This is a genomic window from Sphingobacterium sp. UBA7625, from assembly GCF_002484085.1.
Taxonomy (GTDB): domain Bacteria; phylum Bacteroidota; class Bacteroidia; order Sphingobacteriales; family Sphingobacteriaceae; genus Sphingobacterium; species Sphingobacterium athyrii.
This window is the reverse complement of record NZ_DLJD01000028.1, coordinates 2,443-60,113: the sequence shown is the minus strand read 5'-3', so window position 1 is coordinate 60,113 and position 57,671 is coordinate 2,443. Positions and strand designations below refer to the sequence as shown.

General features: G+C 40.7%; 43 protein-coding genes and 2 pseudogenes (1 of these 45 running past the window's edge). 23 read left to right on the top strand and 22 right to left on the bottom strand.

Going from position 1 to position 57,671, the window contains the following annotated elements; genetic code table 11:
• The 3 genes from B4G94_RS12085 to B4G94_RS12075 all read right to left on the bottom strand — a co-directional run.
• Positions 1–1,064, bottom strand: partial view of an OmpA family protein gene (locus tag B4G94_RS12085; protein WP_286859098.1) — the 5' portion only. It extends 283 nt beyond the left edge of the window; the window shows 1,064 of its 1,347 coding nt (coding positions 1–1,064); it begins with the start codon at positions 1,062–1,064; the stop codon falls past the left edge of the window.
• Between the two features lie 90 nt (positions 1,065–1,154).
• Positions 1,155–1,997 (bottom strand): universal stress protein, encoded by an 843-nt coding sequence (locus tag B4G94_RS12080; protein WP_286859097.1) that lies wholly within the window; start codon positions 1,995–1,997, stop codon positions 1,155–1,157.
• 14 nt (positions 1,998–2,011) lie between these two features.
• The gene (locus B4G94_RS12075) at positions 2,012–2,860 is read right to left on the bottom strand and encodes a universal stress protein (protein WP_286859096.1); all 849 of its coding nucleotides are present in this window, start codon (positions 2,858–2,860) and stop codon (positions 2,012–2,014) included.
• Positions 2,861–3,289: 429 nt separating this feature from the next.
• Between B4G94_RS12075 and alaS the strand changes: the two genes are divergently transcribed.
• From alaS to B4G94_RS12035, 8 genes are all read left to right on the top strand, one after another.
• Positions 3,290–5,905 (top strand): alanine--tRNA ligase, encoded by a 2,616-nt coding sequence (gene alaS, locus B4G94_RS12070; protein WP_286859095.1) that lies wholly within the window; start codon positions 3,290–3,292, stop codon positions 5,903–5,905.
• Between the two features lie 273 nt (positions 5,906–6,178).
• Positions 6,179–7,276 (top strand): TlpA disulfide reductase family protein, encoded by a 1,098-nt coding sequence (locus B4G94_RS12065; RefSeq protein ID WP_286859094.1) that lies wholly within the window; start codon positions 6,179–6,181, stop codon positions 7,274–7,276.
• 35 nt (positions 7,277–7,311) lie between these two features.
• Entirely contained in the window at positions 7,312–8,007 is a 696-nt protein-coding gene (locus B4G94_RS12060; protein WP_108635762.1) for a response regulator transcription factor, read from the top strand.
• A gap of 152 nt (positions 8,008–8,159) precedes the next feature.
• A complete protein-coding gene (locus tag B4G94_RS12055) occupies positions 8,160–9,497 on the top strand; it encodes a dihydroorotase (protein WP_286859093.1) in 1,338 nt (445 codons plus the stop codon).
• 11 nt (positions 9,498–9,508) lie between these two features.
• On the top strand, positions 9,509–10,564 hold the full coding sequence (locus B4G94_RS12050) for a S66 peptidase family protein (RefSeq protein WP_286859092.1): 1,056 nt from the start codon (positions 9,509–9,511) through the stop codon (positions 10,562–10,564).
• 1 nt (position 10,565) lies between these two features.
• Entirely contained in the window at positions 10,566–11,969 is a 1,404-nt protein-coding gene (locus B4G94_RS12045) for a M14 family zinc carboxypeptidase (RefSeq protein WP_286859091.1), read from the top strand.
• A gap of 192 nt (positions 11,970–12,161) precedes the next feature.
• Positions 12,162–15,461, top strand: a complete 3,300-nt coding sequence (locus B4G94_RS12040; RefSeq protein ID WP_286859090.1) for a SusC/RagA family TonB-linked outer membrane protein — start codon at positions 12,162–12,164, stop codon at positions 15,459–15,461.
• A 111-nt stretch (positions 15,462–15,572) separates the two neighbouring features.
• Positions 15,573–17,162: a RagB/SusD family nutrient uptake outer membrane protein gene (locus B4G94_RS12035; RefSeq protein ID WP_286859089.1), complete on the top strand. Its 1,590-nt coding sequence runs from the start codon at positions 15,573–15,575 to the stop codon at positions 17,160–17,162.
• A 75-nt stretch (positions 17,163–17,237) separates the two neighbouring features.
• On the opposite strand, the gene B4G94_RS12030 is transcribed toward B4G94_RS12035, so the two are convergent.
• From B4G94_RS12030 to B4G94_RS12015, 4 genes are all read right to left on the bottom strand, one after another.
• Positions 17,238–18,725 carry a RagB/SusD family nutrient uptake outer membrane protein gene (locus B4G94_RS12030; RefSeq protein ID WP_286859088.1) on the bottom strand — a complete coding sequence of 496 codons (1,488 nt, stop codon included), beginning with the start codon at positions 18,723–18,725 and terminating at the stop codon, positions 17,238–17,240.
• Between the two features lie 18 nt (positions 18,726–18,743).
• Positions 18,744–21,956, bottom strand: coding sequence for a SusC/RagA family TonB-linked outer membrane protein (locus B4G94_RS12025; RefSeq protein ID WP_286859087.1), 3,213 nt, complete (start codon positions 21,954–21,956; stop codon positions 18,744–18,746).
• 216 nt (positions 21,957–22,172) lie between these two features.
• Positions 22,173–23,228: a dipeptide epimerase gene (locus B4G94_RS12020; protein WP_165308413.1), complete on the bottom strand. Its 1,056-nt coding sequence runs from the start codon at positions 23,226–23,228 to the stop codon at positions 22,173–22,175.
• Between the two features lie 6 nt (positions 23,229–23,234).
• A complete protein-coding gene (locus tag B4G94_RS12015; RefSeq protein WP_286859086.1) occupies positions 23,235–24,461 on the bottom strand; it encodes an NlpC/P60 family protein in 1,227 nt (408 codons plus the stop codon).
• A 320-nt stretch (positions 24,462–24,781) separates the two neighbouring features.
• Between B4G94_RS12015 and B4G94_RS12010 the strand changes: the two genes are divergently transcribed.
• Together B4G94_RS12010 and msrA are read left to right on the top strand one after the other, a co-directional pair.
• Complete coding sequence (locus tag B4G94_RS12010) at positions 24,782–25,810, top strand: N(4)-(beta-N-acetylglucosaminyl)-L-asparaginase (protein ID WP_108635770.1); 1,029 nt, start codon at positions 24,782–24,784, stop codon at positions 25,808–25,810.
• A 172-nt stretch (positions 25,811–25,982) separates the two neighbouring features.
• Entirely contained in the window at positions 25,983–26,498 is a 516-nt protein-coding gene (gene msrA / locus B4G94_RS12005) for a peptide-methionine (S)-S-oxide reductase MsrA (protein ID WP_172395624.1), read from the top strand.
• Positions 26,499–26,697: 199 nt separating this feature from the next.
• On the opposite strand, the gene B4G94_RS12000 is transcribed toward msrA, so the two are convergent.
• The 6 genes from B4G94_RS12000 to B4G94_RS11975 all read right to left on the bottom strand — a co-directional run bounded on the left by B4G94_RS12000 (position 26,698) and on the right by B4G94_RS11975 (position 33,954).
• Complete coding sequence (locus B4G94_RS12000) at positions 26,698–29,430, bottom strand: DNA gyrase/topoisomerase IV subunit A (RefSeq protein WP_286859082.1); 2,733 nt, start codon at positions 29,428–29,430, stop codon at positions 26,698–26,700.
• Between the two features lie 143 nt (positions 29,431–29,573).
• Complete coding sequence (locus B4G94_RS11995; protein ID WP_286859081.1) at positions 29,574–30,122, bottom strand: GNAT family N-acetyltransferase; 549 nt, start codon at positions 30,120–30,122, stop codon at positions 29,574–29,576.
• Between the two features lie 27 nt (positions 30,123–30,149).
• A complete protein-coding gene (locus B4G94_RS11990; RefSeq protein ID WP_286859080.1) occupies positions 30,150–30,827 on the bottom strand; it encodes an ATP-binding cassette domain-containing protein in 678 nt (225 codons plus the stop codon).
• Positions 30,824–31,738, bottom strand: a complete 915-nt coding sequence (locus B4G94_RS11985; protein WP_286859079.1) for a hypothetical protein — start codon at positions 31,736–31,738, stop codon at positions 30,824–30,826. Before B4G94_RS11985 ends, B4G94_RS11990 begins: the two co-directional genes overlap by 4 nt.
• Positions 31,739–31,840: 102 nt before the next feature.
• Positions 31,841–33,004 carry an MFS transporter gene (locus B4G94_RS11980; RefSeq protein ID WP_286859078.1) on the bottom strand — a complete coding sequence of 388 codons (1,164 nt, stop codon included), beginning with the start codon at positions 33,002–33,004 and terminating at the stop codon, positions 31,841–31,843.
• Between the two features lie 200 nt (positions 33,005–33,204).
• A complete protein-coding gene (locus B4G94_RS11975; RefSeq protein ID WP_286859077.1) occupies positions 33,205–33,954 on the bottom strand; it encodes a TrmH family RNA methyltransferase in 750 nt (249 codons plus the stop codon).
• Positions 33,955–33,962: 8 nt separating this feature from the next.
• On the opposite strand from B4G94_RS11975, the gene B4G94_RS11970 reads away from it, so the two are divergent.
• The gene (locus B4G94_RS11970) at positions 33,963–36,314 is read left to right on the top strand and encodes a BamA/TamA family outer membrane protein (protein ID WP_286859075.1); all 2,352 of its coding nucleotides are present in this window, start codon (positions 33,963–33,965) and stop codon (positions 36,312–36,314) included.
• A gap of 66 nt (positions 36,315–36,380) precedes the next feature.
• Here B4G94_RS11970 and B4G94_RS11965 read toward each other — a convergent pair whose 3' ends face one another.
• The 3 genes from B4G94_RS11965 to B4G94_RS11955 all read right to left on the bottom strand — a co-directional run bounded on the left by B4G94_RS11965 (position 36,381) and on the right by B4G94_RS11955 (position 38,705).
• Complete coding sequence (locus tag B4G94_RS11965; RefSeq protein WP_108635778.1) at positions 36,381–36,908, bottom strand: hypothetical protein; 528 nt, start codon at positions 36,906–36,908, stop codon at positions 36,381–36,383.
• Between the two features lie 232 nt (positions 36,909–37,140).
• Complete coding sequence (locus B4G94_RS11960; protein WP_286859073.1) at positions 37,141–38,022, bottom strand: hypothetical protein; 882 nt, start codon at positions 38,020–38,022, stop codon at positions 37,141–37,143.
• Positions 38,023–38,180: 158 nt separating this feature from the next.
• A complete protein-coding gene (locus B4G94_RS11955; protein WP_286859071.1) occupies positions 38,181–38,705 on the bottom strand; it encodes a hypothetical protein in 525 nt (174 codons plus the stop codon).
• Positions 38,706–38,864: 159 nt separating this feature from the next.
• On the opposite strand from B4G94_RS11955, the gene B4G94_RS11950 reads away from it, so the two are divergent.
• A complete protein-coding gene (locus B4G94_RS11950; RefSeq protein ID WP_165308387.1) occupies positions 38,865–39,761 on the top strand; it encodes an Rpn family recombination-promoting nuclease/putative transposase in 897 nt (298 codons plus the stop codon).
• A 254-nt stretch (positions 39,762–40,015) separates the two neighbouring features.
• On the opposite strand, the gene B4G94_RS11945 is transcribed toward B4G94_RS11950, so the two are convergent.
• Together B4G94_RS11945 and B4G94_RS28100 are read right to left on the bottom strand one after the other, a co-directional pair.
• Complete coding sequence (locus tag B4G94_RS11945; RefSeq protein ID WP_286859070.1) at positions 40,016–40,576, bottom strand: plasmid pRiA4b ORF-3 family protein; 561 nt, start codon at positions 40,574–40,576, stop codon at positions 40,016–40,018.
• A gap of 24 nt (positions 40,577–40,600) precedes the next feature.
• A complete protein-coding gene (locus B4G94_RS28100) occupies positions 40,601–40,789 on the bottom strand; it encodes a Dna2/Cas4 domain-containing protein (RefSeq protein ID WP_376786662.1) in 189 nt (62 codons plus the stop codon).
• 193 nt (positions 40,790–40,982) lie between these two features.
• Here B4G94_RS28100 and B4G94_RS11940 point away from each other — a divergent pair, with 193 nt between their 5' ends.
• Positions 40,983–41,243, top strand: coding sequence for a hypothetical protein (locus tag B4G94_RS11940; protein WP_108635798.1), 261 nt, complete (start codon positions 40,983–40,985; stop codon positions 41,241–41,243).
• Positions 41,244–41,370: 127 nt separating this feature from the next.
• Here the strand turns inward: B4G94_RS11940 and B4G94_RS11935 are convergent, their stop codons facing one another.
• The gene (locus B4G94_RS11935) at positions 41,371–41,784 is read right to left on the bottom strand and encodes a hypothetical protein (RefSeq protein ID WP_104385601.1); all 414 of its coding nucleotides are present in this window, start codon (positions 41,782–41,784) and stop codon (positions 41,371–41,373) included.
• 67 nt (positions 41,785–41,851) lie between these two features.
• The gene (locus B4G94_RS11930; protein WP_165308348.1) at positions 41,852–42,466 is read right to left on the bottom strand and encodes a SprT-like domain-containing protein; all 615 of its coding nucleotides are present in this window, start codon (positions 42,464–42,466) and stop codon (positions 41,852–41,854) included.
• 461 nt (positions 42,467–42,927) lie between these two features.
• Here B4G94_RS11930 and recN point away from each other — a divergent pair, with 461 nt between their 5' ends.
• A complete protein-coding gene (recN, locus tag B4G94_RS11925) occupies positions 42,928–44,589 on the top strand; it encodes a DNA repair protein RecN (protein WP_286859068.1) in 1,662 nt (553 codons plus the stop codon).
• Between the two features lie 236 nt (positions 44,590–44,825).
• On the opposite strand, the gene B4G94_RS11920 is transcribed toward recN, so the two are convergent.
• Together B4G94_RS11920 and B4G94_RS11915 are read right to left on the bottom strand one after the other, a co-directional pair.
• On the bottom strand, positions 44,826–45,251 hold the full coding sequence (locus B4G94_RS11920) for a hypothetical protein (protein ID WP_286859066.1): 426 nt from the start codon (positions 45,249–45,251) through the stop codon (positions 44,826–44,828).
• 137 nt (positions 45,252–45,388) lie between these two features.
• Positions 45,389–47,861: pseudogene (locus B4G94_RS11915) on the bottom strand (ATP-dependent Clp protease ATP-binding subunit).
• Between the two features lie 185 nt (positions 47,862–48,046).
• Here B4G94_RS11915 and ettA point away from each other — a divergent pair.
• From ettA to B4G94_RS11870, 9 genes and pseudogenes are all read left to right on the top strand, one after another.
• Positions 48,047–49,729: an energy-dependent translational throttle protein EttA gene (gene ettA, locus B4G94_RS11910; protein WP_165308343.1), complete on the top strand. Its 1,683-nt coding sequence runs from the start codon at positions 48,047–48,049 to the stop codon at positions 49,727–49,729.
• A gap of 8 nt (positions 49,730–49,737) precedes the next feature.
• On the top strand, positions 49,738–50,928 hold the full coding sequence (locus tag B4G94_RS11905) for a PAS domain-containing sensor histidine kinase (RefSeq protein WP_286859473.1): 1,191 nt from the start codon (positions 49,738–49,740) through the stop codon (positions 50,926–50,928).
• A gap of 153 nt (positions 50,929–51,081) precedes the next feature.
• Positions 51,082–52,149: a response regulator gene (locus tag B4G94_RS11900; protein ID WP_286859064.1), complete on the top strand. Its 1,068-nt coding sequence runs from the start codon at positions 51,082–51,084 to the stop codon at positions 52,147–52,149.
• A 453-nt stretch (positions 52,150–52,602) separates the two neighbouring features.
• On the top strand, positions 52,603–53,973 hold the full coding sequence (gene hemN, locus B4G94_RS11890; RefSeq protein ID WP_286859061.1) for an oxygen-independent coproporphyrinogen III oxidase: 1,371 nt from the start codon (positions 52,603–52,605) through the stop codon (positions 53,971–53,973).
• Between the two features lie 7 nt (positions 53,974–53,980).
• Positions 53,981–54,562, top strand: a complete 582-nt coding sequence (locus B4G94_RS27990) for a heavy metal translocating P-type ATPase metal-binding domain-containing protein (protein ID WP_422663707.1) — start codon at positions 53,981–53,983, stop codon at positions 54,560–54,562.
• Positions 54,563–54,581: 19 nt separating this feature from the next.
• Complete coding sequence (locus B4G94_RS11885) at positions 54,582–56,321, top strand: HAD-IC family P-type ATPase (RefSeq protein WP_349681866.1); 1,740 nt, start codon at positions 54,582–54,584, stop codon at positions 56,319–56,321.
• 4 nt (positions 56,322–56,325) lie between these two features.
• Positions 56,326–56,487: a cbb3-type cytochrome oxidase assembly protein CcoS gene (gene ccoS / locus B4G94_RS11880; protein WP_108635807.1), complete on the top strand. Its 162-nt coding sequence runs from the start codon at positions 56,326–56,328 to the stop codon at positions 56,485–56,487.
• A 46-nt stretch (positions 56,488–56,533) separates the two neighbouring features.
• Positions 56,534–57,325 (top strand): annotated as a pseudogene (locus B4G94_RS11875) (SDR family oxidoreductase); the annotation flags it as partial.
• Positions 57,326–57,337: 12 nt separating this feature from the next.
• A partial coding sequence (locus B4G94_RS11870) for a mannonate dehydratase (protein WP_286859060.1) occupies positions 57,338–57,671 on the top strand: 334 nt, incomplete at its 3' end.

The following is a 57,671-nucleotide window of genomic DNA, read 5'->3' as shown; positions in this document are numbered from 1 at the left end:
ATGGTTGATTTGCTTAAATCAAACTCTAAGTTTTTGATCGCGTCAGCAACAACTTTTCGGTCTGCTTCCGTAACAACAACTTTCTCTACAACTTTAGTTTCGTTTTTCACTACAATAGGACAACCTGCACCATCTACCTGTACACCAGAAGGTGTGCCTGGACATTTGTCGTATTTGTTTGCTACACCGTCACCGTCATCATCTTTCAAATCACTGTTTAAACCATCCAATTGACTTTGTAAAGCTTGGTTTTTTGCGTTTAACGCGTCATTTTGAGCTTTTAAGTCATCGTATTTTACCGTATAATCACTTACTAGGGTCGCGACCGGATTTGAGTTGTTCAAGGCTGGTTTGCTACCGCTACCCAAAGCAAACTCTAAACCTGCGTGTGCGTAAGTGAACAAGTCATTTTTGTCAATTTTTGGTCCGCCAGCTGGGTTAGCCAAATTGTCGAAGCGTTGATTTACCCAGTTAAGCTGATAACCCAATTCAAAATTTATACCTTTTGCTACGGCAAATTTAAAACCGAAATCAGCAGGTACAAAGATTTTTGAATAAGAATCGCCATACTCACCTTTGTTTCCTCCGGTAATTCCAGCGGTTTCGGCATTCATTACACCCACACCGATAGATGCGTAAGGTTTGATGAAGCTATTGAAGAATCTCCAGTTGGTGTTTGCCGCCAAAAATTCTCCAGATAGAGCTACTGACCAAGGTGTTTTTGTTTCAAAACCGGTTTGCTTGTCATCAGCCGTATAGCCAGAAGTTTTGCCCCCAAAATAAGTTGCCTTGATTCCAAATGAAGGTGAGATTTGCTTTTTGATATAAGCACTGTAACCTAAGTTCCAGTCCAGTTTATCATAACCTCCATTATTTAACTTGGCAATATTCTGCAAACTCGTTACACCTGCCCCCACACCGATGGACCAAGTCCTGTATTGTGTTGCCGGACCAAATGGAGATGTGCCTTCAATTGATGACTGCTTTGCGCTTTGTGCAAAGGATGCGGTCGAGATAATTCCTGCCGCCATTAGTAAACCTGATTTTTTAAGGCTAATTTTCATAATGTGTTCTTGTAAAATTTTCTACTATAAATTTCTTGTTAAATTAACTCATTGACTACTCTTGCAATAAATTTGCCAAAAATTATTTGGTCAATCTACTCGACCGAAAAAATTTGGCACCTCGATTTCAAAAGCCATGTGCTTAACAATATTTTCAGTAAAAATGTTTTGAAAAAAAGTTTTCCTACTTTTTGTAATCAAAATCACATCAATATCTTCATCTCTGATAATCGTATGTATTCCGTTTGCGATGTTCTCTCGTGAACCGGCGAAATAGCTCGGCGCTTTGACAATATATGAAATGTCTTCAATGCCTGTTTCAGCAATAATCTGTTCAATCCATTTTTCGAGTTTATGTCCTAATATATTGATTTCCAGTTCACTTTTGTTGATGTGGATAAGCTGTAAATGAAAGTTATTTCCATACAAAGGAATCGCTTGCTTAAGCACTTCAAGCTCACCGGGCTTAAAATTAGTCAGTAATGCAATGTTATCTTTTTTAAATTTTACGGCATTTTTTGGGATTGCCAATACGGGAATTTTTGACTCTTTAATAACGTCATAAGTGTTGCTTCCGATTAGCACAGATTCAAGTCCGGTGACTCCTTTTGTTCCCATAATCACGGTCTGATAGCTATCTTTTATCTCTTGTTTATCCAAAGATTCTGCTAAAATCCCGTTCGTAAACAGAGTAGAAATTTTTATCGAAGGATATTTTTGTAGAAGTTCAGCGACAAGTTTTTCCATGTTACGATATGCTTCCTCTTCAGTAGGGTCTACTAAATGCTTCACATTTGCAAATTTATTGATATGTGAAGTGAAGGAGTGAAAGAGTGTAATTTCATCATGTGTTTCCTGCGCGATCTGAGCAGCATAGTCTGCTGCGATTCGAGCATTTTCGGAAAAATCTACGGGTATTAATAATTTAGACATAGCGATATACTTAATTATGCTTTGGTAAAAAATATTGGAACTAAAGGATGGCTAAACAATGCTTTTGCCACTGATCGGGTGAAAGCACGTTCAAAAAACGATTTTCGCGAACGTGTCACGAGTAATATCTTGATCTTTTCAGCATGGATCATTTCGTTGATGACTTCTGGGACTGTATCCAAGTCTTCAATATCCCCCTGTATAGAGTCGACTTCAATGGCGATGTTGGTGACGCCAATATATTTTTTGATTTTGTATTTCCACACTTCCAACTTGTCTTCGACCCGGTTTTCTGAAGAATGATCATAATGTACATGCATCAGTTTTAATTCAAAATCTTTGCCCATAATATTGACAAAATCCTGAACCGTCTGCACTTCTTCTTCCTTGAAATTGGACAATAAGCCAACTTTGTCGAGTTGTTCAAATGAAACTTCTGCGGGGATGGCCAAAACGGGAATTTTTGATTTTTTACTAATGACATAGGTTGTACTGCCGATAAGTTGGCTGTCATCATTTGTAATCCCTTTTGTGCCCATGATCACGAAATCAAAGCGATCAGGTATAGCGATGTCAGGTAAAGTTTCTGTGATCATGCCGCGCTCACATTGGGTCGTAACCTCAAGAGCAGCATTCCGGGATGTGATCTGCTCGGCAAGCTTCTTAATCAGAATATCAGCTTTAAATATCGGACTTTGTTTATCCGTGGAACCTGTTTCCTCCTCAAATACAGCAGAAGCTGAGGTGTAATTGTGGTAAAGGTGAATGCTGTACCCTTTCTGAGCTGCCAGATCCACAGCGTAATTTACCGCATTGTTAGAATGTGCCGAAAAATCTACGGGTAGTAGAATGTTTTTTTTCATTGGAAGGAATTTTATCTGCGCTATCTTATCTTAAATTTCTATTTCGGTATAGGGTAACTATTCAAAAGAATCGTTGTTGAGACCCCTTATCCCTATCAAATGTAATAAAACAAATGCAATTGTGAATGCGTATCAGTCAAAATGTTTTTATTGTTAAACGTATTGGACCTAATTATGATGATACAAAGTTGGATAACATTTAATGCTTTTAAAATGTTGTATTTAATGTATAATTGTGATTACTGTCATCTTGAAAATAGAATAACCCTGTCCGTCTGAATCTTAAGTCCTGATCTTTTTGTTAGAAAAGTCAATTTCCTATGGAGAAGAAAGGCTGTTAAAATCGTTGAATCGAGGTTATTATCTCGTATTCTACATTGCATAACAGACCAATTTTGAGTAAGTTTGCACATATTTTTAGATAATTAAATGACAAGTAGAGAAATTCGTCAAGCCTTTTTAGACTTTTTTAAAAGCAAGGGGCATCAGATAGTACCTTCAGCACCAGTAGTTGTAAAAAATGATCCGACATTGATGTTTACCAATGCAGGGATGAACCAGTTCAAGGATTTATTCTTGGGAGAAGCACCAATTAAATTTCCGCGTGTTGCAGATACGCAGCGTTGTTTGCGTGTTTCAGGTAAGCATAATGATTTAGAGGAAGTTGGTATAGATACTTACCACCATACCTTATTCGAGATGTTAGGAAACTGGAGCTTTGGCGATTATTTCAAAAAGGAAGCTATTGCTTGGGCCTGGGAGCTATTGACCGAAGTCTATAAGCTCGACAAAGATCGTTTATATGTGACCATTTTTGAAGGTGATGCAAGTGAAGGTTTGGACAGAGACATGGAAGCATTCGATTTCTGGAAGCAGTGGATAGCCGAAGATCGTATCTTGCTTGGCAACAAAAAGGACAATTTCTGGGAAATGGGAGAGACCGGTCCTTGTGGACCTTGTTCTGAAATCCATTTTGATATGCGTAGCGCGGAAGAACGTGCACAGGTTTCGGGGCAAAGTCTGGTCAATGCAGACCATCCACAGGTGATCGAAATCTGGAATTTGGTCTTTATGCAATTTAATCGCTTGAAAGATGGTTCACTTCAAACTTTACCTGCGAAACATGTGGATACAGGGATGGGCTTTGAGCGTCTTGTCAGATGTATTCAAGGCAAAACCTCAAATTATGATACAGATGTGTTTACGCCGACCATTGATTTTATTGCTGCGAAGTCGGGGATAAAATATGGCTTGGACGAAAAGAGTGATATCGCAATGCGTGTGGTATCTGATCATATCCGTGCCGTTAGTTTCGCGATAGCGGATGGACAATTGCCCTCTAACAATAAAGCGGGCTACGTAATCCGACGTATTTTACGCCGTGCTGTACGTTATGCTTATACGTTTTTGGGATTTAAAACGCCATTTATTCATGAGCTTGTTCCAGTACTGGCGGCACAATTCAGTGGCGTATTTGATGAATTGATCCAACAGCAGGATTTCGTGCAGAAAGTAATCCTGGAAGAAGAGGTTTCATTTTTAAGAACCTTGTCCACTGGTGTGCAACGTTTTGAAAATTACGTGGAAGATCATACGCTTATTAATGGTGACTTTGCGTTCGAATTATACGATACTTACGGTTTTCCGATCGATCTAACTGAATTACTAGCGCGCGAGAAAGGATTGTCTGTTGATATGGATGGTTTTAAACAGGCACTTCAGATTCAAAAGGATCGCTCCCGTGCAGCAACAGCGATAGATACCGGTGACTGGATTGTTGTTAATGATGATGAGGGCTTCGAATTTGTAGGTTACGATACATTGACGGCAAAAACAGAAATCGTAAAATACCGTAAAGTTGTCGCAAAAAATAAGGAACAATACCAACTGGTACTTTCTGTCAGTCCATTTTATGCAGAAGGAGGAGGTCAGGTAGGTGATTCCGGTGAATTGATTTCGGAGGAAACCGGCGAAAAGATCTACATTACGGATACAAAAAAGGAAAATGGAATCTTCGTCCATTTTACCAATAAGTTGCCATTGGATCTGAACGGAACCTTTGTCGCCGAGGTTGACAGAACCAAACGATTGGATACGGAAAATAATCACTCCGCAACCCACCTATTACATGCTGCACTAAAACAGGTATTAGGTACACATGTAAATCAAAAAGGTTCATTGGTCAATGCTGATATTTTACGTTTTGATATTTCTCACTTTGCAAAGATGAGTGAAGAAGAGATCAAACAGGTGGAAGATATCGTGAATGCTAAAATCCGTGAAAATATTCCATTAAAAGAAGAACGTAATATACCTTATCAGCAGGCTTTGGACTCCGGTGTCACGGCTTTGTTTGGTGAGAAATACGGTGATTTTGTTCGTGTGATTACTTTTGAAGATCAATTCTCCAAAGAGTTGTGCGGGGGGACCCACGTGAAAGCAACGGGGCAGATCGGATTCTTTAAGATTGTTTCTGAATCGGCTGTTGCTGCGGGAGTACGTCGTATTGAAGCGATTACCGGGACGCGTTCAGCTGGGGTAATTCGTGAGCATTTTGAACTGGTAAATCATTTAAAAGAACTCATGAACAATCCGAAGGACTTTGTGTCAGCCTTGGGTAAGATCATCGACGAAAACGGTGCACTGAAAAAGGAAATTGAGAAAAGTATTACCGAGAAATCTTTGGCGTTGAAATCGGATTTGGAAGCAAAGATCGAACAAGTTGGTGATGTCAACTTTTTATCGACTCTGGTTGATCTCCCTAATGCAGAAGCGGTAAAAACGTTAGCCTATGCTGTAAAGGGAGCTGTCAATAATTTGTTTTTGGTTATAGGAGCAGAATTCGACGGCAAACCAAGTTTAACTGTTGTTATTTCAGATGATTTAGCAAAAGAAAAAGGTTTGAATGCAAGCAATATCGTCCGTGATCTGGCAAAAGATATCCAAGGCGGCGGTGGCGGCCAACCTTTCTTTGCGACAGCGGGAGGTAAAAATTCTGCGGGATTAAAAACGGCTATTGAACGTGCGAAGGAATTTTTGAGTTAAATTTGCGTATTTAAATCGGAGACTTAGGATACTTGCTTGAATAAGTTTCAAGCTTATCGGAAGTCTCTCCGAAAATGCTATGCGATGAAACTATCCTACTTATCCAAACCGAGTGTAAAGAGTTCATAAATTTGACTGAAGAGCAATTTATGAATGAATAATAACAAGGACGGAGCGTAATAAATAGGATAGTTTCTACAATTAAAAAAGAAACCGAGTGCTATTAACATCTAGTTATGGATGGACTTGAAGCACTCACAAAACGATATGTAGATGAAAAAGGCAATTTTTTTAGTAGCTGGAGTGGTTGGATTGATGTTTGGTTGCCAGAATAAAGAGCAGTTTACCATCGAAGGAAATATAGAAAACCCCGGTAATATAAAAGTTATCTCCTTGTACGAAGGGGATACCAAGCTGGATTCTATGTTTTTTAGCGATAATAACAAATTTCAGTTTGTACGTCAAGCGAGTCAATCTAGGCTGTTGTCGTTACGCGTCGGCAAAAATCGTTATGATCTGATCGCTTCTCCGGGTGAAACAATTTCATTTAAGGCAGATTTGCATAAGGACGTCAATGATTATCTAGTTGAAGGATCTGAATTGTCGAAAACAATACAGCCATTTGCTAAGGAACGAAACCACCGCGATTATGTGCAAGATTCTCTTCAGGGTGTCTTTTCCAAATTAACAGCGAATTCGACTGCTGACGAAATTGAAAAACTTCGTGCAGAATATAAAGCCAAATTTGCGGATGAACTTCGTGACTATACCAGCAAGGCAGTCGATTTTTCCGCTAAGCATAATGATCTAGCTGGATTTTACGCCATCTCAACACTGGATCCTGAAGTAGCAGAGGCAGAAATAATTGCTTATGCAGATAAAATTAAAAATGAATTTACGGAAAATAGATATGTGACGCAGTTTAAGGAGGAAACCCAAAAACTGAAGAAGATGGCTATTGGTCAACCGGCACCGGAACTAACCTCCTTTACGCCTACTAACAAAGAAGTAAAGCTGTCCAGTTTCAAAGGGAAATATACTTTAGTGGACTTTTGGGCTTCTTGGTGTATGCCCTGCCGTCAGGAAAATCCGAACCTCGTCAAGTTGTATAATGCTTATCATACCAAAGGTTTTGATATTCTATCTGTTTCATTTGACGACAATCCCGGTTCGTGGATGCGAGCTATTGCAGACGATAAACTTACGTGGACACATGTGTCTGACTTGAAAGCTTGGACGTCACCGGTCGTAATAGATTATCGGGTGAAGGCATTGCCTACATCTTATATCCTCGACCCCAACGGTATTATCGTTGCAAAGAACTTGCGTGGCGAAGAGCTGGCAGATTTTCTGAAGAAAACAATTAAGTAATCAATGTGTTATTGTTAANNAAAAAAATAAGACAAATGAGTTCTTCGAAACAAAAGATTTTAATTGTTGATGACGAAAAGGATATCTTGGATTTAATTGCATTCAACTTAAATCGTGAAGGTTATCAGGTCTCTACAGCGCAAAATGGGGAAGAGGCAATACAGGTTGCCAAACAAGTAAACCCAGATCTGATCATCCTGGATGTGATGATGCCCAAGATGGACGGTATTGAAGCTTGTCGCATCATGCGCGCGATGCCTGAATTCAAAAATACCTTTATGGTATTTTTGACTGCCAGAAGTGAAGAATATTCGGAAATTGCCGGATTTCATGTGGGAGCGGATGATTATATTGCCAAGCCAATTAAGCCCCGTGCGCTGATGAGCCGCATCAATGCGATATTGAGAAGAAATGCGTCGGAGGAGTCTGATTCTTCTGTACAGGACAAAATCGAGATCGCAGATCTGGTGATAGACAGAGATTCGTTCTTAGTCTACAAAGGAGAGCAAAAGATTGTGCTTGCCAAAAAAGAGTTTGAATTACTCTACTTGCTGGCGTCCAAACCCAATAAAGTTTTCACTAGAGAACAAATCCTAAAAAGTATCTGGGAGGACTCGGTGGTTGTCACTAATCGTACGATTGATGTGCATATTCGCAAGCTTCGTGAAAAAATAGGCGACGATTATGTGACCACTGTAAAAGGAGTGGGTTACAAATTTGATAAAGAATAAAAGAAGAGACTTAGGTCTCTTTTTTGTTTTAGGGATAAGGATGAGTTTTATCTGCTTTTTATCGTCTTATTTGGGCAACTCTTTGAACAGATAACTTGATATCACGGCAACAAATCTTTACTTTTGACAGATACCAAAGTAAAGAGATCAACATGTCATCTATTCTTATAAAATCTGCGCAACTTGTTAACGAAGGTAAAGTTGAGGCTGCTGATGTATACATCAGCAATGGTCGAATCGAAATGATCGCACAGGAGATTAATCATCCTGCGGATCAGGAAATCAATGCTGAGGGACTGCACTTGTTTCCGGGATTAATTGACGATCAGGTTCACTTTAGGGAGCCCGGATTAACTTATAAAGCAGATATATGGCATGAAAGTCGCGCTGCGGTTGCAGGTGGTACTACCTCTTTTATGGAGATGCCGAATACGGTTCCCAATACTTTGACACAGCAACTGCTTCAGGATAAATATGATATAGCAGGAAAGAATGCATTAGCCAATTATTCATTCTTTATGGGAGCAGCTAACGATAATTTAGAAGAGGTTTTGAAAACCAATCCGCGTGATGTCTGTGGTATAAAAGTATTTATGGGATCATCCACTGGAAATATGTTAGTGGATAATGAAAAAGCTTTGGAAGGCATCTTTGCCAATTCGCCTACATTGGTCGCGACACACTGTGAAGACGAGGCAACGATAAAGGCCAATCTGGCAGCATTCAAGGAAAAATACGGTGAGGACGGATTGAAGATCGAGATGCATCCGTTGATCCGCTCTGCGGAAGCTTGTTACCTGTCTTCATCCAAGGCTGTGGAACTGGCTAAAAAACATGATACAAGATTACATATTTTACATATATCGACAGCAAAGGAGATTGCGCTATTTCGGAATGATATTCCACTAAAGGACAAGAAAATCACAGCCGAAGCTTGCATCCATCATCTTTGGTTTTCTGATCAGGATTACACGACAAAGGGAAATTTTATTAAGTGGAATCCGGCTGTTAAGACGGCCAATGATCGTGATCATATTCTTAAAGCGGTATTGGATGGACATATTGATGTCATAGCGACAGATCACGCACCACATACAATCGAGGAAAAAACACAGCCATATGCATCGGCTCCGAGTGGTGGCCCCTTGGTTCAACATGCTTTACAAGCTTTATTGGATATGGTCAAAGCGGGTAAAATGACCTTAGAACAATTGGTTCAGAAGTCAGCACATAATACCGCAACATTGTTTCAGGTCGAAGATCGCGGTTATATCCGAGAGGGTTATTGGGCGGATCTTGTGCTTGTGGACCTAAATAAACCATATACCGTTTCCAAAGAAAATATCCTTTCTAAATGCGGATGGTCACCATTTGAAGGACACACATTTAGTTCAACGATCGAACATACCATTGTATCGGGTAAAGTCGCATTTTCTAAAGGACAGATTATTGAGAAAGGTGCCGGAGAGCGTCTATTGTTCAATAGATAAGTTAGCGTAATATGGAGAAAAGGGCTTTTATAAAATCAATTGCTTTGGGCGCACTGGCCATTCCGGTATTGGGGGCTGGGCGCACTACAGAAACCGTGGCAGGCTTAAAAGAGCCAGCGACTTTGCTGGCAAAGAAGCTACAGCTCGGGGATACGATCGGATTGATCACTCCCGCAGGAGTATTGGACGATGAGGAATCAATTATTATCGCTCGCGAGATCTTTGAAACATTGGGTTTTAAAGTAAAAGAGGGAAAACATATCCGTAGCCGTTATGGCAACTTAGCCGGTACAGATGAGGAGCGTATTGCCGATATACATGATATGTTTGCTGATAAGGCTGTTAAAGCAATAGTTTGTGTAAGGGGAGGCTCGGGAACTTCCCGTCTTTTGGACCGGCTTGATTATAAGCTGATTGCTCAAAATTCGAAGATTTTGTTGGGCTATTCAGATATAACGGCGTTAATTCTGGCGTTGTATGCGAAAACAGGACTTGTTGCTTTCCATGGTGCGGTCGGTATAAGCACATGGACGAAGAAGCTTGCCGATGCATTTAATGCGCAATTTGTAGCGAATAAACCTGCGGTATTTGAAAACCCTAAATCAAAAGGAGACAATATTGTACAGACTAAAGACCGGATTACCACAATTTCTCCGGGTACTGTCGATGGCGTACTGCTTGGTGGAAATTTGACCGTATTGACGGGGTTGTGTGGTTCGCCTTATCTACCCGACTTTAAAGAAAAGATACTTTTTATTGAGGAGGTGGATGAAGATATGGAACGCGTTGACCGCATGTTTTGCCAATTAAAAAATGCAGGAATATTAGCTGTGATCAAAGGTTTTATTTTTGGGAAATGTACCAATTGTAAGCCGTCGGGAGGCTATGGCTCTGTGACATTGGATCAGCTATTCAATGATTATATCAAGCCCTTAAAGGTGCCTGCTTATAGCGGAGCTGTCATTGGGCATATTGCGGAGCAATTTATCCTTCCGGTAGGTGCAAAGGTGAGAATGGATGCATCGCAGGGAACGATTACCTTACTTGAAGCCGCCTTAAACGACTAAGATGAATTTAGTAAAAGAAGATTTTCTCAAAGCCTTTTCTTTATATGAAGAAAAGGCTTTGCAGCATAGACGATTTAAACATGCTGATATCTTGCCACTTTTGCAAGGAATAGAGGCCAGTAAACAATTTACCGTTGAAGAGATTGGACAGTCAGTGGAGGATCGTTCGATTTTTAGATTGAAATATGGGCAAGGACCGATAAAGGTTTTGTTATGGTCGCAGATGCATGGGGACGAACCTACGGCAACAATGGCGCTATTTGATCTGTTTAATTTCTTAAATGGGGAGGCGGACGGCTTTGATGCCTTGCGAAAGGAGATGGGGGATAAACTGAGCTTATACTTTATTCCGATGCTGAACCCTGACGGTGCTGAGCGTTATCAGCGGCGGACTGCCATGGATGTGGATATGAACCGGGATGCGCGTGCGCTTGCAACGGTGGAGAGCAGCCTTTTAAAAGCACAGGCGATGCTACTTAAGCCAGACTTTGCTTTTAATCTCCATAATCAGAATAATTACTACAATATTCCAGGCAGCGCCACTCCGGTAACAATTTCCTTGTTGGCACCAGCATACGATTATGCGAGAAGTGTGAATACAGTTCGGGCAGATGCCATGCGGCTTATCGTTGGGATAAACAAGATATTACAGGAGTTTATACCGAATGCTGTCGCGAAATATGATGATGAACATACCCCACGTGGTTTTGGAGACAATTTTCAAAAATGGGGGGCGCGTACCATTCTGATTGAATCAGGAGCCTACGCCGGTGACCCTGAAAAACTGGAAGTTCGAAAATATAATTTCATTGCGCTTTTACACGCCTTTCAGGAAATCGCTTCGGGATCCTATCTAGTATATGATATTGCAGATTACAACGCAATTCCTTTTAATGACGAAAAGCTGCATGATGTTTTGATTCGAAACTTATCCATCAAAAAAAATGGTAAAAGGATGTTGGTGGATGTGGCTATTCGACAAAATGAAAAAACCGTGGCGGGTGACTATTACGTAGAAGGTGTGATTGAGGATATCGGTGACTTGAAGGATTTCTACGGATATACTGATATTGATGTCGAAGGGCTCCAATTTATTCCCGCAAAAATGTATACTGACCAGGTCTTTTCACTGGCGGAATTAACCTTACCCATTGTGGTTAAGTTGTTGAAACAGGGGTATGGGGCGTTACAGATTTCTGATAGGGACGAAGGTACGCAGCTGCATGATTTTCCGATTCAGGTGCTGAATGGTGCCAATTTTGTTGCTGATACCTGTCTGAGATTAGGGGGTGGCGCTGATTTTTTTATTGGGTCCGAAAAGGAGATACAATATGCAGTGATAAATGGTTATTTAATCAATTTTACGCAATCGATTGATAATAAATCAAAAAATGTAGTGAAATAATACTGTTTTATCGCTTGAAATAATATTAAGCCCATAATTCTATGGGCTTTTTTGTTTGTTTTTGTCTTTTTTTTGCCTCGTTTGGAATTAATTAAAATACAACAAAGATTTTACATTAAATTCTAATTAATATATATTTGGCGCTAGAATCTACGAAGCAAGAGAAACTAACTTAAAACCATCCCACTAATTATGTCAGAAAAAACAAAATTATTTTTCGCATTGACTTTAGTAGCGTCAAGTGGATTTGCATTCGATGTACATGCTACGCCGAATACTGCAAATACAATTGAGTACAAAGTTGCGCAACAAGAGATTACTGGCCAGGTCAGCGATAAGGACGGGCCAATTGTAGGAGCTTCTGTCAGTGTCAAAGGATCTGCGATAGCGACCTATACCGATCAGCAAGGGCGTTTCAAATTAAGTAAGCTGAATCCTGGAGCGATTATCGTTGTATCCTACGTAGGCTATGGATCTAAGGAATTGAAATATGAAGGCCAATCAAACCTGTCTATTTCTTTAGATGCCACATCAACTGATTTGGATGAAGTCATGGTCGTAGCCTATGGTACGGCAAAAAAATCGACCTTTACAGGGTCTGCGACCGTAGTTAAAAAAGAGCAGCTGGAAAAAATAGGCGGATCGGGGTTTGCTGAAACCCTCCAAGGAATGAGCCCAGGGGTCAATGTAACCAACAATGAAGGTAATCCGGGCGGTGATTCTCGTATTCAGATCCGCGGGATCAGTTCCATGAGCGGTTCATCCAATCCATTATATGTGGTGGATGGCATGCCATACGATGGCCAGCTAACATCTATTGCCCCTTCCGACATCGAATCCATTACAGTGTTGAAAGATGCGGCAGCTTCTTCCTTGTACGGATCCAGAGCGGCCAATGGTGTTATTGTGATCACCACTAAGAAAGGTAAAAGCTCCAAACCTACCCTGAACTTTAAGTCTACATGGGGAACCTCGGATAATGCTGTTGGAAATCCAACAAAAGCCACACCCGAAGAACAACTGTTGAACACTTGGGAGGGCATGTATAATGACCAGTTTTACCGTTATAACAGAACTTCGAAAGAGGCGGGGGATTGGGCGTCTGCCAATGTACTTGGTAAGCTACTGAAAAAAAGCAGCGCCGGTGTTTACGTATCTCCATTTAAAGACATCAATGAAAATTATGTACTTCATGATGGAAATGGGAACGCTTATATCAACCCTAAATTGGAAAAGATCTGGAATGAGTCTGACTACGATTATTATGGTGCTGTATTCTCCCGCAAATTGCGACAAGAGTATAATTTAGATGTGAGCGGTACCGCTGGCGATGGCAAAACCAATTATTTTCTGTCTTCGAACTATTTGGATGACAAGGGATATGCTATGGCTCAATATTTTAAACGTTATGGTTTTAGGGCTAATGTAACATCGCAGGTAACTGATTGGTTGCAGCTCGGAGGGAATATGTCGTTCTCCTCATCTAAACAGAATCTTTCCGGAGCTAGTAGAGCCTTAGATTTTAGTACGACATTGACATCCCCTTGGCTACGTAATGCTGACAATACAGATTGGGTTTATTCTGAAAAGACTGGCCGCCGTATGTTTGATTATGGTACTTATGGCAATAACTTTTTTGGTATCCACGTGTTGAACAATGGCGGTGATTACTGGGATAATCCGAATGATGAAGGATTTACCAATAACCAGCGCAACATGATATCGGCCCGCTACTTTGCAGGAATAAAATTACCCTACAATTTAAACTTTAAGTCTAGCATTAGCATAGATAATAATATTTATAAAGAATTTACGTATGGTTCGGCTGTGCATGGGTTAGGTCAAAAAGCACCTTACGGAACGAGTGTATTGACCAGTGGTGGAAATGCGGGGCGTAGAAATGATGAAACTCGTGCTGTCACCTTCAATAATATCCTGAGCTGGGAGCAGGATTTTGGAGCACATCATTTGTCAGCATTGGCTGGGCAGGAATCCTATACCCGAAATATGGTAGGTGACAATGGTTATGGCGAAGGAATCATGCAGCTCGGACAATATGAGCTTTCTTCTACAACAACCAACTGGTCCGTGGGTTCGTATAAAGATCGCTATGCCTTATTGTCGTATTTGGCTAAAGTGGATTACAATTATAATGACAAGTATTTTGCTTCTGTTTCTTTCCGTCGGGATGGATCCTCTCGTTTTCACCCCGATAATCGCTGGGGAAATTTCTTGTCCGGTGGACTTTCCTGGAAAATTTCCAAAGAGAATTTCTTAAAAGAGGCGACTTGGTTGGATAATTTATCGTTCCGTAGCAGTTATGGTACTACCGGAAATGACCGGTTGATCCGACGTAATGCGCAAGGTGTGGCAACTGATGAGATTCTTTATGGCTACCAGGCATATTATAGTGCTGATAATCTTTATGGATTACCAGGTTTAAAACCTAATACTGTCGCAGCACCTGATCTGCAATGGGAAAAAAACAAGCAGTTTAATATCGCTGCTGATTTTGCTTTCTTAAAGCGTTTTTATGGAACAATAGAATATTATTCAAGAAATTCTTCCGATCTTCTTTTTTACAAAGAATTTCCCATTTCGGCGCAGGCTGGAAATGCAATTGGACAGAATATTAACCTTGGTAATCTGAGAAACAGTGGTTTTGAATTCTCGTTTGGTGCAGATGTTTTCCGAAAAGATAATTTTAATTGGAAGATAGATGCAAATCTATCCACTCTAAAAAATGAAATTACCTATTTGCCGGGCGGAGCTTTTACATTCAACAACCGCGGTGCCGGTTATCGTTTAGAGGAAGGACATTCATTGTATGATTTCTATATGGTCAAAAATGCAGGTGTCAATCCGGATAACGGTAATATGCAATATTGGGTGAAAGATGATAAGGGGGGCTGGAAGATTTCCGAAGACTATGTTGGTGAGGTCACATCCGATGATTATCAATGGATTGGGTCAGCTCTGCCAAAAGTATATGGTTCACTGACCAATAGTTTCAAATTGCATGGGTTGGATTTCTCGTTTATGTTCTATTATTCACTTGGTGGAAAAATGTATGATTACTCCTATTCTGAGCGTAGTACACTCCGCGGTGGGGTGGGAGTAACCCAGGATTTAGTCCAGGACCGTTGGCGTAAACCCGGTGATCATGCCTTGCTGCCAAAATGGTCGGATGACAATTATGCTTCGACACGCAGAGCTTCTGATTTTTATATTTTCAACAACGATTATTTACGTTTGCGGAATATCACACTGGGGTATTCCATTCCGAAAAACACCTTACAAAGGCTGGGATTATCCAATGTCCGGTTTTTTGTTTCAGCGGATAATTTATTGACTTTTGGTTCTGCCAAAAATCGGTATACCGAACCAGAAACAGGTTTGTCGGGTAATAACTATAATGGGAATGCGGATACGGATAATGGTCGGCAAGGGGCGAGAAGAATCTATACTGGTGGCTTGCAGGTTACATTCTAAGGATAAATTAAATCGAGGAAAATCATAGGAACCGACCATCTGACTGATGTATAGATCAAATGAAATCGGTGTATACAGGATGATAAGGTTACTAGTATAAAAAATATATTAATGAAAAAGATATTCAAAACCATACACTTTACAATTTTGGCTTCTTCATTGCTTTTTATGGGGAGCTGCAAGGACTTTTTGGATTCCAATACCTCCGTCGATACGGAAGAAGGAGTGGCTTTATCCAGTGCAGGGCAGTTACAAATGGTGCTGACCTCTGCTTATCGACAATTATATTTTAATGATCAGGGCGCAGACCGTGTTTATGCGGGGTTACCGGGATTGCAAATGTATGTGGATCTAGGTGGTGCAGATATTGTTAGCCATGATAATATGGGGGGAACTCAGGTCGAGACCTATCGTTATGATGCTGTAAGAACCCTGTTTACAAATAGTTCCGATGCAATCTGGTCAATGATGTATAGAATCATCAATCAGACCAATAAAATTATTCGGGCCGTACCGACGGCACAGGGGGATGATGCGATTAAAAACCAGATTTTAGGGCAAGCTAAAGCTATTCGGGGAATCTGCTACTTTCACCTGATCCAGAACTACCAACAAACTTATATGATCGCCAAAGAAAAGAAGGGGGTGATATTACGTCTGGATCCTAAGGAGGATCTCAACTTACCCAGGGCTACCGTACAACAAGTCTATGATCAAATCCTGGCTGACCTTGGTGAAGCGAAATCATTGTTAAAAGGATTTGACCGTCCGGATAAATGGACAATTAATGAGGATATTGTATCCGGTCAACTGGCACGGGTCTATTTGGTGATGAATAACTGGCAGGGCGCCTTGACTGAAGCCTCAACGGTTTATAATAAATACAGCCAACTCATGACACGGGATCAGTACCGTAGCGGTTTTGATGATGCGATCACCAATGCTTATCCGGAAGTGGTTTGGGCGATGAAGTATACGACAACGAATAATTTGGGGGGCAGTACACAGTTTAACTTTTGGTATAATCAGGATGAGAAGTATGGTGAGGGGTATGATCAGGGGCCGATCTATTCTTTCTTGGATTTTTTTGCGGATGGGCAGTATGAAAAATTATTTGAAAAAACAGAAGACCGTTACCAATTCTGGAAACGCACCAAAAATACAAATCCAGTTATTTCTACAAAATGGGCTTACGATAAATACAAGCATTATGGTGATGCCAATGGTGCAGTGCAAGGAAATACTCGACCAGAGGTTACACTGATGCGCGGCTCAGAGATGCTCTTAATTATGGCAGAGGCAGCTGCCCACTTAAATAACGGCATGGGGCTTACTTATTTGAACCGTCTACAGACTGCCAGGGGTGTGAAAAATCTGACTAAGATAGCTGCTGGAGAGCCTCTTTTGGAAGCAATTTATGTTGAACGACGCAAAGAATTACTTTGTGAGGGCGTGACAGGATTATATGATCTGCTTCGCTTACAAAAGCCTTTGCTGCGTATTCAGGAAACGCCTATCTATGTGGAGGGACATTATACTTGGGGTATGACCAACTTGGATGGGTATGATCCGAAGAGTGCAAATCCGACAGGGACATTACCGTCTAATGATTACCGCTTTATCTGCCAGATTCCACAGTTAGAAATGACAAGAAATACTCAGCTAAAGGAAAGTGATCAAAATCCGTTTAAAGGACAGTAATTCCAAGACGCATTTACAATCAAAAACAGCACCCCGCCTCGGGGTGCTGTTTTTTTTAGAGCTAATCTATTACATCTAGTATCCGGGGTTCTGCTGGTCCTTCAACGTTGGATTGGCATTGATTTCCGATTGAGGGATTGGCAGGATATACTTTTCAAAAGTTCGGTCAATTTCCTTAGGACGGGTTTTGATCGTCAATCCCTGAAAGTCATCATTGAATGTGATTTTCTTGTTGAGCCGGATCATATCCCAGTATCGATGCCCTTCACCAAACAACTCTTTGCTCTTTTCATTAAGGATGGCATCTTCGTTGACCGTGGCCGAAGAGAATGCAGGACGGTTCGGAGAGCGTTTACTGATAGCATTTAATAATTCTGCCGATTTTGCGGGATCTGCGCTTGGCTTTTTTAATGCAGCCTCCGCAGCGATAAGGTAAATTTCAGAAAGCCTGATTACTTTGATATTCACGGCCGTATTATTTGTGTTTCCTTTGTCCCCAAGTGAATTTAGTGGTAAGGAGGTATTGGTATTTACACTACCTAGATTTTTATAAACGGCTCCCATACGTGTTGCCGAACTTTCGTCTCTTCCCAAAATTGCCCAACGCACATCACTGTTGTCCTCTTTCATGCGATTGAGATAATAATCACTTGCGTAGAACATTCCACCCTGTCCACCTGTTCTCCGCATCAGGTAATAACCCAGGCTTGCTGTACCCAAGTCAGCTTCACCTTCGTTAATACCAAGTTCATAGATAGATTCTGTGCCATACATGCTCGCCCAAGAAGACGTCCATTTCTCATTCTCATACAATTTATAGGTACCACTGGTGATGATCTCATTTGCTTTTGAATAGGCATTTTCATAGTCCGCCATTGTCAGATAAACCCTGCTTTGTATGGCTAAGTTCGCATAATAATTGATATACCCATTGTCAATAGCTTTATTTGCTCCAAGTAGCTCCTGGCCGGTTTTGAGATCTTTTAGAATCTGGGTGTAGACTTCTTCTACAGTTGCTCTGGCTGGTTTACTGTTATAGGATGCCGGACTGATAACAATGGGAACCCCCCGAGAAGCTTTATCCTGTGTATATGATTTTCCATATAAACGAACGAGGTCAAAATAAAATAATGCCCGTAAAGTAAGTAACTGTCCCTGTGCATTTGCATATTGCGCTCTGGAATCCATAGCCACTTGGTCAATTTTTTCCAATACGTCATTTGTCTGGGCAATACAATAATAAATCTGTGACCAGAAACCCGAAAAGTTATTTGTTTCTGCATCTTGATTAAATGAATACAGTTGATCAAGCCCTCTTCCTTGGGAATAAACCGTTAGATCGCCCCCTTTGACCTCGCCATATAGTTCAAAGTTTCGACCGTAATAACTTGATGAAGCGATCAGTCTGCTTAATCCGTTTATTCTATTGCGGGCATCACTGGCGCCATTAAGCGCTGTCCCTGCATCAATGGAATTGCCCGGTTCAACGTCTAGAAAATCCTTGCAGCTGCTGAAGGACGTTACCAGAGCTGCGGCTATAATAGATATTTTAAATATTTTCATTTCTTAAAAGATTAACGATTAAAAACCCAGTTCTATACCAAATGTGTAGGTCTTCCCTAGCGGTGTTTCCCAGCCGCGTGTTGCGTATTGACCAACCTCAGGGTCGGCAATTTTATACTTTGATGCGGTCAATAGATTAGTTCCATTGAAATATACTCTGGCATTGCTAAATCCTATTTTGTTCAAAACAGTTTTCGGTAATCTATAACCAAAATTGATATTTTTTAGCCGAAGGAATGAGGCATCATGTAGTTGTCTGGAACTATATTTTTGAGGGTCAGTCAGGTCGTTTCCGTCTAATTTTGGTAAGGTGCCAGATGTATTATTTTCGGTCCACATATGCTCAAAGGCATATTCCGAGCGAATCCTTTCCCAGTAGTAACCATCATCGGCGACATCTTTGAATGCTCCATCGTATAGTTTACCGCCAAGTTTGTATATAAAATTGAAGCCTAGATTGAAGTTTTTGTACTCAAAATCAGTATTTATACCACCGCTGACATTCGGAATACCATTTCCGATGATTGTATAATCGGCTTGGTTAAAGTCATAAGTTGCTTTTCGACCATTGTAATCAAATATACCCGAACCTGTGTTGCTGTTATTGGTATAATAGACGTTTTTGCCATTGGTCGCGTCAACGCCTGCCCATTCGTAACCATAAAACGCGAGTGTTGACTGCCCTTCTCTATAAATAAATTGCGCACGGGCATCACCGCTCCCTTTCGTATCATTGCCCACTGAGCCAGTAGGATCATACCAGATAATATCCTGGTTGTCATTTAGCTTTTGGACTTTTGAATTGATGAAAGCTGCGTTTACATTTGCACTCCATCTAAAATCATCTTTTTTGATAATGTCACCTGCTAATTCAATTTCTATTCCTTTGTTGTTGATCTGTCCTACGTTTCTCAATACGGTGCTGAATCCGGTTGTTTGTGACGTTGGGACATCCTGTAATAAGTTTTTAGAAGTGCGATTGAAGTATTCTACTGACCCCGTGATTCTATTGTTTAGGAAGCCAAATTCCAGCCCGGCATTAGTAGTATAAGAGGTTTCCCAGGTAATATCCGGGTCTGGGTTGGAGACAAGGTTACCTCCCGGTTGTCCTTTATAATTGAAGTTGTTAAAGGATACAAGTCTTCTCCATCCAAAATTGTCCGTTGGTAAGGTCCCGTTGACACCGTAAGAGGCTTTCAGACGTAATGTACTGATGGCATCGTTTTCACGCAAAGACGGAAGGTTTTTCAAACTATAAGCACCCGATATCGACCAAAAATCTCCCCACCGGTTTTTCGGACCTAATTTTGAAGAACCATCACGGCGATAGGAAGCCGCTAAAAAATAAGTGTTGTCATAATTGTATTCCGCCCTTCCGAGAAATGACATCAGGTTATAACCCCAGCTATACGCATTGGCTTCAAACTTACCTGCCGAAGAAATGTAAGGAAGCTCGGCGGAACCCAAATTGCGGCCTGTTGTGCGCATAAAATCCGTCTTATTTTTTTCGGCCTCAAATCCAGCGAGTAAGTTTATAGTGTGCTTGTCAAATGATTTATTATAATTTACGGTATTTGAAGTTACCAATTTCAGCATATTCGTGTTAAATTGGTGCACTACACCACCATCGCTGATACCATTGAAATGTTTAGCGCTATAATATAAATAGTCCTTCATGTCCGTATAATCATATGAGAATACAGTTTTTGCTGTCAGTTCGGGAAGAATTGTCCAGGTCAGGTTGCTGATGACGCCTAGCTTATTTGTTTTCGAGTTGTTGTCCCATTGTTGGTCATAATAGTCGGCATTATAGGCATAGCTACCATAGCGGTCTGTCCAAGCTTCACCCGTTTTATAGTTTGTAGGCCAGTATAATGGCCACAGGAGATTTCTGGATTGTAGAAAATAGTTCGATCCCGTATTGCGGGTGTCATTAAAACCTTTTTTCTTGTTGTGACCGATATTGATATTCGTTCCAAATTCCAGGTTATCAACTATTTTTTGCGTTAGATTGAGACGACCTGAGATACGTTCGAAATCATTGACCCTAATTCTACTTTTATCTGTGGTGTAACCTAAAGAGGAAAAGTATTTCGTTGACTCGGTTCCCCCTGAAAGTGAAAGATTGTTGTCCTGATAGATTCCCGTGCGAAACAGGGCTTTATCCCAATCATAATATTTGCCTTCACGGTTTTCAATTCCATCAGTCATTCCTAAGATGCTAATGTTGCTCATTCTCAAGGGATCACTGACTTCAAATCGGTAACCATGTTTGTTAAATTTGTTATTTAGCTGTCCAAGGGCGTAAGTACTGGCATCCGCATCGGTATAGTTTACACCAGTTTTTGGATTGACGTTTGACGTGCGGTAATCATGAAATATCTGATACAGCATGTTAACTTGATCCTGAGGCGACGCTGTTTCGTAATTATCTGTTGCCCAGGTTGGCGTAAAGCCGATAGAGCTTTTAAAATTGACCGTGGGTTTTCCCGTTTTGCCTTTTTTGGTCGTTATTAAGATGACACCATTTGCTGCTCTGGAACCATATAGGGAGGAGGCCGCCGCATCTTTTAGTACGGTAATCGTTTCAATATCATCGGGATTGAGATTTCCCATCACATTGTTGGATGTGTAGATATAATCGCCCATTTGACCACCCGAACCGGAATTGGCAGGAACACCATCTATAACATAGAGCGGTTCGTTCGAAGCATTCATCGAGCCTACGCCCCGAATACGAATGCTAGGTGTTGAGCCTGCTTGTCCAGAGGGAGTAGAAACTGTCAGACCCGCAACGCGTCCACTTAGGGCACTTTCAAATGAGGTTGTGGGAACATTATCTATGTCTTTGGCTTTTACTGTTGCCGCAGATCCAGTATATGTACTTTTTTTTGCTGTACCATAAGCGACAACCATGACCTCATCCAAAGCCTGTTCGCCACTGGCAAGTGTAATACTGATTGTTTTTCGGCCATTGACCTGAATCTCCTGTGCTTTATAGCCGACAGCAGATAGCATTAGTGTAGCATTTGAATTTGCATTAAGGGTGAATAAGCCTTGTTCATTGGTCGATGTCCCTTGGCTGGATCCTTTGACATTTATGGTAACTCCACTGATGGGATTTCCATTGCTATCTGTGATTTTTCCAGCAATCTGAATCTGTTGCGCATATAAAGACTGCATCGAACTACAGGCTATGAGACACAACGTTGTGAGTACATGTTGTTTCATATGAAAAAGATTTGTCTTTTATAGGTCATATGGAATAGCTCGTCGAGTTACATCGGTGTTGTACTTTTCAAACGTGGATATTTCATAAAAGCTATGAATTGATTAATTTAGTTTGTTAATGTTTTGGTTGCTATTGGCCTTTGCTTACAAATGCTATAGCGAAATCAATGCAATGTTCTTCTTGTAAGACCGAAAAACATTGCATTGAATATAATCTTATTTTCTTAAAATTCCAATTCCCGGACGGTTAGGTAAGATACAGTTGCCATCGATTACCGTCATGCCATCATAGATATCGTTATCGATCAGGAGTGCCCCATCTAAATCTGCCCAATCGGTTAGTGGTGCCAATTGTGCCGCTGCACTGATGGCACAGGAAGTTTCGGTCATACAGCCGATCATTACTTTCATTTCAAGGGAACGTGCAAGTTCAGCCATCCGCTTAGCTTCACGCATACCGGTACATTTCATCAGCTTGATATTGATGCCGCTGTAGACACCTTTTAATGCTGGTACATCAGCCAATCGTTGACATCCCTCGTCAGCAATAGTCGGTATTGGACTGTGCTCGGTTAACCAGGCATTATCGTCGATCTGTTCTTTGGGCATCGGTTGTTCGAGAAAAGCGACGTTACGCTCCGCCAGCCAATGTGCCATTTCCAATGCCTCTTCCCGGGTTTTCCACCCTTGGTTGACGTCTGCACATAATGGGCGATCTGTTGCCTGCCGAATGGTTTCAATAATCATTTTATCGGTATCCAGACCCAATTTTACTTTTAGAATCTTAAACTGATCTGCTTCAGCAACCTTTTTGCGGATCATGTCCTCCGTATCAATACCAATTGTGTAAGAAGTTGGCGGGATAAGATCCGGATTTAATCCCCATATTTTATAGAAGGGCTGGCCCATAATTTTACCAAGCACATCATGTAAGGCAATATCTATCGCTGCTTTTGCGGCTGTATTCTTTGCTGCTACTTGGTCTACATAATGCAGGATCTCCTCCGTTTGGAAAGGGGAGTTGAATGCTGATAAGTCAATTTGATTTAAAAAGGCGATCACGCTTTCCTGCGACTCACCAAGGTAAGGCGGCATGCTGGCCTCACCATAGCCGATGATACCCTCGTACTCCAGTTCGGTCAATACAACAGGTGTCGTACTTCGGCTGTAAGAAGCGACGGTGAAGACATGGCGCAATGTTAGGGTATATGGACGGAACCTTAGCTTAAAGGCCCCAAAGTCCTTGCTGATCCATTCAGATTGATTGCTCATTATGGTTTATTTGTTGATGTAGTAATTACTTTCAGCGATTTTTTGAATTGCAGAATCCTTGGCACCTAAATAACGACGGGCAGCAACAACGGTACGTGTCTGAAAATCATCGTAATCAGCAGCATCTTTCAGCATGCTGTTAATACGAACCAATCCTGCTGCATGGATAAAAGTGCCATTGCCTATATAAAGCGCTACATGGGTTACGCGTGCGTTGGGATTACTATTTTTGCCCGCAGCAAAAAAGAGTAAATCTGCAGGTTTCAGGTTTTTAAGCGCTTTGTCAGGATCAAAATGCCCCTCGCTGTCCAAAATATCTATCTTTTCGCCCGCTAAAACCTGTTGTGATGCATCTCTAGGGATAACGAAGCCATTCATAAAGAAGCTCGTCTTGGTAAATCCGCTACAATCGACCCCTTTGACCGATGTGCCGCCCCACAAATAAGGTAGTCCCAACATGGTTTTTGCACTTGCGATAATATGGTCAGCGGTAGGATTACGCGTATCCAGCCAATTTTTTAACGTTAGGCCTTCAGATTTCTTGATATAACCTTTGCGGCCATCGGGGTATGCGATTTCATAAAAACTGCCTTTTTGTCCGGTTAATTTCAAGATATCCCCATATACAAGATCCGATACCCGCTGGCTTTTCTCGTTGGGTTCGGAATAAGATTTTCCGAATTCAGTGGTGTAGATCAGCTTTTCTGATTGTCTCCAGTTGTCAATCTCGGCCTGATCCATGACAGCTATTGAAGATGCTGGCACCCAAGCGATATAACCATCGGGGGTACGTACCCGGTATTCACCACTTTTCTTCTGTAGCAGATCTACTTGTGTACCCAATAAAACTTGGCTTGTCAATTCCGCGGAATTATCCGGGAAGGTACGCATGTTGGCAACTGAAAGTCTGATTACCCCCACAGTTTTTCCCTCAACACTGGCGTCCGGTAAAAGTTGAACTTGGATATTCGCGGATATTTCTTTTGCTTTTTGTTCCAGAACAAACTTAGCATCTTTTTCGGTTGTTTCGAGAATATATATATTTTGAGGAACATCCGCTTTTTGAATAGCCACTATTTTCGTTCTCCGATCCGGTGCAAAGTCACGTTTTACGTTTTCTTGCAATTCTTTGATTTTGAAATAAGTGGTGGAATCTACTTGCTGTGCATGGCCATGACTTGTGCCAATAAGACTTGCACATGCTAAAATAGCGAATTTTAGTGTGTTTTTCATGCTGATTAGTTTGTTTCTAAAGATAGGATTAATTCACAATATAAATCAACGTTTGTTGTCGATTTTTGAGTGATTTGAATATTGTGTTGCTAAAAAACGAACCTTTGGGCCTAATTTTAATTAATTTGTCTATTTGCTAAAACCATTTTGTATTATTGCTTATTGATCGCAAAACCGTCGATTGTTTTTGAATCTCACTACCAAAAAGCAGGTTAGCGATTGCGAATTGTGACAATGAACAATTAAAAACGAATTATTCATGCTTGTAAAATGCCGGACGGTGGAGGCAAACAGGTTATTAAAAGACAAATAGTTTATATATGAGTTCTAGACGTAATTTTATTAAACAAGGTTTTATGGCTGCTACGGCGATAGGTACCTTGAGCGCATTTGATACAAAAGGGCTGACGATTGCATCCGATGATAAGGTGAAAAAATATCCGATTGTCATATCAACCTGGGATTTTGGAATAGCGGCAAATAAGGCGGCCTGGGAGATCTTATCGAAAGGCGGAAAAGCTCTTGATGCTGTCGAACAAGGCGTGCGTGTACCCGAAGCGGACTTGAAAAATATGACCGTCGGAAAGGGAGGGTATCCGGATCGTGATGGACATGTGACCTTAGATGCCTGTATTATGGATGCTGATGGTAATTGTGGTGCTGTGGCTGGTATGGAAAAAATCGGACATCCGATATCGGTGGCCCGCTTGGTTATGGAAAAAACTCCACATGTCATGCTAGTTGGAGAGGGGGCATTGCAATTTGCATTGGAAAACGGTTTCAAAGAAGAGAATTTATTGACGCCTGAGGGAGAGAAAGCTTGGAAGGAGTGGTTAAAGGAGAAGAAATACAAGCCAGTCGTTAATATCGAAAATAAAACTTTTGCTGCGGAGCGCCTGCCGGGAAACCAATACAATCACGATACCATTGGTATGCTAGCCTTAGACGCCAATGGAAATATATCCGGTGCTTGTACAACCAGTGGAATGGCATTTAAAATGCACGGCCGGGTGGGAGATAGCCCGATCATCGGCGCTGGCTTATATGTTGACAATGAAGTTGGTGGGGCTACTTCGACTGGGGTAGGTGAAGAAGTTATCCGTAATGTGGGCAGTTTTTTGGTGGTTGAATTGATGCGTCAGGGTTACTCGCCAGAAGATGCCTGTAAGGAAGCTGTGATGCGTATTGTGAAGAAAAAGCCTGCAATTGCCAAAGAGATACAAGTTGGATTTTTGGCGATTAACAAGAAAGGTGAGTATGGAGCTTTTGCATTGCAGGAAGGATTCTCTTACGCCGTTTGTGACAGTAAGCAGCAGGACCTATTGATCAAAGGAAAACATTATTATTAGGAATCACTCAATACGCACTACTAAATATAGAATACACCTTTAGATAGAAGTATTAAATTGAATAATGATTATCTTTGTGTGGGCATTGTGGAAGTAAAAAAATAATATAACGAGCGTGCTAAGGGCTTATAAAATTAAAGTCTAAATACGCAGTACTCAATACTATAAAAATATGAAAGCAACATTTGGAGGTGGATGTTTTTGGTGTACGGAAGTGATTTTCCAAAATACCGAAGGAGTGACATCCGTATTGCCAGGATATATGGGAGGTCATGTAGACCACCCTACTTATGAGCAGGTATGTACAGGTACAACCGATCACGTGGAAGTGGTGGAGTTGGAGTATGACGATGAACTGGTCAATTATGAGGATCTGTTGAAGATTTTCTTCAAAACACATAATCCGACAACATTGAACCGTCAGGGTAATGATGTGGGTACGCAGTATCGTTCTGTAGTCTTCTATCATAACGAAGAACAGGAGATCTTAGCGAAAAACTTTATTGATGAGTTGGAAAACGAGGATATCTATGAAGATCCAATTGTAACAGCGGTAGAACCGGCGTCAACATTCTGGCTGGCCGAAGATTATCATCATAATTATTTTAATGATCATCCTGAAAATCCTTTCTGTTCAGTGGTCATTGCACCGAAGCTCCAAAAATTCTTAAAAGAATTTAAAGCCTAAAGTAAAGGTTTTAGTGGGGAGCTTTGTGTTTAGCGTAACAAATTGATGGTGGGTTGTTTATTAGGGGGCAAGGAGATTTGAAACAAGGCCTTGATGACCCTCCTTTGAGAACTACCAGCGATCGATAATAATAATAAGAAAAGGCTCGAATATCATATTCGAGCCTTTTCTTATGCGGATTACTTATTGAAAAATGCTGTTAAAACATTTCCATTTGCCCTTTGTCATCAATTTGGATGTCGTCAGGATTAGTGATTTCTAATTTGATATCATCTTCTTTTTTATCCTTAGTGGCATCCGCTGATATTTCATCAGTTGCCGCATCGGATTTGGTCTCTCCGGATTTTGTTTCGCCACCTTCTGAAGCGACTTCAGCTTTCTCCTTTCCTTTTTCACTTAGATCTTCATCAGCCGTGATCAAGGTGACAGATTTTACGGTATGGAAGGACAGGCGGTTGCCTTGTGCTTTTATACCCTTTATGTCAATAATCTCAGTCAACGGTTGTTCCAGTGTTTCCTTCGTTTGTGATTTACCTTTCAGGATGTCCAATCTGACGGTCGGCTCAGCAGCATTGCTCATAAGTACTAATTTTGAACCGGGTTCTTCGTTGATAAACGAAATACGTTTACCAATGGGCTGGTCATCAAATTTAAAACGTTTGACAAAATAAGTACCACTCTTACCATCTTGATGTACCACGGTATAGATATGTTCCGGGTAGAATTTTTCTATACGGATCATTTTTTCATCAAAGTGGTTACTTAGGTCGAAGTTCGATAACTCGTAGCTACCGTCGGAAAGCACAATTAATATTTTATCATCACCATCAAATTCCCCTAAATATTGACCACGTTCATCGGCATTTAAGCGTTTCATGATGCTGTCATACCAAATTTTTCGTCCTGCGAGTGTTGAAATACCTGAGCTTTTGAAGGCGATTTTCTTGACTGGATATTTGGAAACAATATTGCCCTGAGATGCACGACCTTTAATGGCAATTTCAGCGAAGTCCATATCGAAATTCAATTTACGCAATTTCGTGTGTGGTTTGAGCTGTATATTGACCACTTCGGCCTCACCATTAGGATTAGCGGTGAAATATAAAACCTTTGATCCTTTTGACCCTTTGGATACATCATACTCCTTATCGCGGGTAACGCCGACAACCGAGAAACGTTTAATATAACTCGTACCGGTTTCGCCTTCTTTATAGATCACGTTGTATATGGTACGTTCGTCCCCTTTTTTGAAGACCGCTACATGGATAATCCCTTTTCCAACAAATACTTTATCCTGGATTTTGCTGACAACATATTTGCCATCTTCGCGGAATACAATGATATCGTCGATATCTGAGCAATCACAGACAAATTCATCTTTCTTCATTCCGGAGCCGATGAAACCTTCTTCGCGATTGACGTACAGCTTCGCATTGGCTAAAGCAACTTGTGTTGCCTCAACTTTATCAAAGATGCGTAATTCAGTCTTGCGCTCGCGATCTTTGCTGTATTTTTCACGTAGTTTTTCATACCATGCAATAGCATATTCTGTCAATTGACGCAAATGGCGCTTCACCTCTTTGATCTCATTTTCGAGCGTCTTCATCGTTTCATCTGATTTTTTTACATCGAAACGTGTGATACTACTCATTGGTTTATCGATCAGTTTCTTATAATCCTCCGGAAGAATTTCACGATAAAACTGTTCAAAGAATGGCTCAAACAAGCGATTTAAAACCTGTACGACAGTGTCAAAGTCACCGGCATTTTCATAATCGGCGTGTTTGTACATCCCCTCTTGGATGAATATTTTTAATAAACTATTGAAGAATATTTTTTCCTGAAGATCATTTAAACGGATCTCCAATTCCCGCTTCAATAGATTTTTGGTGTTTTTGGTATTTTCAATCAAGATGTCATTGACACTCATAAAATGAGGTTTCTCATCTTTGATGACACAGGTATTTGGCGAAATGGAAACCTCGCAGGCAGTGAATGCATACAAGGCATCGATAGTAACGTCAGGAGATATTCCCGGCGCTAAATGCACGATGATTTCAACATTTCCAGCGGTGTTGTCCTCAATTTTCTTGATTTTGATTTTGCCCTTTTCATTGGCTGTCACTACACTCTCGATCAAGCCGCCTGTAGTAGTGCCAAAAGGAATTTCTGTGATCGCCAGCGTCTTTTTATCCCGTTCCTCGATTTTAGCGCGCACACGGATCTTTCCACCGCGTTGTCCCTCGTTATAGTTGGAGACATCAGCCATACCACCTGTCGGAAAATCGGGAAGAATATTTGGTCGTTCGCCATTCAGTACCTGAATTGAGCCGTCTATAAGCTCAATAAAGTTGTGGGGCATAATCTTGGTTGCCAAACCTACAGCAATACCTTCGGCTCCCTGAGCCAAAAGCAATGGAAATTTAACAGGTAAAGTAACTGGCTCACGGTTACGTCCATCGTAGCTCTGTTGCCATTCTGTCGTTTCCGGATTGAAGACAACTTCATTCGCAAATTTAGAAAGCCGTCCTTCGATATAACGTGGCGCTGCCGCCGAATCACCCGTGATCGGGAAGCCCCAGTTACCCTGACAATCGATCAGCAGGTCTTTCTGTCCCAATTGAACCATGGCATCTCCGATGGAAGCATCTCCATGCGGGTGATATTTCATGGTATTACCAATCACGTTGGCAGCCTTATTATATCGTCCATCATCCATTTCTTTTAGGGAATGGAGGATACGACGTTGTACGGGTTTCAAGCCGTCATTTATATGGGGTACAGCTCTATCCAAGATCACATAGGACGCGTAATCCAAAAACCAGTTTTCGTACAGTCCAGACAAAGGTATTGTCTGACTTCCGCCCTCTGTTTTTCCTGCTCCTAATTCTTCTTGGTTATCTTCCGTTGGGAAGTTTGTTTCGTCACTCATTTATTCAGCAATAGATTAAATTGTACAATACAGAAATGTTCGAAATTTTATTTTATTCGAACGTGTAAAAATACAAAACCATTTTGTTTTATCCCAGTGAAAGTATAAAAAGTTAAAAAAATTAGTTTTTAAAGCTAATATAATTAGTTTTGTGCCGATTGCTCGACCAGGTCGTACCAATAACAATGGATGTCCCAACGGTCGAAATAAAACTCCTCGGTGACCTGAAAACCCACTTTCTCCAATACATGCCTTGATCCTTTGTTTTCGGTATGGGTGATGGCATGGAGCTCGAAATGAGTCAGGTGTTCCCGATAATACTGCATACAGGCTAATGCCGCCTCAGTGGCATATCCTTTACCCCAGGATTCTACCCTGAAACGATAGCCTAGATCTAGGAATCCGATACGTCCGTTTTCCAATTCATCAATATATTTAAAACCCGTCCAGCCGATCCATTGGTTGCTTGATTTTTCAACAACTCCCAGTCGGCCAATACCGTATTTTTCATATTGTTGCCGAATGAGAGCGATCACTTTTTCCATTTCTTCGATGGATTGAACTGGCTCTTTATTGAGGAAGGTATGTACCTCAGCCTGTGAATCCATGGCAAAAAAATAGTCCTTATCGTCCATGCTTATCGGACGGATGATTAGACGTTCGGTTTCTAATGTTGGTAGGTATTTTTCCATCTGGTATATTTTAGGTTTTAGTGGCTTTTAAAGCCACAGTTTATCAATATCTTTTTTCAATATTTTCTCTTTCATTTCTTCTTCAAAATTACCGAACTGTTCTTTTTTAACAGTCTTGCTGATCCGACCTTCTTCCAAAACCAATATCTCATCACAGGTATCCTTTAGTGTCGAAAATATATGCGATGAGATCAGGATGGTTTTGCCCATTGCTTTAAGACGTAGTATGATTTCGGTCAGGATAATACTGCTTTGTAGATCGATTCCGTTAAAAGGTTCATCCAGAATGTAGAAACAGTTGTCCTGGAGCAGAGTCGCTGTCAGTGCCAGTTTCTTTTTCATCCCCGTGGAATAAGAGCTCGCATACTCTTTTAATGGTAATTCGAAGATATTTCTGTCATCGAGGTTTTTAATACTTTTCCCACGGGCGTCGGTAAGGAGGTAGATATACTCTTCACCTGTCAGTTTTGATAAGAAATACGGATCTGATGTCAGGTAACCTAAATGGTTCTTAAGTGGTTGCAGATTTGCGTTGATCTTTCCCGAAGCTGTTTCCAGCCCTGCTATACAGCGAAATAAGGTTGTTTTTCCAGCCCCGTTTTCGCCTACGATGCCGTAGACTTTTCCGTCCTTAAAAGTAAAGGAGACCTCATGCAAGACCTGATGCTGCCCAAAGGATTTACTGATATGAATAAGTTCGATCATAAATAGTTCTTTAGATTTTTGAGGGCTTTAAAGTAATAGAAAGGTAATAAGGCCAATATCAGTGGATAGAAGCTGAAACATAATGCCAGTGCAAAGCCTTCCGGAAAATTGATCTCTCGTGGATAAGCGACATATTTTAAGGTAATGGCAAAAGGGAGCAGGAATAATATACCGCCCAAAACAATTAGTGCATTAAACCATTCTGATGAAAAAATTAAGGCATATGTCAGTAGGAGCGGAAGGACATATAAAAGACATTGCAGCAGTCCGCGTCTAAACTTGCGCAGTAGAAATCCAGCAGGTGTTTCTCGGCTGTTCCATAGATAAAAGACAGGTTCCGGTAATTGATAGTAGAATACAGCGGTAAGTGCAATACCAGCGATACAAAATAGAACGAGGTTAGGGTTCATTACATAGAAGCCGATTGCTCCGAGTATATACAGAATGAAAATTAGCAGGTAACTCCTTCGGAATCCAATAATAAATTCAAATGGTTTCTTTGTGAACGGAGTTGGAATGGATTTACCAAAAGCCCTAAAGACCAAAAAAGCAAATATAAGAGCTAGTGCAATGAGGGCCGCGCTATATAGCCATAGTCCCAGAAATAGAAAAATAGCCATGGTCGGTAAAATCACGAATCCATTTTCCACTAGCCTGATCGTATAAAAATCTTTTTTACTAAAGGTATTTTTAAGAAAATCGTTCCTGTTTTTTTCGGTCAGGAGAAAGAGTAACTGAAAATTGCTAAGCAGCAGGGCATAGCTTCCAAAAGTAGGATACCGGAGCAGAAGGTAATAGGCAAAATAACTGGTTCCAATAAGCAAAAGTGGCGCAACCACAATCGGAAGGCCGGTCGCCTTAAAATGGCGTGTCAACAATTTATATTGAAGCTTTAAATAATTGTTTATCATTTGCTATCTGTTTATAAATAGTCATACAAGCGATGCTATCGTGAGCTTGTTAGTCCGCCGTTAACGTACTTAAATTTAATGACTCCAATCGAATAGCTAAAGCTAAGATTTTCTTTGCCAATTTAGCATATAGAGTAAGGCAATCACGAGCACAACGGCATTGGCATACATAATTTGCGGAATGCGGAGGATGACATCTGCATAATACAGTCCGGCGAGGAGGGCCCCAAGGCCAATTCCCGCTTCGAGCGAAATATACATGGTCGCGACCGCTTTGCCCCGATGTTCGGGGATGCTCAGGTCAATGGTCCAGGCATTTACCGCAGGAGATAATATACCGGTACCGATACCGTAGATGCTGGCCCCGGCCATCATACCGATAAAGCTATCCTCAAAACCAATGACCACCAAAGCAACGGCAATAATCACTATGCCTGTGATAATAACTTTCGGCCTCCCATAGCGATCGGAAACCTTTCCCGAAACAAAACGTATCATGACGGATGCGATCGTAAATGCCAGAAAGAAAAGGCCTTTATTTCTTAATCCAAGGTGTTCACTCCAATCCGGTATAAGAGTCAGGATCACACCGTATGCCGTATAGGATAGAAAGGTAACTATTCCAGCAGGGAGTGCGCGCCATTCAATAATGTCTTTTCGGTTTATTTTGAGCATAGAAAGGTTAAATTTTTCCTTTTTAACCAAGGTTTCCTTCATATTGATGACGATGAGGATTGATAACAATGCCATGAAGGAAGAGGAGTAGAACATGACATTAATCCCAAAAGCGTCAAAAATTGCGCTCCCTATTGCTGGGCCTACTGCAGTACCGACACTGAATGCAAGGCCATGCATCCCGAGAGCTTCACCCCATCTTTTCTGAGGAACAAGATCTGCGACATATGCCGAGGTGGAGGTCGGTTTAAAACCGGTAGAGAAACCATGGATCAACCGCAGAAATAAAAATCCCGCTACAGAAGTTAAGATCGGATAAAGAAAACCACAGATAAAACAGACGATGGATCCGATGGCCATGACTGGTACACGGCCCCAACGATCGGTCAGTTTACCACTGAAAGGTCGTGAAATTCCGGCAGTCAATGTAAATAGTGCTATGATCAGACCCTTATATTCAGCCCCGCCCAGGCTACTCAGGTAATTAGGTAGCTCGGGAATAATCATATTGAAACTAGACGAGAATAGGAGTGAGCTCAGGCAAAGTAAAATAAATTGAAGCGTGTAGATGGATTTCTGTTCAGATGGCATTTTAAAAAAATTATCGTGCATGAATAATTCCTCAAGTATGCAGTACCGTGGATGATACCTGTACTTTTTGAAGTGTAGGTCAAATGTACAGCTTTTGAAACGATTAAACTTTTTCTTTTGTTCGAAATTTTCGAAAAATCTTCCAATTATGACATCACATTGGGTACATCAACGGATATCATCTGCGGTTGAACGTCCATTTAGATCAGCCGCTGCCGGGCGATCTCGCTGCAGAATATTGTTGTTGCGACGGCAACATTCAGCGATTCCGCTTGACCGATGCGGGGTATGGTCACTGCCTGATCTATTAAAGTTATTACTTCTTCACTAATACCATTGCCTTCATTTCCCATGACGATCAATCCTTCTGTACTCCATTCGGTCTGGTAAATGGATTGCCCATGAAGTAGTGCGCCATAGACCGGTAAGTCTGTTGAAGAGATAAATTCGTACAGATCTACATAATGAACTTGTATTCGTGCCAATGAGCCCATTGTCGCCTGCACAACTTTCGGATTATAGGCATCTACCGTGCCAATGGAGCAAATGATATGTTTGATCCCAAACCATTCGGCTGTGCGAATGATGGTACCCAAATTACCGGGATCCTGTACATCATCCAAAACGATGTTGTAGCAATTTCTTAAATCACTTACTTCAATCTGTTGTTGTTTTGGGAGCTTGACCAGAGCAAGGATGCCTTGCGGAGATTTTAGTGTACTAATCTTTTGAAATTCAGCCTCCGTCAGTTCATGGGATTTTATATTATGCGAGATTTTACCCACTTTTGTGTTTGCGTCGTCTGTATAGAAAAGGGAATCAACCCGGTAACTCGATGAGATAAATTCCTTGACGGATTTTATGCCCTCAACGATAAATATGCCATGTTGTTTTCTATACTTTTTGTTTTGTAGAGACGTTATTAGACTGATTTGCGCTTTTGACAACATTTTTATTGATGATTAAGTACCCTCGTTTTATCGGATTTGCAAGTATAATGCTTTTGACGCTATTTTTTGCATCTTGCCGATCTTCAAAATATATAGATGACGACCAAGCCTTGGTTACAAAAGTACAGATTTCTGGAGTTTCACCAGCACTGAAAGAGTCTTCCGAGACCTATATCTCCAATCAGATCAGACCTAATTCGCGGGTAAACCTATTTATTTATAATACCTTCAACACAAAAAAAGGTCGCTATAAGACCAAGAAGATCAGAAATGTTGGTGAGCCACCACATTTGTTGGACTCGGCAATGGTCGACTTGTCGGCCAATCAAATCAGACGTTTTCTATTTACGAAGGGATATTTTAACGCCAAGGTCAGTCCCGAGATTAAGGTTGAAAAAAAGAGGGCACATATCGATTTTAGGGTAGATGAAGGAAATGCGTATCAGATCAGGAATATTGAGCGTAAATATGAAGATGGGGATGCAAAATGGTTATTTGATCGGGATATTCTGCCAAAAACTAAAGTCAAACCCAATACGCAATACGATGCGGCCAAATTGTTGGATGAACGTGAAAAATTATATGTTGTCATGCGCAACAATGGCTATTACGATTATTTGCGGCAATATATGCGTGTGGGTATTGACTCTGCGCTGAACGGTGATCAGATCGATTTAAAAATAACTATTGAAAATCCTAGTGATTCAACGATACATAAAAAGTATCAAATTGACAGTGTATATATGACTGTTAGGAATTATGGGGCAATATCAAAGAAACCACCCCGCCGCATAACTGACTCTTCAAAACGACTTCTTTTTGTGGATGAGACCAATAGCTTTCGCTGGAAACCTTTGGAGCGATATATGTATTTGCGATCCGGTCATTATTATTCCTTGGCCGAAGAAAATAAATCTTATGATCGGCTATATGAGATGAACGGTTTTCGGTCGGTGAAAATACAGTTTGTAAAAAAAGATTCCAATAAACTTGATGTACATTATGACTTTGTTCCAAGACCGCGTATGGGCAACCAGATTGAAGGGGAGTACACTTTTAGTTCGGGGATGAGCGGTTTTAATATTGGAAATACGTTTTCACAACGTAATATTTTTGGCGGTTCGGAGCAATTGGAAGTGAAGCTGCGGTACGGGGTGTTGTTTGATCCACGTTTGTCGGGCGGGCTTTCCAGCAAGATATTTAACAATGATTTTCAGGCGGGTGTGAATTTGGTGATTCCACGCCTCATGGTGCCGTTCAATATTAATCCGGGGGGAAAATATGGTTTACCCAAAACAACCTATTCCATGACTCTTCAGTTATTTGATCAGGATCGGACTTACTCCAACCGCTATTTTACAACTTCACTGAATTATTCCTGGTATGAAACAGAGAATAAGTATCACAGTTTTACTCCGATCGTATTGGAATATCGGGACGGAAGATTGGACTCGAATTTTCGGAAAAACCTTGAACAGGGCGGATATCAGTTGTATGTACGTAGCAATGACCGTCAATATTTTGGACTGGGTACCCAATATACCTTTATGCTGAATGGCAAGAAGCTGACCAGCAAAGAAGATTTTCAATATTTCCGTGGTACGGTGGATGTCAGCGGAAATGTCTTGGATCTGATCAGTAGTCTGGCCAAACTACCGGCGAATGCCGATGGTGAGAAAAAAATATTTGGGGTGCCATTCTTGCAGTATGCGAAAACGGAGCTTGATTATCGTTTGTATCGGAATCTTGGAGGAAACAAACAATTTGTTTTCCGATTTAATCCGGGGATAGCCATACCGTATGGGAACAATTCGAAGTTGTTGATATTTGAAAAGAGCTTTTACAGCGGTGGAATGAATGGTATCCGGGCGTGGCAGGCGCGCACACTGGGGCCAGGCGCCTATAATCGACAAAGCCTAAGTGAGGACCTGCGTCTGAATTTGCGCAACTTGGATCAACTTGGCGAAATTAAATTGGAGGCAAATGCCGAATATAGGTTCCGCATCTTAAATAATTTTCTAGGGGCCAAAATGAACGGAGCCACCTTTGTTGATATGGGGAACGTTTGGCGGCTTAAAAAAGATGATGAATTAAATCCCGGCGGTGAATTTAAATTCAATAAGTTTTTGGGGCAGGTAGCTATCGGTACAGGGTTTGGACTGCGTTTTGATTCAGATTACTTTGTGATCCGTCTGGACGCAGGACTAAAGGTTAAAGATCCGCAGTTTTCGGGTAGCAACCAATGGGTAATCAAGCATTTCTTTGACTCAAAAGAGTTTAAGCAGCAATATTATGACAGCCATAGGCCCGATCGGTATAATTTTATCCAGTACAATTTTGGGATCGGTATGCCGTTCTAGTGCGTGCTAATTTTTATAAATAGCTCAGTAAGCTGGATTATGACTTTGCTGTACTGCTATTGCATGCTAGCCCAACAGATTCTTTAGACTGGAGAAAATTGACTCAACGATCTTGCTTAAATCTAATCCCTGTGAATGATTGAATATAAAGAAAACAATTGCCAGCGCAATGGCTGTCATAATCACTTTTTTGAACATATAGGCGATACCCAATACAACGGCAGGGATGATCAAAAACATCAGTCCGCTGATGGCAAAGGGAGAAAGTCCATTATCTGTCTTGTAGATATAAAACAGGCGACCTTTGGATTTCTCCTGGTTTTTGTGACTAAAAAATACAAAAGTAGATGATTCGATTTTTTGAGCCGGCACCGCTACGCCCTCGTGAAATTGGAGCGCCTGAGAGAAACCGTTAATGGTAAATAGGTAGTTCCCATTGATAGTCTCATTGGTATTGCCTATTGAATCCAAAGCGACGACCGCAAGTTTTCCGTTTTTGGAAAGATTCTCTTTTATGACAAAGTCTTGGATATTCTGCTCCTGAGCACCTGCCCAGAAAGGTATCAGTAATAGAAAAAATATAAGCTTTTTCATCTTATTATAAGCGTTTAATTTTAGCCCATTTGTAGCAAGAGATTTGACTTATTTGCTTATATTCCTTTCTACAAGCCAAGGCAAATTCATGTTGGCGATGTCGCAATAGATCTCGTCGAAATGAGCATGCAATTTTAGGAATTTTAATCTTCTTTTGGAAATCTTAAATTATTTGGGGGATTATTCTAATCGAAAACTTCAATGTCAAAAAATCGATATCGACAAATTCCTTTTATTGTTTCAATAAATCTTCGATCAGTTGAAGCTTCACATTTTCCAATATCCCTTTTGGATCATCAATGACTACTTTTCCAAAGATATCCTTTTTAATAGACGCATGGTTTCCATTGTTATCGCTGGCTTCATAATTTCCAAATATATCCTTTCTTACGGAAACACGGCTCCCTCTGTTGTCTTCAATTGTTTTGCCACCCAATATGTCTGTTCTAATGGTTGTACTTTTACCGGTGTTACTTTCAATAGTCAGGTTTCCTAAAATATCCTTTGATACACGACTGCTATTTCCTTGGCTGTCACGAATGTCTAAGCCGCCAATAACATTTTTAGATACAGTGGTGTGGTTGCCACTTGCATCACGGATGTCTAAACCGCCGAAGATATTTTTTGAAATAGTAGTGAGGTTCCCATGGTTGTCACGTATCTCCAAATTATCGAGGGTATTTATGGAAGCAGTGGATGGACTCCCGTCCTGATCAGAAATATCAAAATCCCCACTTATATTTTTTCTGACCGTTTTTTCCTTTCCGTCGTTATATTTTACGACTATATTGCCGGAAAAATCCTGTTTTATCGAAGTTTTAAGTCCGTTGTTATCCTTTTTTGTATATCCGTCCCAGTGGTCTTTGCTATATTTGACACTTTTACCCCAGTTGTCTGAAACGGTTACTTCTCCCCAGCTATCGGTTTTTATTTTAATTGAGCTTTTATCTAAGCCTTCCGAAACAGCTAATTGTGTAATATACTTTCGGATATTATCAGAAAGCGTATCAGTTAACTGCTTGGAATAATTTTTATTGGAAGAAAGAGCAGCTTTTACTGTCATTATCGAAGAGAATAACAATGCAAAGCTAAATAGGATATATAAGCGTTTCATGTGGCTGTGATTTATGATTAAGATACACTTTTTTTTGACAAGAATAAATTTTGTTTCAATTTCCTTTCCATGAAATTAAAAAATACTTTTTGAATAGGCCATTTCCTAATTTATGCTTCTTTTTGTTTTAATTTTTTCACTCTATATCTTATGTTGGACTACATATGTGCGAAAAAATTGAAGCTTTGTTGAGCAGTTAATCTAGGCTTCGCATCTGACGATTTATTTACAAAATTTTCATACAATTCGATCGTGATAATCTTAGCTCCAGCAGGGATTTTATAGGTTTCATCCTTTGTATAATTGTAACCCCGAATATTCGAATTTTCTTTGCCCGCTATCCTTTTGATCTCGACAATATATTTCAGCCTAAGAGTATTCCCCGTTAATTCCTTTTCGATTCGGATTTTCTGTATGTGATTGATATAATGGCTACTAGAGGAAATATTGCCCTGCAGACGGAATTTTAATAAGTTTTCCTCTTTGGATATCATAAAAATCAGGGGATTAAGTCGCTCTGTAATCTCTTTAAACGTGTTAAATTTATGGGAGACGCCGTTTTCAGAAACATCGCTTGTTATTTTTTTTGGCTCCGCATAAATAGGGGAAATCCGGAATTTTTGTTCGTTGGTTTTACAACTCAATAGTGTCAAAAAAGTTGAAACAATCATGATATTTCTCATTGCTTATTTTTAATCAATTTTTCGAATTAAAGTTAGCACAGACTGTCTGATAAGAATATCCCTGATATCGGTGATTTTATTAATCTTTATAAATAAAAATACTAATATATTTAGTTTTTTTATTATCTTTAAGGCGAATAACCAATATTATAGATCTAAATGAATAAAAGAGCTAACACATCGAAGTACATCAGTATGCTTTCTGATTTTGGCTGGAAGCTTTATTTTGGACGAGAAGAACACAAGGAAAATCTAATCAACCTGTTGAATAGCCTGCTTGAGGGAGAGCATGTGGTAGCTGATCTTACATACAGCAATGTAGAGGAGGATGGGGATCAACCGTACGATCGGAAAGTAATCTTTGACCTACGCTGTGTAGGCACTGGTGGCGAGGTTTTTTTGGTGGAAATGCAGCTTCAAAATCAAGATTTCTTTTTTGACCGTGCTGTCAGCTATACTTCTCGGACGATAAGCCGTCTGCCCAAGAAAGGGCGTGCTGGAAATAATTATGAACTTCCACCTGTATATTTTATCGCTGTACTGGGGTTCCCGATAGATTTAGCAAACAGGGAAAAGTATTATTATAGCGCAAAGATCATCGATGAGTTCGATCAGGAAGTCCTTTATCCCAAGCTAAGTTACAAGCTGCTGGTGTTGTCCAACTTTAACAAACCCCTGGCCAAACTAGATACAATCATCGATCAGTGGATGTACCTGATGAAGCACCTCGATGAGTTGGAGGGATTGCCTAAGTATTTGGATAAAAGAATATTCTCCCGTATCTTTGCAATAGGAGAACTGGCAAAGTTAACGCCAGAGGAACAGATGTCATACATATCAAGCTTGGAACAGAAACGTGCCTATAATGCTACGATTGCGTATGCTGAAAAGGAGGGTATGGAAAAAGGTTTTGAAAAGGGTAAGCTGGAAGAGCGCGCCAAAGCCGAAGCGGAGAAACTCAAATCCGCATTAGAACTTAAGAAAATAGGTGTAGCTATAGAGAATATTGCGAAAGCTCTTGGGTTGACTGTGGAGCAGGTCGAAAAACTAAAATAATATTCATTCAAAATACTTTAAAAGCCAGTTCTTTTTAAAAGGGACTGGCTATTATTATTGCAGTATGTTGATTTCGTCTCCAATGCTTGTTCTATTGTGATGCTTGTCGAAAAAAGTGAAATATCGTCTCAAAAATAATGTTAATGACATAGACACTTCACCACTTTTGGCAAACACACTGGTTTGGCCAAGGTATTGAGCTGGACACAATATAAGTTATTGATGCGGTTTGATGCAGAAGAGCAACGGGAGTTTTATATCGCCGCTACCCTCTTCTGTGCAGCTCGGAGATCAAAGTAGTTTGGATCCCATTTTTCATCTTCTCCTAAGCCAAGCCAGGTTCGCATTTCATCATGTTCTTCATGGTGAGTATCTTTCATGACATCCTTTATATTTTGATATCCCCAAGTACTTCCGCAATCTTCGGGTGGGCAAGCACCTTTTCCCTCCAGTAACTCCGCTTTTAATACATGCTTGTCTAGGATGTCTTCGACTACAATTTGGTGTGTCCAGCTATCACCGAAATCATAGATGTAGGTGAACTTTAGCCCTACCTGATTTAAAATGTCTTTCAATATTAACATTTCGGCATCTTCGGTATCTCCTTCGTTCCAATCTTCGTCAATTGGGGCAATCTCAGGATATGATCCAAAACCTTTCGGCGAAAACTGATAAAGGTGATAGTTTTGCCAGCCGAATGCTTCTTGTATCACTTGATGTAAGCGATCAAAGGTGAAGTAATCAGGGACCAATAATTTTCGCCACACTGGAGGTTTAGTTATTCCTTTAATCTGTATTTTTAATTGTAATAGCATATGTATTTATTTTATTCCTCTTCACTAATAAGACAACTCATAATAGCTGTAATTCTTGCAAATCCCCAATATCGCTTCCAGTTTCTCTATTCCATTGCGTGCCAAAATATACATATAATATTTCACTTGCGAGATGTGCGCATGTTCTACTTTGTCTGATTTTTTGACCTCGTGTACAATCTTATTTTTGGCATTATAAAAGTCTATCTTGATGCTGTTGATAAAGTTCTACATTGTCGAATGAAATACTTTGAATAAACAGCAGTTTATATGAAAATTCATAGAAAATTTTGCTGCTGCTTCCAGTTATTTCATTACTGGATTTATTTCGTCGCCGGTTTTTTCAATTTTATTTTTCAAACATAGAATATTTTGTACATTTGTATCGAATAAAATCGAAATAGAAATGGCAGAAACTGTACAACCAAGAGCTCCAAAGACAACTGATAATAATGCGAATCAAACTCATTACTACAAAACATTGGTAGTAGCTATCGCTTTAGGTTTAATAGGCACATTTATCCGTTTTGTACCGGATGTATGTACTGCACTGGGACAACAAACATTCTTGTTCTCCGCGATAGCAAATATCTCATTGATCGTAGGTTCTCTTATCGCATTTAAAACTGTTTTTGGTATTTTGGGATTTGGAAAAAACCGTGACTAACTAAAGTCGTTTAAAATATTGAAAGCCTCAGTTTTGCTGAGGCTTTTTTTGTATTGGCGCGGTAGCTGGCAAATAAAAAAAGGCATCAATTAAACAATTGATGCCTTTTGCTATGATTGATGATAGACTATGCAAATAATGACCATGTACCCCATGGAATACGGGCAAGCATCAGGATTAAGCCGATGATGTAGAAAATCACAACAGTTTGATTTGCTTTTCTGGAATTTTCCATCTTTTTAGCTTTTGAATAACCAATGGTGATCAATACAATGGCAATGATCATTGTCAATGGGTGCTCAATGATTTTTAAACGTAATGTCGGATCTTTCATCACGCTGCCAGAGATCATCGATGGGTACTTCAAAACGAAGTATAAAATCAATCCCACCAATAATTGAATATGCGATACGATAAAACCTAATAAGGCAATTTTACGGTTGTAAGGTTTGTTGCCTAGATAGTTCATTAAGGTGATCACAATAGATATCACCAGGGCTAGCAATAAGACAATTGCTATTGTCGAGTGTAAGTGTAACATAAAAGCTCTCTTTAATTGTTTCCTAAGTTAGCAAAGATAAAAATATAATGAATGTATTTGTTAAAAATCATTGTTCTAGTAGAAATACCTCCGCAATTGGGTTGAACAGGTACATGCGTTTGCTGGTCAGCTCCATGCATTTATAGCGTTTCCGTATTTTCTCGATCCGCTGAAAAGACCGCCCGTTCTTCAATTTAAAAAAATGGCCATCCTCCAATGCTTCTACCGTCAGTGCATTGCTTTTTGCTTTGTCATAAGCTTTTAACGCACGGAATAGATGAAGATCTGTACAGCTTGATGCAGCCGGATTCTCCATATAACTGTGTATTGCGCCGCTTATGTCAGCCGGAAAGATATTTAGTTTTAAAAATGGATCCATTAGCTCCTTAAAATGTTTTTTCCATTCAGTCCCATGTGGTTTGACACGGTGCTGATGCTTGTTCCAAGTCTGTAGATGTGCAAATTCATGTATGGTTGTGATTAGAAAGGAATAGGGATTCAGATCATGATTGACCGAAATACGGTGTGGACTGCCCCTAAAAGGAGCACGGTAATCGCCCAATTTGCTGCTACGGGAACGGGAGATCTTAAACAGGCACGCTGTATGATTGATCCAGTTAGATATGATCGGCGCAGCTTCCTCAGGCATGTATTTTTTAAGGGTAGCACTGTAATCTTGCATGCTGTAAAAATAGTTATTTATTCATGCTTACCTAATAATGACGCGACATTATTTTGTCACAAGCAAACATGTTACTGTCAAAAGATAAGGTTTATATGTTTATAGTCGAAGTAGCTACTTGTCGTATATTGCTCTTGATAAGATCAAATCCTTGTATCAAGGGGGCTAATCTGCGTAATCACTGGTAGATAAAATACCATTGATGATTTTTTAACTGCTAGTTTTTAGCTATTATAATTAGTTTTATTTGGAATTTTGATATTATTTTTAGTATTTAGCAGTGGTGAATTAATTAAAGCACTAGATGTTTAAACCCGAAACAATTTTTTTTGAAACAAAATGCATTGAAAACGTCTGATTTTTAGGTAAATTACCTACTAAAGAAAGGACCATAAAAGATACGATACAATCCGGATGAGGAACGGTTTTCCTCCCAACTGTAATAATAGACCTTTAAGAATATGCTAGATACCTTACATATTAAGAATTACGCCCTGATCAACGAATTGGAAATCCAATTTGATAAAGGGTTGAATATGATTACTGGGGAGACTGGAGCGGGTAAATCCATTATTATGGGAGCACTTTCCCTGATTTTGGGCAATAGGGCAGAGGGAAAACACTTTTTTGATCCGTCTAAAAAATGTGTAATCGAAGGGGAGTTTAATATCGGAGCTTATCAATTAAATAGTTTCTTTGAGCAGAATGACCTTGACTATGCGGATCATACGATTATCCGACGAGAAATAACACCAGATGGTAAATCCCGTGCCTTTGTAAATGATTCTCCGGTTACATTGGTGATACTTAAACAATTGGGAGAGCAATTGATCGATGTGCATTCACAGCATGCGACTTTACAGATCAATACCGAGGAATTCCAGTTTTTGGTAGTCGATAGTGTAGCGGATTCATTTGCATTGAAACAAAGCTACAAGGAGAGTTATGTGTCCTATAAAAAGGCAAAGCGCGAACTTGAGGAGCTGAAAGAAACGGTTAAAAAGGCGGCTTTAGAACTGGATTATTTTCAATTTCAATTTGATGAGCTAGATGGGGCGAAGCTCGTGCCTGACGAACAGGGGACACTTGAGCAGCAACAGCGGCAATTGGAGAATGCCGAGGATATCAAACGGTCCTTAAATGCAGCCTCCCGTCTGTTAGAAAACGAAGATATAGCCGTATTGACACAATTGAAAGATGCTATGTCGCAGATCGAAGGAATATCTTCATTTCTGCCCGAAGCGGCCGATCTTGCTGCACGGGTAAAGAGCACCTTGATCGAATTGAAAGATGTGGCTGCGGAGTTGACTTCGCTCGAAGAGGATACGCACTTGGATGAGGGTACCTTACTGGAGATCAATGAGCGATTGAGCCTACTATATTCGTTGCAGAAAAAACATCATGTCGACTCAGTGGAGGAACTCATTCAATTAAGAGATGACCTGGAAGCAAAACTATTGGCCATCAATTCCTCCGATGAACAGTTGGAGCGTTTGGAAGCAGAGGTTATAGAGAAGCTGAAAGTTGCGCTACATAATGCGAAAGAGCTTTCAAGCGCACGCAGATTAGTATTGGATACAATAGCCGGGGAGGTGCAAAATACGCTGTTGAATGTAGGCATGCCAAATGCGGTACTTCAGATTGTATTAGAGCCACTAAAAGAAGGAGAGATGCGTGAGTCTGGAATAGATACCATTCAGTTCTTATTTTCCGCGAATAAAGGACAGGCTTTGCAATCCATCCATCGTGTGGCTTCGGGCGGAGAGCTTTCCCGTGTGATGTTGGCCATAAAGTCTCTGGTTGCCAAAACTTCGGCTTTACCTACAATTGTTTTTGATGAGATCGATACTGGAATTTCGGGAGAAGTCGCTTTGCGTGTCGGTGAGGTCATGGAAAATTTAGCCACAAATATGCAGGTGATTGCGATTTCTCACTTGCCGCAGATTGCCTCAAAAGGTGCTGCGCATTTTAAAGTATATAAGGAAGATAGGGCTAACCGTACCATATCAAATATCGTCCGACTGGATCAATCCGGTAGGGTAAAAGAGATCGCGCAAATGCTGAGCGGAGCAAATCCAACGGATGCTGCACTGGAACATGCGGAGTTGTTGTTGAAGGGGTAGAATATTAATTGATCGGTCCGCAGGATACCGGGAAATTATCAAAAGGGAATCTTCTGGTAAATTTATTATAAAATTGTTTAGAAATCTCTTCGATTGTTTTTCGAGAACCAAATTGTAAAGGAGGGGAATAAAATAAAACCTCAGAAAATATATTTTCTGAGGTTTTATAATCTAGGCCATTGTCGCTATCAATTCAGATCACTTCTATCTAATGGCATATCTTGTTTTCGAGATTATTACTCGCCGCCATCATCAGCGTCCGTCAATGTTACTTTCATAATCATTTCTTTGGGGACAGGAGGTGTTCCTGTACCTAAGTAATCTGCATAAACAATTACTTTACCGATTGTATAATCAACGCGATAATCGTATGCACCGATTGCTGACGGAATATTTCTAAAGTATTCTTTGTCGTCGTTAAATGAAATGGCTACATTGACATGTCCTGTATCAAAATACTTTTTATCTAATTCCGGAAATGGAATCTGTAATTCGAAAGTGTTTGTTCCACTAACTCTTTTCCAGTCTCCAAAACTGTTATTAGGCACATCAAAGGTGTAACTCACACCTGGTAAATAATTCGAAATATACTCCTTCTTGCAAGAAGAGAATGAAACCAAGGCTGCGGTTCCAATTAAAGCTGCTAATAAAAGTCTTTTCATATCGTTTGTGTTATTTGTGACAGTTTTTTTATTATAGGACGATAAAATAGTGTAAAAGTTTAACGTCAATCTTCTTTACAACAAAAAATGCACCATTATGGTGCATTTTCTGAATTTATTTCGAGTACAGCAAGCGATTATTTCTCCGCTGTATCTTTTGAAGACTTCGGATCTGAACTAGAGACCTCAATATCTTTGGTTTCCGGATTAATGCTCACCGTTAAAACTGAACCGGTTTGGACATTTCCTTTCAGAATTTCTTCTGCAATTGGATCCTCCAGATATTTTTGGATTGCACGTTTTAAAGGACGTGCACCGAAATTGCTGTCATAGCCTTTATCTGCAATGAAACCTTTCGCCTCATCTGTCAAGTTAATGGTATAGCCCAAATCTGAGATTCGTTTAAACAATGACGTCAATTCAATATCAATGATCTTAAAGATATTTTCTTTTGTCAATGAATTGAAAACAATAACGTCATCAATACGGTTTAAAAACTCCGGCGCAAATGCTCTTTTTAGTGCAGTTTCGATTACTCCACGGGAATGCGCATCTGTTTGTTGCGATTTTGCCGCGGTTGTGAAACCAACGCCCTGACCAAATTCTTTCAATTGACGTGCGCCAATGTTGGAGGTCATGATGATAATGGTGTTACGGAAATCTACTTTACGGCCCAAACTGTCGGTCAACTGACCTTCATCCAATACTTGCAACAACAAGTTGAACACATCTGGATGGGCTTTCTCGATTTCATCCAAAAGCACTACAGCATAAGGTTTGCGACGCACCTTCTCAGTCAACTGTCCACCTTCTTCATAACCGACATATCCCGGAGGCGCTCCTACAAGGCGTGATATCGCAAATTTCTCCATGTATTCACTCATGTCAATTTGAATCAGTGCGTCCTCAGTATCAAACATAAACCGCGCAAGCTCTTTCGCTAATTCTGTCTTACCGACACCTGTAGGTCCCAAGAATATAAAGGAACCGATCGGTTTTTTAGGATCTTTCAGTCCGGCACGTGTACGTTGGATGGCTTTTACTAATTTGCCAACAGCGTCATCCTGACCAATAATTCTTCCCTTCATCAATTCACCCATATTCAACAGCTTTTGGCTGTCAGTTTGGCTGACACGTTGTACAGGGATACCGGTCATCATCGCGACAACTTCCGCTACATTTTCTTCGGAAACAGTATATCGCTTAGATTTGGTTTCTTCTTCCCAGGCAATCTTTTCTTTCTCCAATTCCTCGATAAGCTTTTTCTCTGTATCGCGTAACTTGGCAGCTTCTTCATATTTTTGACTGCGCACTACTTTGTTTTTCTCCAATTTGACCTCCTCGATTTTATTTTCGATGTCAATAATGGATTGTGGAACATGGATATTATTTAAGTGTACGCGTGAACCAGCCTCATCCAAAGCGTCAATCGCTTTATCCGGTAGGAACCGATCCGTAATATATCGTGTTGTAAGGGAAACACAGGCTTCGATTGCATCCGGAGTATAGGTCACATTGTGGTGATCCTCATATTTCTCTTTGATGCGATTCAAAATCTCAACAGTCTCATCATGTGTGGCTGGTTCAATCGTCACACGTTGGAAACGACGGTCTAAAGCGCCATCTTTTTCAATATATTGACGATATTCGTCCAGTGTAGTTGCACCGATACATTGTATTTCTCCTCTTGCCAAGGCTGGTTTGAACATATTGGAAGCGTCCAAAGATCCTGAAGCACCGCCAGCACCTACAATGGTATGTATTTCGTCAATAAACAAAATGACATCCGGTGATTTTTCCAGTTCATTCATGACCGCTTTCATGCGCTCTTCAAATTGACCCCGATATTTTGTGCCCGCAACCAATGAAGCCAGGTCTAACGTAACCACACGCTTGTTGAACAAGACACGGGATACTTTGCGTTGCACAATACGTAGTGCCAATCCTTCCGCTATCGCTGATTTACCTACTCCGGGTTCACCGATTAATAACGGATTATTCTTTTTACGACGAGAAAGAATCTGTGATACACGTTCGATTTCTTTTTCACGACCTACAATCGGGTCCAGCCTACCTTCTTCGGCAGCTTTGGTCAGATCTCGGCCAAAGTTGTCCAATACCGGTGTTTTGGATTTGATATCCGAAACCTTTTTAGGTTGGATATATTGATCATCCTCAGCAAAGTCATCATCACCGGTAGGAGAGCCCGGAGCTTCATCCTTGATGGTGGTTTTATTTTGCTCTACTTCGGCTTTGAAGATGTCATAGGTCACATTATATTGCTGTAAAATTTGCGAAGCGATATTATCTTCATCCCGTAAGATAGCCAATAATAGGTGCTCGGTCCCAATAATGTCAGATTTGAAAATCTTCGCTTCCAAATAAGTAATTTTCAGAACTTTTTCAGCTTGTTTAGTTAACGGCATGTTGCCAATAGGTGCACGTGATACAGATGCCCCCTTCACTGCGTCTTCCACAGATTGACGTAGGGCAGTTGTGTCAATGCCTATGTTTTTAAGGATNNCCTATATAATCGTGACGCAATCTCAAAGCTTCCTCTCTACTGTACGATATGACATCCTTTACGCGCGGTGAAAATTTTGCTTCCATTGAATACCTTTCTGTTTTATATTAAGGATATATAAATGTAGTAAATTCTACATTTCAAACCTTAAAATTATTTTAAATAATGTCATCAACAATTAAGCCATGACCATTATACGTCCAAAATGTCAGTATAAAAGATTACATTTGTATGTTAATATAATAAGAGTTTTCCAATTTTTTTAAATTTTATGTCAGACGAGAAGATTATTTTTTCGATGGCGGGTGTCAATAAAATCTATCCGCCTCAAAAACAAGTTCTAAAAAATATCTATTTATCTTTTTTCTATGGTGCCAAAATCGGCGTGATCGGTTTGAACGGATCCGGAAAATCTTCACTATTGAAAATTATTGCGGGTTTGGACAAATCTTATCAGGGCGAAGTCGTGTTTTCTCCGGGTTACTCTGTGGGATATTTGGCACAGGAACCCCAATTGGATCTCGAAAAGACCGTTCTTGAAATTGTACAGGAAGGTGTTGCCGAAATCACGGCAACCTTAAAAGAATACGAAGAAATCAATGAGAAATTCGGCTTGCCTGAGGTCTACGAAAATCCAGATGAGATGGATAAACTGTTGACTAGACAGGGCGAATTGCAAGATAAAATCGACGCAACAAATGCCTGGGAAATTGATTCCAAATTGGAAAGAGCAATGGATGCCTTACGTTGTCCGGAACCTGATGCTAAAATTGCCAATTTGTCAGGTGGTGAGCGCAGACGTGTAGCATTATGTCGCTTATTATTACAGGAACCAGATGTCTTGTTGCTCGACGAGCCGACCAACCACTTGGATGCAGAGTCTATCGACTGGTTAGAGCAACATTTAAAACAATATAAAGGAACTGTCATTGCCGTAACCCACGACCGTTACTTCTTGGATAACGTCGCAGGATGGATATTAGAACTTGATCGTGGTGAGGGAATTCCGTGGAAAGGAAACTATTCTTCGTGGTTAGATCAAAAAGCTAAACGTCTGGCACAAGAAGAAAAGCAGGAAACCAAACGTCAGAAAACTTTGGAGCGTGAGCTGGAATGGGTACGTATGGCTCCAAAGGCTCGTCATGCCAAATCTAAAGCCCGCCTTCATAATTATGAGAAATTGGCTTCTGAGGAAACAAAAGAACGCGAAGAGAAATTGGAATTATTTATTCCGCCGGGACCGCGTTTGGGTAACTCTGTCATCGAGGCAACCGATATCTCCAAAGCTTATGGCGACCGTATTTTATTTGAAAATTTAAGTTTCATGTTGCCTCCAGCGGGTATCGTTGGGATCATCGGACCAAATGGCGCGGGTAAAACAACCTTATTCCGTCTGATCACGGGACAGGAGACGCCGGATACGGGATCGTTCAAAGTAGGAGAGACGGTCAAATTGGGGTATGTCGATCAGATGCACCATGACCTTGATCCTGAAAAATCCGTTTGGGAAAATATCACCGGCGGTAACGATAACATGATCCTGGGCAATCGCTCCGTAAATTCCAGAGCTTATGTATCCAAATTTAACTTTAACGGTGCTGACCAACAAAAGAAAGTAGGTGTGCTTTCCGGTGGAGAACGCAACCGTGTCCATTTGGCGATCACGCTAAAGGAAGGATCAAATGTGCTCCTGCTCGATGAGCCGACCAATGACATTGATGTCAATACATTACGTGCTTTAGAGGAAGGTTTGGAGAATTTTGGTGGTTGTGCTGTGGTTATATCCCATGATAGATGGTTTTTAGATCGTATCTGTACACATATTCTTGCTTTTGAAGGCGATTCTCAGGTTTATTTCTTTGAAGGTAACTATACCGAATATGAGGAAAACCGTAAAAAACGTTTGGGCGATGTAACTCCACATCGCATTAAATACAAAAAATTGGTGAAATAAAAATGATCATGGAAGGCGGAAGGCTTTTGGCGGCCATAATAGACCATGCAATTGATGGAATTATTACCATAGACAACAGGGGGAATGTCGAAAGCATTAACCCTGCTGCCTTAGAATTGTTTGGATATAACGCTGAAGAAGTAATAGGACATAATGTGTCAATGTTAATGCCTGAGCCCGATCGGGGTAATCATGATAACTATATTCATAATTATCAAACCACCGGCCATAAAAAAATTATAGGGATCGGACGCGAGGTGATGGGGCTAAAGAAGAGCGGAAAGACATTTCCGTTTCGCTTGGCTGTGAGTGAAGTCTGGCTTAAAGACAAAAATATTTTTACAGGATTTATCCATGATCTCTCACGTGAAAAGGCAGCAGAAGATATGCTAAAACAGCATGCTGCCGAATTGGAACATAAAGTCAGTGAAAGGACACGTGATTTGATATCGCTGGTTTCCGAACTGGAAAAAGCAAAGGCAGAAGTTTCCAAATCTCTGGAAAAAGAAATCGAACTTAACCAGCTTAAATCCCGATTCGTCTCCATGGCGTCACATGAGTTCCGCACACCGCTGAGTTCTGTCCAATTGTCTGCTTCTCTCATTGAAAAATATGCGGACCGTCCCGATGATAAGGCCAGTATTATCAAACATACCAACAAGATCAAAGGGGCAGTGCAGCTTCTCACCAGTATATTGAATGATTTTCTCTCACTGGAAAAATTAGAAGCGGGAATTGTGGTCATGAACAAACAGTATATTAATCTGGTTGAACTGGCGGAAGAAATCACCGAGGAGATGCAATTGATCTGTAAGAAAAATCAGCATATTGTCTACCAACATACGGGGGAAATAGGACATTTTTCGCTGGATCCGAACTTGTTAAAAAATGCGCTGGTGAATTTGATTTCCAACGCCATCAAATATTCGGGTGAAGATACTTTAATAGAATTTACAACCTGTATTGATGATAAGGGCTGCTCGATCTCCGTTAAGGATAATGGTATAGGTATTCCTAAAGAGGATCAGGTGCATTTGTTCGAACCGTTTTTCAGAGCACATAACACCGGAAATATTCCGGGGACTGGACTGGGCTTAAATATCGTAAAAAGGTATATCGAGCTTATGGAGGGTAAAATGGAATTTGTTTCGGAAGTGCATAAGGGAACATCATTTAAAGTCAGTTTTGATAAGATTTAAATTCTATCTGAATTGATGGTGGAGCGATAGGCTTGTCGATCATAAATGGAAAGGATTTGTGTATTCAAATGACTATAAATACGAAAGAAGAACTGAGTGTAAAAAGTTAATTGAAAGCAATGACAATAGACACTCATCAATAATTATTGAGACATGAACAATAAAAAGACTATTCTAATCATTGAGGATAATATTGACATTAGAGAGGGGACAACCGAGATTTTAGAGTTGACAGGACGGTATGAGGTGATTACAGCTGAGAATGGTCGGGTGGGAGTTGATTTGGCTACTCGACATATTCCTGATTTGATTCTCTGTGATATCATGATGCCAGAATTGGATGGTTATGGTGTACTATTTATGCTGAGCAAGATAGAAAGTACTGCAAAAATTCCTTTTATTTTTCTGACCGCAAAGGCCGAACGTGCAGATATGCGTAAGGCAATGGAGATGGGGGCGGATGATTACCTGACCAAACCTTTTGATGATGTGGAACTGATGAACGCAATTGAGGTTCGTCTGAAAAAGCATGAGCAGTTATCCGCAGATTCGGGTGAGGAGTATGATTTGAACCTGAGTGAAGAGGAACAAGTTTTATTGCTACAAGAATTGCTCGCCAATTCACGTGTGAAAACGGTAAAAAAGAAACAGTCAATCTTTGAGAAAGACGATTCACCTACGTATGTTTATTATGTCAAATCGGGGCAGATTCGTAGCTTTAAGTTGTACAAAGATGGGCGGGAACTATCGACAGGGATTTATATAGAAGGGAATTATTTTGGCTATGCTTCTGTACTGTTGAATGAAAACTATGAAGATTATGCGGAAGCTGTTGAAGCCAGCGAAGTTATTTTAATCCCAAAAGACGCCTTTTTGGAGCTCCTATGGAAAAAACCTGCTATAGCTAGCAAATTTATTAAATTACTTTCGGTGGACCTTCGTGAAAAAGAAGAGCAATTGTTGGGCTTCGCATACCATTCTGTCCGCAAACGTGTGGCCAATGCACTGATCAGTGTAGCCGAAAAAAACGGAATCAATATCAATGAGGTCAATGCCTGTACAATTGATATTACCAGAGATGGAATTGCTTCGATAGCAGGTACGGCAAATGAAACAGTTTCACGTATGCTTTCTGATTTTAAAGAGGAAAAGCTGATCTCGAAGGAAAAAGGAAAGATTTACATCAATTCGATCAAAAATCTAAGGGATGTAAAACAATAACAGAAATAAATTGAATAGTCAGTGCGCTTTGCGCTTGCGATACCAAATATCTACAAAAGGGCCTGTNNAAAAAGAGTTTTGGGCATTGGCCAATGCAAAACAGCATGACCTCACCTTGATTTCAAATGGATTAAATCTCGAAACGCAAAATTATGCGCGCGGAAAGGATGCGGTTGTCATCTCTGGGGGAGATATTTTGGATGATAAAATGCTACTTAATTTAAAAAAATTAGGAATTAGTAAGATCATGACAAGAAGTAAGCATACATCGCATATTGATTTGGTCAAAGCGGGTGATTTGAGAATTCAGATTGCCAATGCACCTTTTGAGGATCAAAGCCCAAAAGGACTGGCAGAACAGACTGTTCGGAATCTCAATCTTTGGGGAATGGAAAAATGCGTCGGTAAAGCGTGCTGTTGTTTGAATGACTGCGCAAAAAAATAACTTTCAAAATGAGTACACAGGAAAAATCTATGGAGGAATTGGTGCAGAAATACAATGTCGCGGCGCCACGGTATACCAGTTATCCGACAGTTCCATTTTGGGACGAGCGAACATTTTCTACCGAAGCTTGGAAGGATCAAGTATACCGTACTTTCCAGCAGTCAAAAGATAAGGGACTGAGCCTATATATCCACCTGCCCTTTTGCGAAAGTCTATGCACATACTGTGGTTGTAATACACGTATCACAAAAAATCATCAGGTTGAGCTGCCTTATATTACGGCGCTCCTGAAGGAGTGGGAGATGTATCGGGCTGTTTTCAAAAGGGAGAAACTGCTCGTCTCAGAAATACATCTGGGCGGCGGCACACCAACTTTTTTTCAGCCGGAAAACTTAAAATTCTTGATTGAGGGGATTCTGAAAGATGTCGATGTCACAGCAGATCGTTCTTTTTCATTTGAGGCACATCCCGCGAATACCAAAACAGAACACTTACAGATTCTTTTCGACCTCGGCTTCCGTCGTCTCAGCTTAGGGATACAGGATTTTGATCCATTGGTGCAGTTTATGATCAATAGACAGCAGACCTTTGAAGAAGTTGAAGAAGTGATGCTGAATGCAAGAAAGATCGGTTTTGATTCCATTAATTTCGACTTGATTTATGGCTTGCCTAAGCAGACTGAAGCATCTGTGCAGGATACCATTGAAAAATGCATGCTACTGAAGCCAGATCGTATATCTTTTTATAGTTATGCCCATGTTCCTTGGTTGAAGCCGGGACAGCGGCATTATACCGAGGCGGATCTGCCGAAGGGTACTGCTAAATTAGCACTTTATAATCTCGGGAAAAAGCTGATCCTGGCACAGGGATACGCAGATATCGGTATGGACCATTTTTCGAAAAAAGACGATGAACTCTATTTGGCTTTTCAGGAGGAACGCTTGCACCGTAATTTTATGGGTTATGCGGATCGGTTTAACCCTTTATTGATTGGTCTTGGTGTGTCTTCAATCAGTGATGCTTGGGCTGGTTTCGCACAAAATGTGAAAACAGTTGAGGAATATCATAAGCTGATCGCATCGGGTGTGTTGCCCGTAGTAAAAGGACATATTCTTAATGTGGAAGATCTAGTCATAAGACGCTATATCCTCGATATGATGTGTAAAGGTAAAGTGCAATTGGATCCTACATCGGATTTAACCGAACAGATTAAGGAGGAATTGTCCATATTGGTCCAGGACGGCTTGGTTAGCATAGCGGGTGAGCTGATTCAATGCACAGCCGTGGGGCGTTCATTTCTACGGAATATTTGTATGGCTTTTGATCAGCGTTTTTTGAAGCTGCGTACAAAAAAGCAATTATTTAGTGAAGCAATTTAACAGGGATATGCCGGCAATAAAGGAAGAAGTACAACGAATCGAAAAATGTTTCCACTGTGGAGACAAAATCGAAGAAACGGGTTACCGTCTCGATGATCATGATTTTTGCTGCCTCGGATGCCAAACAGTATATCAGGTTTTGCAGGATGGGGGGATGCAACAGTACTACCGCTATAATCAGCATCCGGGGAAATCCAATAAAGAAAAACAAGCGGATTTTTCGTACTTGGATGAACCACAGATTGCTGCTAAATTAGTTGATTTTAAGGATGATAAAATGACTATCATTACTTTTTATATTCCCGCTATTCATTGTAGCTCATGTATTTGGCTATTGGAAAACCTCTATAAGCTAAATCCAAATGTGCTGCAGTCCCGTGTGGACTTTATGAAAAAACAGGCCAGTATTACCTTTAATCATACGTTACTTCCTCTGAAAGATTTAGTTTACCTCTTAGTGAACATTGGCTATGATCCAAAAATTACTTTGCAGGATGTCGTTAAAGAGGGGAATATGAATAACCTGAATCCCTTGGTTGCTAAGATTGCAGTAGCTGGATTCTGTTTTGGAAATTCGATGNNTATTTAGTTTCCCGGACTACTTCGGCATGGGGGCATTTGAAAAGCAGTATGCGAATTTTTTCGGTTATATCAATTTAGCTTTTGGGTTGCCGGTTTTGTTGTATTGTGCTTCAGACTACTTTAAGTCTGCCTATGTCAGTTTGAAACAAAAAAGATTAAACCTGGATGTTCCGTTGGCCTTGGGAATATTGGTTCTGTTTCTACGTTCGGCCTATGAGGTGATGACCCAGACAGGAGCCGGTTTTACAGATACTTTGTGTAGTTTGGTGTTCTTTATTCTGATCGGAAAATGGGTACAGCAGCGCACTTATTACCACATTTCTTTTGAAAGGGATTATCGGAGCTATTTCCCCGTTGCGGTAACCGTGCTTACTGAAAATGGGGACAAGCCCGTACAATTGGCAGATATTCGTACCGGCGACCGTATCCTCGTACGCAACAATGAGATTATTCCGGCAGACGCCATATTATTAAAAGGCGATGCAGCAATTGACTTTAGTTTTGTAACCGGCGAATCAAGTCCTGTGAGTAAAACCTTAGGGGAAATTATTTATGCTGGGGGACGTCAGACAGGGGAAGCAATCGAACTGGAGGTCATAAAGCCGATTTCACAGTCGTATCTGACCAAATTATGGAATAATGANNATTTTACTGTTGTTTTATTGGCGATCGCCTTCTTTGCAGCGCTTTATTGGGCTATGAATGGAAGTGCCAATCGGGCCTGGGGAGCTTTTACGGCAGTGCTGATTATTGCGTGCCCTTGCGCATTGGCGTTGAGCTCTCCATTCACCCTATCTGCGGCATTAAGTATTTTCGATCGAAATAAATTTTATGTTAAAAATACCGCTGCAATCGAACAGATGGCCACAATAGATACACTCGTTTTCGACAAAACAGGGACTATTTCTTCGCCCAAAGCAACTTCTATTTATTTTGAGGGATCACTTACAACGAATGAAAAAAAGCTGCTCAATGCAACATGTCGAAATTCTAGTCATCCGTTAAGCCGTGAGATCGTGAAATGGCTGAATGTGTCATCGGATATTCCGGTGACAAACTTCAAAGAGTTTCCCGGAAAAGGAATGACGGCCGAGTTTGCAGGGCAGGTGGTTAAGATCGGTAGCGCCAATTTTTTGAATATAGGAAACATCAAGACCGACGGGTCCGTCGTATTCGTACGCATCGGTGATGAACTGAAAGGATATTTTACCATGGAACAGGCATGGAGAACTGGCTTGTCGGCATTGATCGAAGATTTCAAACCTCGTTACGACCTGCATCTGATATCGGGAGATAATGACCGGCGTCTGGATGCACTAAAATTGATTTTTCCCTCAGCGGCCTGCTTGATGTTTAACCAGTCGCCAATGGAAAAACTGGAGCGCATTCAGAAATTTCAGCAGGAAGGAAAACATGTCTGTATGATCGGTGATGGATTGAATGACGCCGGAGCATTGCGTAAAGCTGATTTGGGAATTGCAGTAAGTGATGATATCAATAACTTTTCGCCTGGATGTGATGCTATTCTTGATGGTGAGTCATTTTCAAAATTATCCGATTTCTTTGCTTTCAGCAAAGATGCTGTAAAGGTAATCCATATGAGCTTTGGGATATCCTTGCTCTATAATATAATCGGGCTGAGTTTTGCCATTCAGGGGATTATGTCGCCTTTATTTGCCGCAATCTTGATGCCGATAAGTACTGTTACGATCATCTCTTTTACCAGCTTAATGACAAGATGGTATGCAAAACGTCATAAACTATAATGTTATGGAAATCATGTACATTCTAATCGGTTGTAGTGTCCTATTGGCATTGGTGTTTTTATGCGCTTTTTTCTGGGCGAATAAATCGGGTCAGCACGACGATACTTATACCCCTTCGGTAAGAATTCTGTTTGATGATGAAATAACAGAAGAAGAGGGAAAATAGATTAGTGTTAACTAAAACGTTATCGTAATTNNCATTTTCATTAAAAGATAAGGTTGTCGTTATCACAGGAGGTACGGGAATTCTAGGTGAGGCATTTGTGGAAGCACTGGCTGAAGCAGAGGCCAAAGTTGCTATTCTTGGACGTAACCAGCAGATCGGTGCTGAGCGTGTGCAGCAGGTGGAATCCCTTGGCGGGGAGGCCATGTTCGTAGAAGTAGATATCATGGACGAACAGGATATCAGCAGAGCAAAGGATGAAATCCTCGATAAATGGGGGCGAATAGACGGTCTGGTGAATGCTGTAGGCGGAAATATCCCAGGTGCAACAATAGGAGCTGATCAAGATCTGTTTGCAAGTAATATTCAGGATACCATCAAAGCGATCGAGCTGAACCTTTATGGAACAATTATTCCTACACATATTATTGGCCGTGTAATAGCAGAAAGCGGAAAGGGAGTAATCGTAAATATTTCCTCCCTGACTGCGAGCAGGCCCTTCACAAGGGTATTAGGATATACGGTGGCTAAACACGGTATTGATGGCTATACAAAGTGGATGGCAACGGAACTTGCGCAGCGTTACGGTGACCAAGTTCGCGTCAATGCAATTGCTCCGGGTGTCTTCCTGACCAAACAAAACAAAAATCTATTAATAAACTCCGACGGTAGCTATAGTGAAAGAACCAAGCGGATACTCAGCGGAACACCTTATAATCGTTTGGGAGATCCGCGGGAATTGAAAGGGACTTTGATCTATTTGTTGAGTGATGCCTCAGCATTTGTAACTGGAGAGACGGTTTTTGTGGATGGTGGCTTTAATGCATGGTGTGGCGTTTAACGAAATTTTGAGATGAATAAATTAGAACAAACATGGCGTTGGTATGGTCCCAACGATCCGGTATCCTTACAGGATGTTAAACAGGCTGGTGCAACGGGTATCGTGACGGCACTACATCATATTCCCCATGGGGAAGTTTGGCCTCTGGCCGATATTCAGGAACGAAAACGTATTATTGAAGATGCGGGCTTAGTTTGGTCGGTAGTGGAGAGCGTGACGGTTCATGAAGAAATTAAAACAAAAGGACCGAAAGTTGATGAGTATATCGCTAAGTATAACCAGACATTGGCCAACCTCGCCCAGTGTGGTATTAAAACCATCTGCTATAATTTTATGCCGGTGCTGG

Bases quoted from the DNA above. Each gene is read 5' to 3' on its own strand.
- B4G94_RS11965 (WP_108635778.1), bottom strand. From the start codon at position 36,908: ATGAAAAAGCTTATATTTTTTCTATTACTGATACCTTTCTGGGCAGGT.
- B4G94_RS11920 (WP_286859066.1), bottom strand. From the start codon at position 45,251: ATGAAAAGACTTTTATTAGCAGCTTTAATTGGAACCGCAGCCTTGGTT.
- B4G94_RS11970 (WP_286859075.1), top strand. From the start codon at position 33,963: ATGATTAAGTACCCTCGTTTTATCGGATTTGCAAGTATAATGCTTTTG.
- recN (WP_286859068.1), top strand. From the start codon at position 42,928: ATGCTAGATACCTTACATATTAAGAATTACGCCCTGATCAACGAATTG.
- B4G94_RS12055 (WP_286859093.1), top strand. From the start codon at position 8,160: ATGTCATCTATTCTTATAAAATCTGCGCAACTTGTTAACGAAGGTAAA.
- alaS (WP_286859095.1), top strand. From the start codon at position 3,290: ATGACAAGTAGAGAAATTCGTCAAGCCTTTTTAGACTTTTTTAAAAGC.
- B4G94_RS12050 (WP_286859092.1), top strand. From the start codon at position 9,509: ATGGAGAAAAGGGCTTTTATAAAATCAATTGCTTTGGGCGCACTGGCC.
- B4G94_RS12060 (WP_108635762.1), top strand. From the start codon at position 7,312: ATGAGTTCTTCGAAACAAAAGATTTTAATTGTTGATGACGAAAAGGAT.
- B4G94_RS12015 (WP_286859086.1), bottom strand. From the start codon at position 24,461: ATGAAAAACACACTAAAATTCGCTATTTTAGCATGTGCAAGTCTTATT.
- B4G94_RS12075 (WP_286859096.1), bottom strand. From the start codon at position 2,860: ATGAAAAAAAACATTCTACTACCCGTAGATTTTTCGGCACATTCTAAC.
- B4G94_RS12010 (WP_108635770.1), top strand. From the start codon at position 24,782: ATGAGTTCTAGACGTAATTTTATTAAACAAGGTTTTATGGCTGCTACG.
- B4G94_RS12040 (WP_286859090.1), top strand. From the start codon at position 12,162: ATGTCAGAAAAAACAAAATTATTTTTCGCATTGACTTTAGTAGCGTCA.
- B4G94_RS11995 (WP_286859081.1), bottom strand. From the start codon at position 30,122: ATGGAAAAATACCTACCAACATTAGAAACCGAACGTCTAATCATCCGT.
- ettA (WP_165308343.1), top strand. From the start codon at position 48,047: ATGTCAGACGAGAAGATTATTTTTTCGATGGCGGGTGTCAATAAAATC.
- B4G94_RS11960 (WP_286859073.1), bottom strand. From the start codon at position 38,022: ATGAAACGCTTATATATCCTATTTAGCTTTGCATTGTTATTCTCTTCG.
- B4G94_RS11940 (WP_108635798.1), top strand. From the start codon at position 40,983: ATGGCAGAAACTGTACAACCAAGAGCTCCAAAGACAACTGATAATAAT.
- B4G94_RS12030 (WP_286859088.1), bottom strand. From the start codon at position 18,725: ATGAAAATATTTAAAATATCTATTATAGCCGCAGCTCTGGTAACGTCC.
- B4G94_RS12035 (WP_286859089.1), top strand. From the start codon at position 15,573: ATGAAAAAGATATTCAAAACCATACACTTTACAATTTTGGCTTCTTCA.
- B4G94_RS11935 (WP_104385601.1), bottom strand. From the start codon at position 41,784: ATGTTACACTTACACTCGACAATAGCAATTGTCTTATTGCTAGCCCTG.
- B4G94_RS12020 (WP_165308413.1), bottom strand. From the start codon at position 23,228: ATGAGCAATCAATCTGAATGGATCAGCAAGGACTTTGGGGCCTTTAAG.
- B4G94_RS12000 (WP_286859082.1), bottom strand. From the start codon at position 29,430: ATGAGTGACGAAACAAACTTCCCAACGGAAGATAACCAAGAAGAATTA.
- B4G94_RS12065 (WP_286859094.1), top strand. From the start codon at position 6,179: ATGAAAAAGGCAATTTTTTTAGTAGCTGGAGTGGTTGGATTGATGTTT.
- B4G94_RS11905 (WP_286859473.1), top strand. From the start codon at position 49,738: ATGGAAGGCGGAAGGCTTTTGGCGGCCATAATAGACCATGCAATTGAT.
- B4G94_RS11945 (WP_286859070.1), bottom strand. From the start codon at position 40,576: ATGCTATTACAATTAAAAATACAGATTAAAGGAATAACTAAACCTCCA.
- B4G94_RS12045 (WP_286859091.1), top strand. From the start codon at position 10,566: ATGAATTTAGTAAAAGAAGATTTTCTCAAAGCCTTTTCTTTATATGAA.
- B4G94_RS11980 (WP_286859078.1), bottom strand. From the start codon at position 33,004: ATGCCATCTGAACAGAAATCCATCTACACGCTTCAATTTATTTTACTT.
- B4G94_RS11950 (WP_165308387.1), top strand. From the start codon at position 38,865: ATGAATAAAAGAGCTAACACATCGAAGTACATCAGTATGCTTTCTGAT.
- B4G94_RS11900 (WP_286859064.1), top strand. From the start codon at position 51,082: ATGAACAATAAAAAGACTATTCTAATCATTGAGGATAATATTGACATT.
- ccoS (WP_108635807.1), top strand. From the start codon at position 56,326: ATGGAAATCATGTACATTCTAATCGGTTGTAGTGTCCTATTGGCATTG.
- B4G94_RS11975 (WP_286859077.1), bottom strand. From the start codon at position 33,954: ATGTTGTCAAAAGCGCAAATCAGTCTAATAACGTCTCTACAAAACAAA.
- B4G94_RS11930 (WP_165308348.1), bottom strand. From the start codon at position 42,466: ATGCAAGATTACAGTGCTACCCTTAAAAAATACATGCCTGAGGAAGCT.
- msrA (WP_172395624.1), top strand. From the start codon at position 25,983: ATGAAAGCAACATTTGGAGGTGGATGTTTTTGGTGTACGGAAGTGATT.
- B4G94_RS12080 (WP_286859097.1), bottom strand. From the start codon at position 1,997: ATGTCTAAATTATTAATACCCGTAGATTTTTCCGAAAATGCTCGAATC.
- B4G94_RS12025 (WP_286859087.1), bottom strand. From the start codon at position 21,956: ATGAAACAACATGTACTCACAACGTTGTGTCTCATAGCCTGTAGTTCG.
- B4G94_RS11990 (WP_286859080.1), bottom strand. From the start codon at position 30,827: ATGATCGAACTTATTCATATCAGTAAATCCTTTGGGCAGCATCAGGTC.
- B4G94_RS11985 (WP_286859079.1), bottom strand. From the start codon at position 31,738: ATGATAAACAATTATTTAAAGCTTCAATATAAATTGTTGACACGCCAT.
- hemN (WP_286859061.1), top strand. From the start codon at position 52,603: ATGAGTACACAGGAAAAATCTATGGAGGAATTGGTGCAGAAATACAAT.
- B4G94_RS11955 (WP_286859071.1), bottom strand. From the start codon at position 38,705: ATGAGAAATATCATGATTGTTTCAACTTTTTTGACACTATTGAGTTGT.